51 protein-coding genes (2 of these 51 cut by a window edge) are annotated in these 57,671 nt (G+C 61.9%); 26 read left to right on the forward strand and 25 right to left on the reverse strand.

Annotated features, from left to right (window positions below; genetic code table 11):
• Positions 1 to 253 carry the 3' portion of a cyclase gene (locus HJB84_RS01970; protein ID WP_207584652.1) on the forward strand. 17 nt of this gene lie to the left of the window's left edge, so the window shows 253 of its 270 coding nt (coding positions 18–270); its start codon lies beyond the left edge, outside the window; the stop codon is at positions 251 to 253.
• 140 nt (positions 254 to 393) lie between these two features.
• Here HJB84_RS01970 and HJB84_RS01975 read toward each other — a convergent pair whose 3' ends face one another.
• The 6 genes from HJB84_RS01975 to HJB84_RS02000 form a co-directional block, all read right to left on the reverse strand.
• On the reverse strand, positions 394 to 810 hold the full coding sequence (locus HJB84_RS01975; protein WP_207584651.1) for an HD domain-containing protein: 417 nt from the start codon (positions 808 to 810) through the stop codon (positions 394 to 396).
• A gap of 4 nt (positions 811 to 814) precedes the next feature.
• Positions 815 to 1,141 (reverse strand): DUF2934 domain-containing protein, encoded by a 327-nt coding sequence (locus tag HJB84_RS01980; RefSeq protein ID WP_207584650.1) that lies wholly within the window; start codon positions 1,139 to 1,141, stop codon positions 815 to 817.
• Between the two features lie 55 nt (positions 1,142 to 1,196).
• Positions 1,197 to 1,496: a hypothetical protein gene (locus HJB84_RS01985; protein ID WP_221115121.1), complete on the reverse strand. Its 300-nt coding sequence runs from the start codon at positions 1,494 to 1,496 to the stop codon at positions 1,197 to 1,199.
• A gap of 145 nt (positions 1,497 to 1,641) precedes the next feature.
• Positions 1,642 to 1,932, reverse strand: coding sequence for a hypothetical protein (locus HJB84_RS01990; RefSeq protein WP_221115122.1), 291 nt, complete (start codon positions 1,930 to 1,932; stop codon positions 1,642 to 1,644).
• A 370-nt stretch (positions 1,933 to 2,302) separates the two neighbouring features.
• Complete coding sequence (locus tag HJB84_RS01995; protein ID WP_221115123.1) at positions 2,303 to 3,052, reverse strand: SDR family oxidoreductase; 750 nt, start codon at positions 3,050 to 3,052, stop codon at positions 2,303 to 2,305.
• On the reverse strand, positions 3,045 to 3,794 hold the full coding sequence (locus HJB84_RS02000) for an SDR family NAD(P)-dependent oxidoreductase (protein ID WP_221115124.1): 750 nt from the start codon (positions 3,792 to 3,794) through the stop codon (positions 3,045 to 3,047). The genes HJB84_RS01995 and HJB84_RS02000 overlap by 8 nt, the downstream gene beginning before the upstream one ends.
• A gap of 98 nt (positions 3,795 to 3,892) precedes the next feature.
• On the opposite strand from HJB84_RS02000, the gene HJB84_RS02005 reads away from it, so the two are divergent.
• Both HJB84_RS02005 and HJB84_RS02010 read left to right on the forward strand, forming a co-directional pair.
• Positions 3,893 to 6,949, forward strand: coding sequence for an FAD-binding and (Fe-S)-binding domain-containing protein (locus HJB84_RS02005; RefSeq protein WP_221115125.1), 3,057 nt, complete (start codon positions 3,893 to 3,895; stop codon positions 6,947 to 6,949).
• A 45-nt stretch (positions 6,950 to 6,994) separates the two neighbouring features.
• Positions 6,995 to 7,726, forward strand: a complete 732-nt coding sequence (locus HJB84_RS02010) for a FadR/GntR family transcriptional regulator (RefSeq protein WP_221115126.1) — start codon at positions 6,995 to 6,997, stop codon at positions 7,724 to 7,726.
• A 69-nt stretch (positions 7,727 to 7,795) separates the two neighbouring features.
• On the opposite strand, the gene HJB84_RS02015 is transcribed toward HJB84_RS02010, so the two are convergent.
• From HJB84_RS02015 to HJB84_RS02040, 6 genes are read right to left on the reverse strand one after another with little or no spacing between them, the layout of a single operon-like run.
• Positions 7,796 to 9,481, reverse strand: a complete 1,686-nt coding sequence (locus HJB84_RS02015; protein ID WP_221115127.1) for a thiamine pyrophosphate-binding protein — start codon at positions 9,479 to 9,481, stop codon at positions 7,796 to 7,798.
• A gap of 21 nt (positions 9,482 to 9,502) precedes the next feature.
• A complete protein-coding gene (locus HJB84_RS02020; protein ID WP_221115128.1) occupies positions 9,503 to 10,696 on the reverse strand; it encodes an FAD-binding oxidoreductase in 1,194 nt (397 codons plus the stop codon).
• 9 nt (positions 10,697 to 10,705) lie between these two features.
• The gene (locus tag HJB84_RS02025) at positions 10,706 to 11,518 is read right to left on the reverse strand and encodes an NAD(P)-dependent oxidoreductase (RefSeq protein ID WP_221115129.1); all 813 of its coding nucleotides are present in this window, start codon (positions 11,516 to 11,518) and stop codon (positions 10,706 to 10,708) included.
• Between the two features lie 12 nt (positions 11,519 to 11,530).
• The gene (locus HJB84_RS02030; RefSeq protein ID WP_221115130.1) at positions 11,531 to 12,742 is read right to left on the reverse strand and encodes a pyridoxal phosphate-dependent aminotransferase; all 1,212 of its coding nucleotides are present in this window, start codon (positions 12,740 to 12,742) and stop codon (positions 11,531 to 11,533) included.
• The gene (locus tag HJB84_RS02035) at positions 12,739 to 14,406 is read right to left on the reverse strand and encodes a hydantoinase B/oxoprolinase family protein (protein WP_221115131.1); all 1,668 of its coding nucleotides are present in this window, start codon (positions 14,404 to 14,406) and stop codon (positions 12,739 to 12,741) included. Before HJB84_RS02035 ends, HJB84_RS02030 begins: the two co-directional genes overlap by 4 nt.
• Positions 14,407 to 14,416: 10 nt before the next feature.
• Positions 14,417 to 16,498, reverse strand: coding sequence for a hydantoinase/oxoprolinase family protein (locus HJB84_RS02040; protein WP_221115132.1), 2,082 nt, complete (start codon positions 16,496 to 16,498; stop codon positions 14,417 to 14,419).
• A gap of 307 nt (positions 16,499 to 16,805) precedes the next feature.
• Here HJB84_RS02040 and HJB84_RS02045 point away from each other — a divergent pair, with 307 nt between their 5' ends.
• The 8 genes from HJB84_RS02045 (at position 16,806) to HJB84_RS02080 (ending at position 24,945) form a co-directional block, all read left to right on the forward strand.
• Complete coding sequence (locus HJB84_RS02045) at positions 16,806 to 17,921, forward strand: ABC transporter substrate-binding protein (RefSeq protein WP_221115133.1); 1,116 nt, start codon at positions 16,806 to 16,808, stop codon at positions 17,919 to 17,921.
• A 78-nt stretch (positions 17,922 to 17,999) separates the two neighbouring features.
• Positions 18,000 to 18,917 (forward strand): ABC transporter permease subunit, encoded by a 918-nt coding sequence (locus HJB84_RS02050; RefSeq protein ID WP_221115134.1) that lies wholly within the window; start codon positions 18,000 to 18,002, stop codon positions 18,915 to 18,917.
• Between the two features lie 16 nt (positions 18,918 to 18,933).
• Positions 18,934 to 20,244 (forward strand): high-affinity branched-chain amino acid ABC transporter permease LivM, encoded by a 1,311-nt coding sequence (gene livM, locus HJB84_RS02055; RefSeq protein WP_221115135.1) that lies wholly within the window; start codon positions 18,934 to 18,936, stop codon positions 20,242 to 20,244.
• On the forward strand, positions 20,241 to 21,059 hold the full coding sequence (locus HJB84_RS02060; RefSeq protein WP_221115136.1) for an ABC transporter ATP-binding protein: 819 nt from the start codon (positions 20,241 to 20,243) through the stop codon (positions 21,057 to 21,059). The genes livM and HJB84_RS02060 overlap by 4 nt, the downstream gene beginning before the upstream one ends.
• Positions 21,056 to 21,790 (forward strand): ABC transporter ATP-binding protein, encoded by a 735-nt coding sequence (locus tag HJB84_RS02065; protein ID WP_221115137.1) that lies wholly within the window; start codon positions 21,056 to 21,058, stop codon positions 21,788 to 21,790. Before HJB84_RS02060 ends, HJB84_RS02065 begins: the two co-directional genes overlap by 4 nt.
• Before the next feature lie 12 nt (positions 21,791 to 21,802).
• Positions 21,803 to 23,233: an aldehyde dehydrogenase family protein gene (locus HJB84_RS02070; RefSeq protein WP_221115138.1), complete on the forward strand. Its 1,431-nt coding sequence runs from the start codon at positions 21,803 to 21,805 to the stop codon at positions 23,231 to 23,233.
• A gap of 9 nt (positions 23,234 to 23,242) precedes the next feature.
• The gene (locus HJB84_RS02075; RefSeq protein WP_221115139.1) at positions 23,243 to 23,992 is read left to right on the forward strand and encodes an electron transfer flavoprotein subunit beta/FixA family protein; all 750 of its coding nucleotides are present in this window, start codon (positions 23,243 to 23,245) and stop codon (positions 23,990 to 23,992) included.
• Between the two features lie 23 nt (positions 23,993 to 24,015).
• Positions 24,016 to 24,945 (forward strand): electron transfer flavoprotein subunit alpha/FixB family protein, encoded by a 930-nt coding sequence (locus HJB84_RS02080; RefSeq protein ID WP_221115140.1) that lies wholly within the window; start codon positions 24,016 to 24,018, stop codon positions 24,943 to 24,945.
• Between the two features lie 41 nt (positions 24,946 to 24,986).
• Here HJB84_RS02080 and HJB84_RS02085 read toward each other — a convergent pair whose 3' ends face one another.
• Genes HJB84_RS02085 through HJB84_RS02095 form a run of 3 tightly spaced genes read right to left on the reverse strand, consistent with a single transcriptional unit; the run spans position 24,987 to position 27,397 of the window.
• Complete coding sequence (locus tag HJB84_RS02085; RefSeq protein WP_221115141.1) at positions 24,987 to 25,265, reverse strand: DUF6522 family protein; 279 nt, start codon at positions 25,263 to 25,265, stop codon at positions 24,987 to 24,989.
• Between the two features lie 41 nt (positions 25,266 to 25,306).
• The gene (locus HJB84_RS02090) at positions 25,307 to 26,437 is read right to left on the reverse strand and encodes an HPP family protein (protein ID WP_221115142.1); all 1,131 of its coding nucleotides are present in this window, start codon (positions 26,435 to 26,437) and stop codon (positions 25,307 to 25,309) included.
• Between the two features lie 24 nt (positions 26,438 to 26,461).
• Positions 26,462 to 27,397: a LysR family transcriptional regulator gene (locus tag HJB84_RS02095; protein ID WP_221115143.1), complete on the reverse strand. Its 936-nt coding sequence runs from the start codon at positions 27,395 to 27,397 to the stop codon at positions 26,462 to 26,464.
• Between the two features lie 335 nt (positions 27,398 to 27,732).
• On the opposite strand from HJB84_RS02095, the gene HJB84_RS02100 reads away from it, so the two are divergent.
• Positions 27,733 to 28,044 carry a hypothetical protein gene (locus HJB84_RS02100; protein ID WP_207584644.1) on the forward strand — a complete coding sequence of 104 codons (312 nt, stop codon included), beginning with the start codon at positions 27,733 to 27,735 and terminating at the stop codon, positions 28,042 to 28,044.
• A gap of 292 nt (positions 28,045 to 28,336) precedes the next feature.
• Positions 28,337 to 29,380, forward strand: coding sequence for a tartrate dehydrogenase (locus HJB84_RS02105; RefSeq protein ID WP_207584643.1), 1,044 nt, complete (start codon positions 28,337 to 28,339; stop codon positions 29,378 to 29,380).
• 63 nt (positions 29,381 to 29,443) lie between these two features.
• Here the strand turns inward: HJB84_RS02105 and HJB84_RS02110 are convergent, their stop codons facing one another.
• Genes HJB84_RS02110 through HJB84_RS02120 form a run of 3 tightly spaced genes read right to left on the reverse strand, consistent with a single transcriptional unit; the run spans position 29,444 to position 31,364 of the window.
• A complete protein-coding gene (locus HJB84_RS02110; RefSeq protein ID WP_221115144.1) occupies positions 29,444 to 30,112 on the reverse strand; it encodes an aldolase in 669 nt (222 codons plus the stop codon).
• Between the two features lie 15 nt (positions 30,113 to 30,127).
• Positions 30,128 to 31,126: a LacI family DNA-binding transcriptional regulator gene (locus HJB84_RS02115; RefSeq protein ID WP_221115145.1), complete on the reverse strand. Its 999-nt coding sequence runs from the start codon at positions 31,124 to 31,126 to the stop codon at positions 30,128 to 30,130.
• Positions 31,127 to 31,139: 13 nt separating this feature from the next.
• Positions 31,140 to 31,364, reverse strand: a complete 225-nt coding sequence (locus HJB84_RS02120) for a hypothetical protein (protein WP_207584640.1) — start codon at positions 31,362 to 31,364, stop codon at positions 31,140 to 31,142.
• A 106-nt stretch (positions 31,365 to 31,470) separates the two neighbouring features.
• On the opposite strand from HJB84_RS02120, the gene ltnD reads away from it, so the two are divergent.
• From ltnD to HJB84_RS02165, 9 genes are all read left to right on the forward strand, one after another.
• A complete protein-coding gene (ltnD, locus tag HJB84_RS02125; RefSeq protein ID WP_221115146.1) occupies positions 31,471 to 32,415 on the forward strand; it encodes an L-threonate dehydrogenase in 945 nt (314 codons plus the stop codon).
• A gap of 13 nt (positions 32,416 to 32,428) precedes the next feature.
• Positions 32,429 to 33,205, forward strand: a complete 777-nt coding sequence (gene otnI, locus HJB84_RS02130; RefSeq protein WP_221115147.1) for a 2-oxo-tetronate isomerase — start codon at positions 32,429 to 32,431, stop codon at positions 33,203 to 33,205.
• A gap of 3 nt (positions 33,206 to 33,208) precedes the next feature.
• A complete protein-coding gene (gene otnK, locus HJB84_RS02135) occupies positions 33,209 to 34,489 on the forward strand; it encodes a 3-oxo-tetronate kinase (protein ID WP_207584637.1) in 1,281 nt (426 codons plus the stop codon).
• A 727-nt stretch (positions 34,490 to 35,216) separates the two neighbouring features.
• Positions 35,217 to 35,930, forward strand: coding sequence for an HAD-IA family hydrolase (locus tag HJB84_RS02140; protein WP_221115148.1), 714 nt, complete (start codon positions 35,217 to 35,219; stop codon positions 35,928 to 35,930).
• 62 nt (positions 35,931 to 35,992) lie between these two features.
• Positions 35,993 to 37,603, forward strand: a complete 1,611-nt coding sequence (locus HJB84_RS02145; protein ID WP_221115149.1) for an ABC transporter substrate-binding protein — start codon at positions 35,993 to 35,995, stop codon at positions 37,601 to 37,603.
• Positions 37,604 to 37,692: 89 nt separating this feature from the next.
• Entirely contained in the window at positions 37,693 to 38,643 is a 951-nt protein-coding gene (locus HJB84_RS02150; protein WP_221115150.1) for an ABC transporter permease, read from the forward strand.
• Positions 38,640 to 39,506 carry an ABC transporter permease gene (locus tag HJB84_RS02155; RefSeq protein ID WP_221115151.1) on the forward strand — a complete coding sequence of 289 codons (867 nt, stop codon included), beginning with the start codon at positions 38,640 to 38,642 and terminating at the stop codon, positions 39,504 to 39,506. Before HJB84_RS02150 ends, HJB84_RS02155 begins: the two co-directional genes overlap by 4 nt.
• A complete protein-coding gene (locus tag HJB84_RS02160) occupies positions 39,503 to 41,158 on the forward strand; it encodes an ABC transporter ATP-binding protein (protein ID WP_207584632.1) in 1,656 nt (551 codons plus the stop codon). The genes HJB84_RS02155 and HJB84_RS02160 overlap by 4 nt, the downstream gene beginning before the upstream one ends.
• A 448-nt stretch (positions 41,159 to 41,606) precedes the next feature.
• Positions 41,607 to 42,932, forward strand: coding sequence for an FAD-binding oxidoreductase (locus HJB84_RS02165; RefSeq protein ID WP_221115152.1), 1,326 nt, complete (start codon positions 41,607 to 41,609; stop codon positions 42,930 to 42,932).
• Between the two features lie 133 nt (positions 42,933 to 43,065).
• Here the strand turns inward: HJB84_RS02165 and HJB84_RS02170 are convergent, their stop codons facing one another.
• The 3 genes from HJB84_RS02170 to HJB84_RS02180 all read right to left on the reverse strand — a co-directional run bounded on the left by HJB84_RS02170 (position 43,066) and on the right by HJB84_RS02180 (position 49,712).
• Positions 43,066 to 45,603 (reverse strand): methyl-accepting chemotaxis protein, encoded by a 2,538-nt coding sequence (locus HJB84_RS02170; protein ID WP_221115153.1) that lies wholly within the window; start codon positions 45,601 to 45,603, stop codon positions 43,066 to 43,068.
• A gap of 169 nt (positions 45,604 to 45,772) precedes the next feature.
• Entirely contained in the window at positions 45,773 to 49,480 is a 3,708-nt protein-coding gene (putA, locus tag HJB84_RS02175; protein WP_221115154.1) for a trifunctional transcriptional regulator/proline dehydrogenase/L-glutamate gamma-semialdehyde dehydrogenase, read from the reverse strand.
• Between the two features lie 28 nt (positions 49,481 to 49,508).
• On the reverse strand, positions 49,509 to 49,712 hold the full coding sequence (locus tag HJB84_RS02180; RefSeq protein WP_221115155.1) for a hypothetical protein: 204 nt from the start codon (positions 49,710 to 49,712) through the stop codon (positions 49,509 to 49,511).
• A gap of 173 nt (positions 49,713 to 49,885) precedes the next feature.
• On the opposite strand from HJB84_RS02180, the gene HJB84_RS02185 reads away from it, so the two are divergent.
• Complete coding sequence (locus HJB84_RS02185) at positions 49,886 to 50,380, forward strand: Lrp/AsnC family transcriptional regulator (protein WP_221115156.1); 495 nt, start codon at positions 49,886 to 49,888, stop codon at positions 50,378 to 50,380.
• 67 nt (positions 50,381 to 50,447) lie between these two features.
• Positions 50,448 to 52,100 carry an acyltransferase gene (locus tag HJB84_RS02190; RefSeq protein WP_221115157.1) on the forward strand — a complete coding sequence of 551 codons (1,653 nt, stop codon included), beginning with the start codon at positions 50,448 to 50,450 and terminating at the stop codon, positions 52,098 to 52,100.
• Between the two features lie 14 nt (positions 52,101 to 52,114).
• On the opposite strand, the gene HJB84_RS02195 is transcribed toward HJB84_RS02190, so the two are convergent.
• Positions 52,115 to 53,002: a LysR substrate-binding domain-containing protein gene (locus HJB84_RS02195; RefSeq protein ID WP_207584625.1), complete on the reverse strand. Its 888-nt coding sequence runs from the start codon at positions 53,000 to 53,002 to the stop codon at positions 52,115 to 52,117.
• Positions 53,003 to 53,113: 111 nt separating this feature from the next.
• On the opposite strand from HJB84_RS02195, the gene HJB84_RS02200 reads away from it, so the two are divergent.
• The gene (locus tag HJB84_RS02200) at positions 53,114 to 54,367 is read left to right on the forward strand and encodes an SRPBCC family protein (RefSeq protein ID WP_221115158.1); all 1,254 of its coding nucleotides are present in this window, start codon (positions 53,114 to 53,116) and stop codon (positions 54,365 to 54,367) included.
• A complete protein-coding gene (locus HJB84_RS02205) occupies positions 54,357 to 55,448 on the forward strand; it encodes a hybrid-cluster NAD(P)-dependent oxidoreductase (protein WP_207584623.1) in 1,092 nt (363 codons plus the stop codon). Before HJB84_RS02200 ends, HJB84_RS02205 begins: the two co-directional genes overlap by 11 nt.
• 121 nt (positions 55,449 to 55,569) lie before the next feature.
• Here the strand turns inward: HJB84_RS02205 and HJB84_RS02210 are convergent, their stop codons facing one another.
• The 3 genes in view from HJB84_RS02210 to HJB84_RS02220 are tightly spaced (at most 30 nt apart) and all read right to left on the reverse strand, a layout consistent with a single transcriptional unit that may run on beyond the window.
• Positions 55,570 to 56,580: a GlxA family transcriptional regulator gene (locus tag HJB84_RS02210; protein ID WP_221115159.1), complete on the reverse strand. Its 1,011-nt coding sequence runs from the start codon at positions 56,578 to 56,580 to the stop codon at positions 55,570 to 55,572.
• A 30-nt stretch (positions 56,581 to 56,610) separates the two neighbouring features.
• Positions 56,611 to 57,609 (reverse strand): 4-hydroxyproline epimerase, encoded by a 999-nt coding sequence (locus tag HJB84_RS02215; RefSeq protein ID WP_207584621.1) that lies wholly within the window; start codon positions 57,607 to 57,609, stop codon positions 56,611 to 56,613.
• A gap of 16 nt (positions 57,610 to 57,625) precedes the next feature.
• A protein-coding gene (locus HJB84_RS02220) for a proline/glycine betaine ABC transporter permease (RefSeq protein WP_207584620.1) crosses the window boundary here: on the reverse strand, positions 57,626 to 57,671 show its end. Its footprint extends 806 nt past the window's final position; only the last 46 of its 852 coding nucleotides appear in the window; the start codon falls outside the window, past its right edge — the gene reads right to left on this strand; its stop codon occupies positions 57,626 to 57,628.

Below are 57,671 nucleotides of genomic sequence, written 5' to 3' on the forward strand. Positions count from 1 at the left end.
GCGGCACGAGGTCTCCGACTACGCCGCCTGGCGCAAGATATATGATGGGTTTTCTCCGGTGCAGAAGGCCAACGGGGTGATGGCGCAAGCCGTTTATCGCGCGATCGACAATCCGAACGATATTACCGTCACCCACGAGTTTGCCACGCTGGAAGCGGCTCAGGCATTCAGCAAGCTTGACGAGCTGAAAACGGCGATGCGCACGGGAGGCGTGCTCGGCGCCCCGACGGTGTGGTTTACCAACAAAACGTGAAATGGATTGAAGACTTCGGGACGTTGGCACTCGCGGACACAAGCCGCGGGCCCGTTCTGTCGCATGGCTGACGTGAGCGATCATTCGCTACCGCCGATTGCCGAGCTGGGTGGCAATTGCCAGCGAACCGGGCGAATTTATTACCTGCTCTTCAGCTCGCGCAAGAGATCCAGGCCGCGCTGGTATTTTTCCGCGTTCTTGCCGGCCTGTTCGGCTTGACTGAGATTGTCTTCGAGGTCGGCCTGTTTGACCGGCAGGGCCAGCGGGTTTGATGCCGCACGTCTGACGAAGTCGTCATCCGGCTCGTCCGTCCGCCGCGTCAAAGCATCCACCGCGGAGATAATCCCCGGCGGAAAGCCTTCCTCCCTCAGCCTGTCGAGCGTCCACCCACTTCCCTTCTCGACGACGTCGTGAAGGTAGGCGACCGTTCGCGTCTCGTCGCCGGAAACCAGAAGCGCTACCCGCTGGCAGTGCTCGAAGAACGGCCGGTCGGTCTTATCAGCCTGCCCTTCATGCGCCTCGAGAGCGATTTGGATGGCGTGGTCGAGATGCTGCATGGAATTACGGCCCTTCGGCCTTCCTGATCTTCCGCTGAGACGGCTTTTCGCCTGTCGTCATCTCGATATCAGGCATGGTAGTCTCGGCGGCCCGGCCGGGCTTAGGTGGTTGCCGATCGAGATCGCCGCTCTCACCGGCGCCTTGAAGCAGCGCCGCATCATCCCTGTCGTCTTCATCGAGCAGGTCTTGCAGTGTCTCGTGCTCATCCTCGCCGGCCAGTTCATCGCAGGCTTGCAGCCAATGGCGCTGGTCCGCGCCATCCGGCCGGCCCTCGGCCTCCCAGATTTCGTAGGCGCGGCGACGTATCTGCTCGTGCTTGTCTGTAGCCATGACTTCCTCCGAGCGCATTCGAGTGAGCCGTTCGAATATACGGCCGGACTGCCGCTTAGGGCGTGTTTATGGTAGGAAGAAAATCCTCTACCTGTTTGCGCTCATCCTTTGAAAGCGTCTCCACCCTTTCCTTCCAGAAACGCTCAGCCTCCGGCGGATCCTCATCCCACTGGCGGACATCGGTAATGTTGTCGTCAATTTTTGACCGGCGGCGACCGCCAAGGCTGAGATATTTCTTCGCAAGCTTCAGGCTTGGGGTTTCGGTGTCGCTGCCGCCGCCCATGACCGCGCCCGCCTTGCCGCGGGAGCGCTTGTCGTCAGCGCCGCTTTCCGGCCCAGGGGATCTGAACGTCATACCAGTCCTCCTTTCATTCACGCAAAGCATGTTGCGATCTGATAACCCTGGCGGGTAGCGAGAGTTCCAACCGATGGCAATGATTTGGCGGAGGACCGCTTTTAAGCGAGGATCGAGCCGGAGCACCGGCCGGCAATCCCGGCCATCAATGAACGGCCATGCTCATCATCCGATAGGGGTGCACGGCCTCGAACTGCGAGACCATCGCCGTTGCCTGCAGCAACACACGCTCGGCATTATCAGGATCGTCGCGCGCGAGTTCGTCGGCGTTGAAGCGGATCGCTTCAGCCATGTTGTTGGAAAGTTCGGCAAACTGAGTATCGCCCTCGACAAGGGCCTCACGTGCGGTGTCTTCCAGCGTTCGAGCGATATCGACGAAGATTTCCTCGCGTTCCTCGATGCTGAGGTCTTTGATGATAGTGGTCTTCTCTTCCATGTCACGCACTCCAAAAGACCTGAGCCAAAAGACGCAAGGCGGTAATCGAACTCATCGAGCCTCGATCACCGGAGAACCGGAACGCAGCTTTTCGCTTTTCACCGGGCGTCGTCCCAATTCGAACGCGGGAGCCGATCTTCGGTTCCCTCAAGGGACGAGACTGGCGCCTCGGTGTCGGCATGGTTCGCCGTCCAATCGAGGCGCCGGATCGCCGGGATGCCGGAGCGAAAGGTTCGATCATCGTCGGCAAGCTGCCGGACTCAGCAAATGGCGAGGCAGCATCGTCAAACGCTGACGGCAGGATATCGGCGATCCCAATTGCTTGCAGTCGATGATCGCCCGAGGACGGATCGAGACAAACGGGCGCCGGCTACTGGTCGGTGAATTTGACCATGATGCCGCCGCCGGGAGCCTGGTCGGTCGGAAAGACTTCGATCCGGGATACGTCGACGAAGACGGGAAGCTCGAGTGCATTCGCGATGATCGCGGCAATGTGGGAGGGCTGTATCGGGCGGTAGCCGTCGTAAAGCAGGGTACGCGCCTGATTGCCGGCCATTGCGGTTCGATAGAGGTCCGTCTGCACGCGGCCGGGCACCACCTCCGTCACGCGAACCGAGCTTCCAAGCAGGTCGCAGCGGAGATTGTCGCAAAACAGGCTGAGCCCGGCCTTCGACGGCCCGTAGGCTGCCATATTCGGGTATGGCGCCTGGCCGCCGCTGGAACCGATATAGATGAGGTGGCCACGCTTTCGTTCAACCATGGCAGGCAGGAATGCGCGGGTCAGATGCATGGGCGCTTTGAGATTGATGTCGATCATGGCATCGATCTCGGAGGGTTCGATTTCGCTGAATGTCGCCCGCGTCGAGAGGATGCCGGCATTGTTGACCAGGATATCGACATCCACGCCATGAAGCTGCCTGACGATTTCGGCGGTATCGCGGACATCGGCCCGGATCGGCTTCGCGCCGCTTTCCCGAGCCAGTTCATCGAGCGCCTCGGCGTTTCGGCCGACGGCATACACCGTCAACCCCATCTCGCGCAACCTGTCAACGGTGGCGCGGCCGATGCCGCCCGTGGCGCCCGTGACCACGGCGGTCCGATAGGGAAGCGGCTCAGACATAGATATAGCCTCCACTGACGACGACGTTTTCGCCGGTGGCATAGGTGTTGCGGCTCGACGCCATCATGACGATCCATTCCGCCATCTCGACCGGCTCGGCGGCACGGCCGAGCGCGCTGGCCTTGGCCAGCTCCGGCAGGAACCCGAGCTCCTTTGCCCGGTCCGTCGCGAAACCGGCAGGTGCGACGGAATTGACAAGGATCTGATCCTTGGCGCATTCCTGCGCAAAGGATTTCGTCAGGCTGACGACGGCCGCCTTGGTTGCGGCATAATGGGCGTTTTGGGGGTGGGCCTTGAAAGCATCGACCGAGGTCACGTTGACGATCCGCCCCGAAACTGCGGGCGCTTTCAGGTGTTGGCGCATATGAAGGACGGCGGCCACCATCATATGATAGGTGCCCTTGACGTTGATCGCGTTTTCGAGATCCCACTCCTCGTCGGTTATCTCGAGGATGGGGCGCCTTGGATAGATGGCGGCGCTGTTGACGAGCACATGGATCCGGCCGAGCTTGCCGGCGATCTCGTTAAACCCGCGATGCGCCGTTTCCGCTCGGGAAATATCGGCAACGGCCGTTGCGACCTCGGCGCCGAGAGCGCGAAGCGCCTCGGCCGACGAGGCAAGCAGCTGCTCATTGCGATCGATCAGCCCGATCCTGGCCGCTCCATGCGAGATCATCAGCTTGGCCGTCGTCAATCCGAGCCCGGAAGCGCCGCCGACGATGATTGCGGTCTGGTTCTTCAAAGTTCCACCTCCGTGTTTGGCGTTGCGCCACTAGCATTGTATGTTATCACTTATATGCCAACTTCGACAAAGCTCAAGTGCATTCTGAAGGTTTCGAGATGATTCCACGCCTCCGGCCAACCGTAACGATCGCCCTGCCCACTGCTGGATTTTTCGAGCGGCTCGTCGAGGCGGGGTTCGAAGGCGACATCGAGACCAGCGCGGCAAGCCGAACCGTTTTTTCGACCGACAATTCAATCTATCAGGTCGAGCCGACCGGCATTCTTTTCCCCAGAGGCGTCGAAGACCTCCGTGTCACGACCGGGGTGCTGTCGGAACCGGCTTTTCGAGGCATCACAGTGGCGCCGCGCGGCGGTGGAACCGGCACCAATGGCCAATCCTTGACATCAGGTGTCGTGGTGGATTGTTCGCGCCATATGAATTCCATTCTGGAGATCGACCCGGTCCGCAGGGTCGCGCGCGTCCAGGCCGGCGTCATCAAGGATCAGTTGAACCTTGCGCTGAAGCCCTATGGGCTGTTTTTTGCTCCCGAACTTTCCACCTCCAATCGCGCCACCATCGGCGGCATGGTCTCCACCGATGCCTGCGGCCAGGGTTCGTGCCTCTACGGCAAGACCAGCAACCATGTGCTCGGATTGCGCATCGTGCTTACGGATGGGTCGGAGTGGTGGTCGCGCCCGCTCGTTCCCGAGGCGCTCGATGAGATCGTCGCGCGCCAGGACCGCATCGGCGAGATCCACAGGACGGTCGAACGGATCGCGCGGGAAAAGCACGACCGGATCGCCGAGATCTTTCCGAAACTCAACCGTTACATGACCGGTTACGACCTCGCCCACATCTTGCGCGGCGACGGAGGCTTCGACCTCAACGCCATCCTCTGCGGCTCGGAGGGAACGCTGGCGATGATCGCCGAAGCCGAGCTCAACCTTCTGCCGATCCCCGCCCATGCGGCACTGATCAACATCCGCTACGGCGACTTCAACACCGCCCTGGAGGATGCCCGCAGCCTGGTGGCGCTGAATGTCGCCTCGGTCGAAACGGTCGATGAGAAGGTTCTCGACCTTGCCAAGGGCGACATCGTCTGGACCGGCATTGCCCGCTTTTTTCCCGACGATGCGGGCGGAACCACAAACGGCATCAATATCGCCGAAGTGCTCGCCGACGATGAGGCGGAACTCGAACGCAAGCTGGCGGAAGTGACCACCGCCCTTGCCACCGGCGCGAATGCGCGCCACGCCGGTTATACGATCGCCCGAGGTCATGCCGATGTCGAGGCGATCTGGTCGATGCGCAAGCGAGCGGTCGGTCTGCTCGGCAATGTCGATGGGCCGGTCAGGCCCGTCGCCTTTGTCGAGGATACCGCCGTGCCGCCGGAAAACCTCGCGCCCTATATCCGCGAGTTCCGGGCATTGCTCGATGGCGCGGGCCTTGCCTACGGCATGTTCGGCCATGTCGACGCCGGCGTCCTGCACGTGCGGCCGGCGCTCGACCTCACCCGCGACGACCATATCGGACTGGTCCGGGAGGTCAGCGACGCCGTCGTGGCGCTGACGCGCAAATATGGCGGCGTCCTCTGGGGGGAACACGGCAAGGGGGTGCGCTCCGAATATGTGCCGGAATTTTTCGGCGATCTCTATCCCAGCCTGCAGGAGATCAAGCGGGCTTTCGATCCGGAAAATCGGCTCAATCCGGGCAAGATCGCAACCCCTTCCGGCCAGGCGCTGACGAAGATCGACGACGTTCCGCTGCGGGGAGATATCGACAGGATCATCGGCAATGAGGTCCGCTCGGCCTTCGACAATGCCGCCTATTGCAACGGCAACGGCGCCTGTTTCGATTTCGACGAAACGAGCCCGATGTGCCCCTCCTACAAGGCGACGCGCGACCGGCGATTTTCGCCCAAGGGCCGCGCCGCCCTGATGCGGGAATGGCTGAGGCTGCTTGCCGAGAAGGGCGTCGATCCGCGCCAGGAGACAAAGCGCTTGCGGCGAAGCGGTCCACTCGCGAGCCTGGCGCGGCGCGCCTTCAACTCGCTGAACCCGGCAAACCGGGACGACTTTTCCCACGAGGTGCGCGCGGCGATGGACACCTGTCTCGCCTGCAAGGCCTGCGCGGGCCAATGTCCGGTGAAGGTCAGCGTGCCGGCCTTCCGCTCGAAATTCCTCGAACTTTATTACGGACGTTATCTCCGCCCGCTGAAGGATCCGCTGGTCGCGGCGATCGAAACCACCCTGCCCCTGGTTCGCCGGATACGACCTGCGTACAACCTAATCGTCGGCACACGAGCCGGCAGGACGATGATGCGCGTTGCCGGGCTGACATCCCTGCCGCGTCTGCCGCAGATCTCCCTGGCAAAGGAAGCCGCCCGCCTCGGCGTGCCGCTTGCCACGCCTCAAACGATCGAAGCCCTGTCGCCGGGTGAACGGCAGCGGAGCGTCGTCTTCGTCGCCGACGCCTTTACCGCCTATTTCGACCCGGATGTTGCGCTTGCCGCAATCAGGCTGGCGCGGAAAATGGGGCTTACGCCCTTCCTCGCGGCATCCCACGTCAACGGCAAAGCCCTGCATGTTCATGGTTATCTCCACCGCTTCGAGGCTGCGGCCGGGCGGACGGCGCGTTATCTCCAGCGGCTGGATGAGACTGGCGTGGCGCTGGTCGGCCTCGATCCGTCGATGACGCTCGCCTTTCGCAGCGAATACAAGGGGATGCTGAAGGCGACCATTCTCCTGCCGCAGGAATGGCTCACCGCCAATCTCGACCGGCTTACCGCCCTCTCCTCCACTGCCGACGGCAAAAGCTTCCGGTTGATGGCCCATTGCACCGAGCGTACCAATGCGCCGGCCTCCATCACCCAATGGAAGACAGTATTCGAAAGCCTCGGCATCGATCTTCAGGCGGCACAAACCGGTTGCTGCGGCATGGCCGGCACCTTCGGCCACGAGGCCCGCAACCGGCCGATCTCCGAGCGTCTCTATGCCATGAGTTGGAAGCGGGAGGTCGATGCATCAGGCGATGCCGATATCCTCATGGCCACAGGATACTCGTGCCGCTCGCAGGTGAAGGAAATCGACAACAAGCGCCTTCCGCACCCCTTTCAGGTCATCGATAAGATAATGTCTGAAAACGCCGGCATCCCACAATCAGACGTGGCATGATATGTGATATGTGCTAAATTTGATCGGGTAAATCGGAGCGAACCAGTGTCAATCATCACGCAACGAGGCAATCTCGCAGAAATCGTCGTCGCGAAACTGATGGAACGCATCGATTCCGGCCTTTATGCCCCCGGCGAGAAAATTCCGTCAAGTGCCCAGCTGTGCGAAGAGTTCGGCGTTTCCCGAACCGTCATTCGCGAGGCGCTCACCTCGCTCAAGGTTGGCGGCAGGGTGACCGCGCGACAGGGCGCCGGGGTCTATGTCTCCGAGAAGGACGCAAAGACCCTCAATTTCGAGATCAGCCGCATCGAGGATATTCGCTCGGCGATGCAGATCCTGGAATTGCGGCTCGGCGTGGAGATCCAATCCGTGGCCCTTGCGGCGTCGAGGCGGACGCCGGAGGCGCTGGCTGAAATTGCCCGCGCCTACGACTATCTCGAAAACCTGGTCACCGACGATGCCGAGGTCGAGGCCCGCGCCGATTTCGAGTTTCACCTGGCGATCGCCCGCGCCACCCGCAATCCGCACTTCCCGAATTTCCTGGAAGCGGTGATCGAGAGCATCAATTTCGACCTGGTGCTCAAGCATCGCCAATCGGCGCGCGGCTACAGCACCTATCTGAAGAAGATAAACAAGGAACATGCCGCGATCCTGGCCGCGATCACCCAAGGCGATGCCAAGGCCGCGAAGGCCGCGCTGATCGCCCATCTGGAGGAAAGCCTTCATCGTTACCGCACGATGCTCGACGAGCCGGCGAATAGCGAGACGGAGGAATAACGCGCGCCGCCGGCTTTTTCAGGCGGCGCCTTTGCCCGTGATCACTTGCCCATAATCACTTGCCCATACTCACTTGCCTTGCCCGATCGCATGGTCTCGAATTTGCGTCAGGGTCATCTTCGGCGTCAGCGCTTCCGGGTCGATCCGGATTTCGATCAGGCCGGGCTTGCCGGATGCCTCGCAGCGTTCGAAGGCACCGGCGAAGTCCGCCGTCTTCTCCACCGTCTCGCCGTGCAGGCCGTAAGATCGCGCCAGCGAGGCGAAATCCGGGTTGGTCAGGCGGGTGCCGGAGACGCGGCCGGGATAGCTGCGCTCCTGATGCATGCGGATCGTGCCGTACATGCCGTTGTTGATGACGAGGAAAATCACCCGGGCGTCATACTGCATCGCGGTCGCGAGTTCCTGGCCGTTCATCAGGAAACATCCGTCGCCGGCAAACGCAACCACCGTGCGCGCGGGATCGGTGATCTTGGCGGCGATCGCCGCCGGTACGCCGTAGCCCATGGAACCGTTGGTCGGCCCGAGCTGAGTGCGGAAGCTGCGATATTGATAGAAGCGATGCGGCCAGGCGGAATAATTGCCGGCGCCGGTGGTCAGGATGGCGTCGGGCTTCAGATGGCCGCGCAGCCATTCCATGACCTCGCCCATCTGCACAGGCCCCGGAACCTCTGGATGCCTGAGATTTGCCAGATAGTCGGCATGGGCCGCTTCGGTCCATGCCTTCCATACCGATGCTGCCGGCGGTTTCAGCTTGGCAGCCTGTGACAGGAACCCGGCGACGCTGGCATTAATCGGCAGGCTTGCGTGGTAAACGCGCCCCAGCTCTTCCGCGCCCGGATGGATGTGAACGAGCAACTGTTTGGGAACCGGAATGTCGATCAGCGTATAGGCGCCTGTTGTCATCTCGCCGAGACGGGCGCCGATCGAGATCAGCAGGTCGCAGTCCTTCATGTGCTGGATCAGCTTCGGCCCCGCGGCAAGGCCGAGGTCGCCGGCATAGTTCGCATGCGTGTTGTCGAACAGGTCCTGGCAGCGGAAGGAAGCGGCGACCGGCAGGCCGAAGACTTCGGAAAACGTCTTGAGATCGGCAACCGCCTGCTGCGTCCAGCCGCCGCCGCCGGCGACGACCATCGGGCGCTTCGCCTCTGATAGAAGGCCGAGCAGTTCTTCGAATTGCTGCGGGCCGGCAAAGCCCTCGACCTTCTTGTAAGCCGGGGTGTCGGCGACATCGACCATATCGGTCAGCATGTCTTCGGGAAGCGCGATGACCACCGGCCCGGGCCGGCCGTTGACGGCTCGGTGGAATGCCTGGCTGATGAGTTCGGGAATGCGGGCGGCATCCTCGATCTCGACGACCCACTTCGCCATCTGGCCGAACATGCGGCGATAATCGATCTCCTGGAATGCTTCGCGCTCCATCTGATCGCGTGCCACCTGGCCGATGAACAGGATCATCGGGGTCGAATCCTGGAAAGCCGTATGCACGCCGACCGAAGCGTTCGTCGCACCCGGCCCGCGGGTCACGAAGCAGATGCCGGGTTTGCCGGTCATCTTGCCATAGGCTTCCGCCATATAGGCAGCTCCGCCCTCCTGCCGGCAGATGACGAATTCGATGGCGTCCTCCGCGTCATGAAGGGCGTCGAGGACGGCAAGATAGCTTTCGCCGGGCACGCCGAACGCGCGCTCGACGCCATGGATGCGCAAGGCATCGACGAGCACTTGGCCGCCGCTGCGCTTCAATGTTTCATTTCTCATCGGGAGCCCCTCTCCTAGGTGTTAAATAACGGCGTCTTCGAGGAAGGGCCGGTTTGCCGTCACCCGCTCGTAGCCGAATGGCGAAAGGTCGAGGGTCTTGAAGCCGCCATAGGCAATCAGTTCCGAGAGACCCCGTCCCATTGCGGGCGACTGCTGCAGGCCGTGGCCCGAAAAGCCGTTTGCGAAGAGGAAATTGCTGACCTCCGTATGCGGTCCGAGGACGACATTGTGATCGAGCGTGCAATAGTCGTAATGGCCGGCCCAGGAATTGACGACCTTGATCGCCTCGAAGGTCGGAACCCGGTTCGCCATGATCGGCCAGATTTCCTCATCGAATTCATCGTGCATGACATCGAAATCGTTGGGGTCCACCTCGGGGTCATGCTTCGGATAGGTGCCCATCAGATAGAACTTGCCCTCCGGCCGGAAGAAGACGCCCGTCGGGTCGATCGTCAGGCCGACCTTGCCTTCCAAGGGCGTGCGGCAATCGACGACGAACAGCGAGCGCCGGCGCGGCTCGACGGGAACGTCGAGCCCGGCCATGCGGGCGACCTTCTTGCCATTGGTGCCCGATGTATTGACCATGGTGCCGCAGGCAATCGTCTGGCCGCTCCGCGTCGATACGGAAACGACGCGGTCTCCCTCTCTGTTGACGGCGACGACGTCGTCTTCGATGTATTCGACGCCGAGCGCGCGCGCCTTTTTACGAAAGCCCTGCAGCAGACCGACGCTGTCGAACCAGCCCTCGCCGCGCTCGCCGGTGCTGCCGAGCGTCAATCCTTCGAGATTGAGCCAGGGAAACCGTCGGCCGAGGCCATCGGGATCGAGCAGCGTCACATCAGCCCCGCAGGAGACCTGGGTCTCGTGATTGCGCCGGAGAACCTGATCGCCGCGGTCATCCTCAGCGAGGAACAGATAACCGGCCTCGTGAAAGCCGATCTCGGGCGTGTCGTCGTCGACGGCGACGTTTTCCTTGAAGTTGCGGATGAACTCCGTCCCGAACTGCGAGACTTTGACATTGATCGCATTCGAGAACTGGTGACGGATGGAGCTGGAAGACAGCGCGGTGGCCGACCGCTGATAGGTCCAGTCCTTCTCGATCACCAGGACCGATCCGTTAAAATCGGGATTGGTCGCCAGAAAATACGCCGTCGAGCTGCCGACCACGGCGCCGCCGACGATCACCACGTCATAGGACGATTTGGAAGCTGGCATCGGCACGTCTCACTTTTTCTCGTCTTCATAATGGCCGGCGGCAGCAAAGCTGCCGCCCTGGAAGCGCACTGCCGGATCGTTGGGATCGCCCTGCTTCGTCTTGCCCAAGACCTTGTCGGCGTAATCGTCGGCGCGGTCTTCCGGCTTGTATCCAAGCGATGCCGCCGTGCGGTTGTCCCAGAAGGCCCGGCTGTTGTTGGACATGCCGTAGGCAACCATGAAGCCGACGCGTTCGGCCGACAGGCTCTTTTCGACGAGCTGGCGGCAATCTCGATAGGAAAGCCAGGTGATGAGATGGCGCCGGTCCGTCGGCTCCGGGAAGGACGAGCCGATGCGCAGGCTGACGGTCTCGATCCCGAACTTGTCGAAATAGTAACGGCCGAGGTTCTCGACGAAGGTCTTCGACACGCCGTACAAGCTGTCGGGCCGTGTCGGCGCGTTGCCGTCGATCGTCTCGGTGCGCTCGTAAAAACCGATGGCATGAACGGAGCTGGCATAGACGATGCGCTTGACGCCGTGCTGCCGGGCCGCCTCATAGATGTTGTAGCTGCCGACGATGTTGGCGTTGAGGATGGTGTTCCAGGAAGATTCAAGTCCCTGGCCGCCCATGTGAATGATGGCGTCGCAGCCCTCCACGGCTTTCGAAACGGCGTCGAAGTCGGAAAGATCGGCCGGAAAATCCTCCTCGTGCGGCTCGAGGTTCTCGCAGGGCCTGCGTGCGGACAGCCTGAGGATCTTTCCAAGCCTTGTTCCGGATTTGCGCAGCTGGGTTCCGAGAGCCCCGGCCGCGCCGGTCAGAAGCGTGCGCTGATAATCGGTCATCGAATTTTCCCTTTAGCGAAGTTTGGCCAGTGCATCGGCGGTGCGCTCGATGGCAATGGCAAGATTGTCGCGCGATGTCGCGAAGGAGAGGCGAATATAGGGTTCGACACCGAAAGCCGCACCGGGAACGGTTGCGACCTTGCCTTCCCTGAGGAGATAGGAGGCCAATTCGGTATCGTTGGAAATCCTGGCGCCGTCGGGCGTCGTCTTGCCGATATAGTGGGCGCATTTGGGAAAGAGGTAGAAGGCCCCTTCCGGCGCCCGCACGTCAAGACCGGGTATCGCGCTGAAGCCCTTTGCGACGAGTTCGCCGCGCACCTTGTATTCGGCAACCGCCGTCGTGACGAAGTCCTGGGGACCGTTGAGCGCTGCGGCGGCCGCAAACTGGGTGATGGAGGACGGGCAAGTCGTGCTCTGGGACTGGAGCTTGTTCAGAGCCCTGGTCAGTTCCCGCGGGCCTGCCGCATAGCCGAGGCGCCATCCTGTCATGGCATAGGCCTTGGAGACGCCGTTGATGATGAGCGTGCGGTCCTTCAGCTCCGGGCAAGCGACGACGAACGACGTGAAGGGCACGTCGCCGCAGACGATATGTTCGTAGATCTCGTCCGACATGATCGCCACGTGGGGGTGGCGCGCCAGCACCGCACCAAGCGCCTTCAGTTCGTCCGCCGAATAGATCGCCCCCGTCGGATTGGACGGAGAGTTGAACAGGAACCAACGCGTCTTCGGCGTGATGGCTGCTTCCAGCCGCTCGGCGGTGATCTTGAAGGCATCCTCGACACCGCAAGGCACGGTCTTCGGAACGCCGCCGTGCAGGATGACGATGTCGGTGTAGGAGACCCAGTAAGGCGCCGGCACGACCACCTCGTCGCCGGGCTCCAGCGTTGCGAGGAAGGCATTGAAGAGGATCTGCTTGGCGCCGTTGCCGATGGATATCTCATCCATGGCGTAGTCAAGGCCGTTCTCGCGCTTGAATTTGGCGACGATCGCTTCGCGCAGTTCCACCAGGCCATCCGGCGCGGTATAACGGGTGAGCCCCCTGCGCATGGCCTCGATCGCAGCCTGGACGATATGATCCGGCGTGTCGAAATCGGGCTCGCCGAGCGACAGGTCGACGACATGCTCTCCCTTGGCCCGCATCGCCTTGGCGGCGACCGATACCGCCATCGACGGTGAGGATTTGATCGTCGCGACACGCGTGCTTTCGAATGCAATCATATTCATGCCTTGCCTCCCTGGGTCCGGCTCGCGCCGTAGGCTTCAGCCTGTTCTTCGGTAATGTATCCATGCCTCAGATCGTGTTCGATCGCATCGGCCGGGCGATTTGCCGGATCGCCGTAACCGCCGCCGCCCGGAAGCGACAGGACAAGGCGGCGGCCTTCCGGCACGAATTGCAGCCCCTTGCCCTTGAGGATCGTACCGTCGTCGAGAGCGACTGCGCCGGCCGTGCCGTTCAGTCCGCCTTCGCGGCCGCGCGCGGGGTGGTCAAGCCTGTCGAACATGGCGGAGAAGCGGAAGCTGAAGCCTTCGGCCGCTTCGATCTCGATCATCTGGCCGAGACCGCCGCGCTGCGCGCCGGCACCCCCGGAACCCTCGCGCAATTCCTTGCGCCAGATGATGACGGGGCCGACATTCTCCGTCGCCTCGATCGGCATCGTGTGCACACCGCTTGGAAAGGCGGTGGCGTTCAGGCCGTCGAGAGCAGCGCGTGCGCCGGAACCACCGGAATTGAACATCAGGATTTCCGCGCCTTTACCGCCGATCTGGTCGGAGACAGGACGCACACTCATATGCAGGTTCCAGAGCGCGCTGGCGCCCTCCGCCGGGACCTGGCCCGGAAGCGCCTGATGCAGCGCGCCGAGCACGAGATCCGGCACGAAATGGCCGAGAACGTGGCGGACGGCAACCGGCGCCGGCCGCTTGGCATTGAGGATGCAGCCTTCCGGCGCCACCACTTCGAAGGGCGCGAGCGAAGCCGCGTTGTTTGGAATTTCCGGCGCCACGACGCATTTGATGCCGTAGCAGGCATAGGCCTTGGCATAGACGAGCGGCACGTTGATGCCGAATTTGCTCATGCCCGAAGTGCCGTCGAAATCGACGACGATCCCTTCGGGACCGATGCTCAACCTGGCTGCGAGATGCACCGGCTCGTCATAGCCGTCGAGATCGAGGCTATAGTTCCAGGAGCCGTGCGGAAGGTTCCTCAACCGCTCCAGCGTTGCCTCGCGGCTGTGCTTGAGGATGAAGCCGCCGATCGTCGACAAATCAGGAAGATTGAATTCCGTCAGCATGTCGACGAGCCGGCGATGACCCGTTTCGTTGCAGGCGGCGAGCGCATAGAAGTCGCCGACAACCTTATCGTTTTCGCGAACATTGTTTCGCACTATATGGATCAGCGTGCGGTTCAGCTCGCCGCGCTCGAAGAACTTCATGATGGGTATGAAGATGCCCTCTTCATAGACTTCGCGGGCATCCGGGCCGAAACCGCGGCCGCCGACATCGACGACATGCGCGGTCGAGGCAAAATAACCGACCAGCTTGCCGTGATGGAAGGAGGGCGTGACGACCGTGATGTCGTGCAGGTGGCCCGTCCCCTTCCACGGATCGTTGGTGATGTAGACGTCGCCTTCAAAGACGTTGTCCGGCCCGATGTCGGCAATGAAATGCGCGACCGATTCCGCCATGGCGTTGACGTGGCCGGGCGTGCCGGTCACCGCCTGCGCCAGCATGCGGCCTTCCAGGTCGAAGACACCGGCCGACAGATCGCCCGCCTCACGCACCGAGGTGGAGAAGGCCGTGCGGATCAGGGTCTGCGCCTGCTCCTCGACGACGGAGATCAGCCGGTTCCACATGACCTGCATATGGATATCGATCATGGATTGGTTCATGTGATTATCCTCAGATCCGGGTTACGAAAAGGCAGCCGTCGTGCTGGACGATGGCCTTGAAGGAGGCAGTGAGAACCGTCGAGGTCTCGCGCTCGACGATGACGGCGGGGCCGTTGACCACGTCGCCGGGCTTCAGCGTGGTGCGCTCGTGAATGCCGGCTTCGAGATAGGACCCTTGCGAAGCCTCGAACAGGCGGCGGGTCTTGCTTGGTCGCACGATATCGCCTTCGGCGACGGACGGGATGCGCTCGACCGGCGGGAGCGGCGAGCTCGCCTTTACCGACCAGCTGACGATCTCGATAGCGAGACCCTCGATGGCGCGACCGAAGAAGCGCTCATATTCCCTTTCGAACAAGGCGGCGATCGTCTCAGCGCTCGCGGCGTCGAAATTGTCGTCGGTAAACGGCACCGGAATATCCCAGCCCTGCCCGGCATAGCGCATGAACAGCGTGCGTTCGATCACCGGGGAGCCTGCGTCGAGCCCGCCTTCGACGAAGCCGAGCGCTTCGGCCTTCATGGCTTGCAGGAGCCGGTTGGCCTCGGAATATTCGAAATTCGACAGGTTGAAGACGGCGCTGCGAACGGACTCATAGCCGAACGGCGCCTTGAGGAAGCCGATCGCCGAACCGACGCCGGCACCCGGCGGAACGAGGAAGGTCGAGATGCCCATCTTCTCGCAGAGGCGCGCGGCATGCAGCGGCCCCGCGCCACCGAAGGTGATCATGGTGAAATCGGAAATGTTCTTGCCGTTCTCGACGGTGTGAACGCGACCGGCATTGGCCATGTTTTCGTCGACCATTTCGCATGTGCCGTAAGCGGAAGCTTCCGGGTCGAGGCCGATGACCGAGCCGATATCGTCGCTCATCGCCTGGCGGCTCGCCTCGAGCGAAAGCGGGATCGCGCCGCCGGCGAAATTGGCGGGATCGAGCTTGCCGAGGATGAGGTCCGCATCGGTGACGGTGGGGTTCTTGCCGCCGCGCTGATAACAGGCCGGGCCCGGCTCGGAGGCAGCCGAATGCGGCCCGACGCGGATCTGACGCATTGCGTCGATCGAAGCGATCGAACCGCCGCCGGCGCCGATTTCGACCATCTCGACGACAGGGATCGAAATCGGCATGCCGGATCCCTTGCGGAAGCGATAGGTGCGCGCCACCTCGAAAGTCTTGGCCGTCTTCGGCACCTGGTTTTCGATCAGGCAGATCTTGGCGGTCGTGCCGCCCATATCGAAGGAAAGAACCGTATCGAGACCGTATTGACGGGCAATGTCGGCCGCAAAGATCGCGCCGCCCGCCGGACCGGATTCGACCAGGCGGACCGGAAATTCCGAGGCGCTCTCGACGGAGACGATGCCACCGCCGGAGTGGATCATGAAGACCGGGCAGCCGACCCCGATATCCTTCAGCGATACGACGAGACGGTCGAGATAGGATTTGATCGCCGGCTTGACATAGGCATTGGCGCAGACCGTGTTGAAGCGCTCGAATTCGCGCATCTGCGGAGAAACCTCCGACGAGATCGAAACGGAAACGTCAGGAAGGCGCTTCAGGATCGCGTCGCGAACGGCGACTTCATGCGCGCCGTTGGCATAAGCATGGATGAAGCCGATCGCCACGCTTTCATAGCCGCCCGCCGCGATCTTCTCGACGACGGCAGCGACCGAAGCCTCGTCCAGATCAAGCAGAATCTTGCCCGCCGCATCGATACGCTCACGGATGACGAAGCGGTCGGCGCGCCCGATGAGAGCCGGCGGCAGGGTAATATTGAGATCATACTGCTCGAAACGGTTCTCGGTACGCATCTCCAGCACGTCGCGAAAACCTTCCGTCGTCACGAAGGCGGTCTTGGCACCGCGCCGCTCGATGAGCGCGTTGGTGGCAAGCGTCGTGCCATGGATGAGGATGCCGATCTCTGAAAGAGCGATACCCGCCATCTCGGCGACGGCCTTCACGCCCATCAGGATCGCCCGTTCCGGCGCCGTATAATCCGTCAGGATTTTCGTCGAGTGAAGCGCCCCATCGAGGTCGAGAGCGATATCCGTAAAGGTGCCGCCGATATCGACGCCTACCCGGCAGTTTCGTGGCGTGCTCGTCACCGTCTTGTTCCCCGCTTTTCCAACGTTCGAGGCCGCGTTCGCGCAGCCATGCGTCCTGCCATTCTTCACTGTTGCAAGCGATGCCGCAACATTTCCGCTTGACGATCTTCGTATATGTCACTTATCATATAAGTGTCAATTAAGAAAAGGAACAAAACTCGCGAAACCTGCGTTCTCAACGTTTGCATAAAACACAAATTACATAACAAAAATAAGATCTTCGCCTAAATGACGAAGCATGAATGCGGGCTGAACCGCGTCTAGAACGACTAAAAATCGAATGGCTTCAACCAGAGGGAAAAGCACAATGAAATCCATCTCGAAATTTCTCAGCGCCACCGCCATCGCCTCCGCCTTGCTGTTTTCCAATGCTTTGGCCGCCGACACGGTCAAGATCGGCGTCGCCGGCCCGTTTACCGGCGCCAATGCGACCTTTGGCGAGCAGGTGTTCAGCGGCGTCTCCGCCTATGTCAGCGACGTCAATGCGTCGGGCGGCATCAACGGCAAGAAGATTGAACTGGTGAAGGGTGACGACGCCTGCGAACCGAAGCAGGCCGTTGCCGTCGCCAATCGTTTCGTCGATCAGGACAAGGTCCAGGCCGTGATCGGGCATTTCTGCTCGTCCAACACGATCCCCGCTTCCGAAATCTACAATGATGCCGGCATCCTCGAAATGACGCCGTCCTCGACCAATCCGGCCGTGACCGATCGCGGTTTCGACAATTTGTTCCGCGGCTGCGGCCGTGACGACCAGCAGGCGGTCGTCGCCGGCAGCTTCATCCTGGATACGCTGAAGCGGGACAAGATCGCCCTCATCCACGACAAGGACACCTATGGCCAGGGCCTGGTGGACGCCGTCAAGAAGACGATCGAGGCACGCGGCGTAAAGCCGGTGATGTATGAAGGCCTGACACGCGGCGAACGCGACTTCAACGCGCTCGTCACCAAGATCAAGAGCTCCGGCGCCAACGCCGTTTATTTCGGCGGCCTCATTCCCGAAGGCGGTCCGCTGATCCGCCAGTTGAAGGAGCAGGGTGTCGACGTGGTCGTCGTCAGCGGCGACGCCTTCGCCCAGGCGGAACTCGTCGCAGCCGCCGGCGGCGCTCAGAATCTCAAGAACGTCTATTATTCGGCGACGCCGGACCCGCTGGCCGATCCCTCCACACAGGGCGTCCAGGATGCGCTGAAGAAAGCCAACATCACGCCGGCCAACTATGTGCTCTATGGCTACGCCAACGCGCAGGCCGTCGTTGCCGCACTGAAGGCCGGCGACGAGCTGAAGGCCCAGGCCGACTATCTCCGCAGCAACACGGTCGATTCCGCCATCGGCAAGATCACCTGGGACGCAAAAGGCGACATCAAGGACTTCAAGTTCGTCTTCTACAACTTCGACGACAAGGGAACCCCTGTCCTGGTGAAGTAAGGTAATTTCGCCGGGGCCGGCCGGACCTCGAGGTTCGGCCGGCTTACCCATCCCCGAAAAACATAAGAGGGGTTCACCATGGACTTTTACATCCTGGTTCAACAATTGTTCAATGGCATTACGCTCGGGACGATCTACGGCCTGATCGCGGTCGGATACACCATGGTCTATGGCGTCATCCGGATGATCAACTTCGCCCATGGCGACGTCTATATGGTATCGGCTTACATCGCCGCCATCACGCTTGCCGTCCTTGGTTATTTCGGCGTTCAGTCGGTTCCTTTCGCCTTGATTTCCGTGCTGGTGATCAGTTGCGCGATCACGGCCGTCTATGGCTGGGTGATCGAGCGCGTGGCCTATCGGCCGCTTCGCGGCTCGACCAAGCTTGCACCGCTGATATCGGCTATCGGCATCTCGCTGATGCTGCAGAGCTATGTCCAGATCGCCCAGGGCGCGCGCGACCAGGGTGTGCCGACGCTGATCCAGGGCGCGTTTCGCATCGGCGGCGATGTCCATTTCGCGCAGATTACCTATATGCAGACGGTGATCCTGTTCGCGTCGCTGATCGCCATGGGCGTGCTCACCTATGTGATCAACTACACCCGGATCGGCCGCGAATGCCGCGCCACCCAGCAGAATATCCGGATTTCGGCAATACTGGGGGTCAACACCGACCGGATCATTTCGACAGTGTTCGTCATGGGCGCCGCCACGGCCGCAGTCGGCGGAACGCTCGTTACCTTCAACTACGGTTCCTTCAACTTTTTCATCGGCTTCGTCATGGGTATCAAGGCCTTCACCGCCGCGGTTCTCGGCGGGATCGGCTCACTGCCCGGCGCCGTGCTCGGCGGCATCGTCCTTGGCCTGACCGAGGCTCTGTTCGCCGGCTATGTCAGCACCGACTACAAGGACGTCTTCGCCTTCGCATTGCTCATCACCCTCCTGTTTTTCCGACCGTACGGCCTGCTTGGCCGGCCGGAAATCCAGAAAGTCTGAGAGAGGAGCAAGATCCATGGAATCCAACCGCCTTCGCGCGCTTTTCAAGGAAGCGCTCCTCACCTTTACGGTTTCCCTCATCCTGTTCGGACCCATCTCGGGACTGGTGCTCGACGGATTTTCGTTCACGAACGAACTGATGCGCGCGGTGTTGCTGGCGGCCGTCGTCACGGCAGGCCGATCGGCACTCTCGATTTTCCAGATGAGCCGCCTCGGCCAAAAACTCACCCGGCGCATGGCAGGCAACGGCGCCGGCGTCACCGTCATGACCGGCAGGGAAAGGTCGCCGGCGCTGGTCCTTGCCCTGCTGTTTCTCGCCGGGTTGAGCCTGCCGTTTTTTGCCGACAAATACTTCCTGGGGATTGCAATCCTCGCCCTGATATATTGCCTGCTCGGCCTGGGGCTCAATATCGTCGTCGGGCTTGCGGGGCTGCTCGATCTTGGCTACGTCGCCTTCTACGCCGTCGGCGCCTATCTCTTGGCGCTCGGATCGCAATATCTCGGCATCGGGTTCTGGGGCGCTCTCATCCTTGCGCCTTTTCTCGCCGGTCTCTTCGGCATGATCCTCGCCTTTCCCGTTCTCAAGATGCATGGCGATTATCTTGCCATCGTCACGCTGGGATTCGGCGAAATCATTCGTCTCGTGCTGAACAACTGGCTGGAATTCACCGGCGGACCCAACGGCGCTCCGGTTCCCGCGCCCACCCTCTTCGGCCTCGAATTCACCCGCACGGCCAAACAGGGCGGCGTTCCCATTCATGAATATCTGGGCATCCCCTACAATGCGGACTACCGGTTCTGGTTCCTCTACTTGGTGTTGTTTCTCGTCGTCTGCTTCGTCATCTATGCCGTGGAGCGCCTGCGCGTCATCCCTCTCGGCCGCATGTGGGAAGCGCTTCGAGAAGACGAGATCGCCTGCCGTTCGCTCGGCGTCAATCACGTCTTCACAAAGCTGACGGCCTTCATGCTCGGCGCCTCTACCGGGGGCCTCGCCGGCGTCTTCTTCGCCGCGCAACAGGGCTTCGTGAACCCGACCTCCTTCACCTTCTTCGAATCCGCCCTCATCCTGGCGATCGTCGTGCTTGGCGGCCTCGGATCGACGGCGGGCGTCATTTCGGCAGCGCTCGTTCTCACCATTCTTCCGGAACTTCTGCGTGAGTTCGCCGAATACCGCGTTCTGGTCTTCGGCGTGCTGATGGTGGTGATGATGATCTGGAAACCCCGCGGCCTGGTCCGCATCCGGCGCCCGGCATTCTTTCCGAGTTCGATGAAAGAAGGCATCGGCACCGAACTGTCCTTTGAGGGCAAGGCGGAGGCGGGACGATGAACAGCCCCATCCTCGAAGTGCAGAATGTGACGATGCGTTTCGGCGGCATCGTCGCCAACCGCGACGTCAGCTTCTCGGTCGAACGCGGCGCGGTGACCGCCCTGATCGGCCCCAACGGCGCCGGCAAGACGACGATGTTCAACTGCATCACCGGATTCTATCGCTCCAGCGAAGGCCGCATCATGCTGAACGGGCGCGATGGTCCGACTGACATCGGCGAACTGGTGACGAAACCGATCACCGGCGGCTCGCACCTCGTCACCCGCGCCGGGATCGCCAGGACGTTCCAGAACATCCGCCTTTTCAAGGAGATGTCGGTCATCGAGAACCTTCTGATCGCCCAGCACCTGGCCACCCGCAACAACATCCTCAGCGGCGTTTTCCGGACCCGGGCGTTCCGCAGGGCCGAGGGAGAGGCCATCGACCGGGCCTACCACTGGCTCGGACAAATGAAGCTTGCCGACGACGCCAACCGCCTGGCCGGCGAACTGCCTTATGGCCGGCAGCGCCGCGTCGAGATCGCCCGCGCCATGTGCACGGGCCCGAGCCTCATCTGCCTCGACGAACCGGCTGCGGGCCTAAACCCTTCCGAAACGCTGGATCTGGCCGAGGTCATCCAGCGGCTCTGTGCCGATCACGATCAGACGGTTCTCGTCATCGAGCACGACATGGGTCTCGTCATGCGCATTTCGAACCACATCGTCGTGCTCGATCATGGCGAGGTGATCTCCGACGGCACGCCGCAGCACGTCGCCAACGATCCGGCCGTCGTCGCCGCCTACCTCGGTGTCAGCGAAGAAGAGGTGCAAGCATGAGCCAGTCGTCCGACACGCAGGTACCGCTTCTCGAATTTGCCGGCGTTCACGCCCATTACGGCCCGGTAGAAGCGCTGAAGGCGGTCAACGTTCATATCTCAGCCGGCGAGATCGTCAGCCTGATCGGCGCAAACGGGGCCGGCAAGACCACGCTGCTGTCTTCCATCTTCGGCGCGCCGCGCGCCTCATCCGGCAAAATCCTGCATCGTGGCGAAGACATCTCCCATATGCCGACCAGCAAAATTTCCCGGCGCGGCATCGCGCTCGTTCCTGAGGGACGGCAGATCTATCAGGAGATGTCCGTCGAAGAGAATATGATGATGGGCACGACGCCGATCGGCATGGCCCATTTCGAAGAAGACCGGGACACCATGTTCGAGCTCTTCCCGCGCCTCAAAGAGCGTCGAAATCAGACCGCCGGCACCATGTCTGGCGGCGAACAGCAGATGCTCGCCATCGCCCGCGCCATGATGGCGCGGCCCGAGCTGATCCTGTTCGACGAACCGTCGCTCGGCCTGGCGCCGCTGATCGTCAAGCGCGTTTTCGAGGTTTTGAGGGAGATCGCGGCGATGGGCAAGACGATATTTCTGGTCGAGCAGAACGCCAATCATGCGCTGAAGCTTTCGCAGCGGGCCTACGTCATGGTCAACGGCCGCATCCACCTCTCCGGCGACAGCGCCGCCCTCCTCGACAACCAAGACGTCCGCAAGGCCTATCTCGGACTGCACTGAATGGGGACTTCCATGTTGCACAAAAACCTGATTGCCGGGGAATGGGTTGCCGGCGATACTTCGGTGAACATAAACCCGTCCGATACTAACGAGGTCGTCGGCGAATTTTCCCGCGCCAGCGCTGATGACGTCCGTACCGCTATCACAGCCGCGAAGTCGGCTTTACCGGCTTGGTCCCAATTGCCGATCCTGGTGCGCCACGCCATCTTGAAGAAGGCGGGCGACGAGATATTGGCGCGCAAGGAGGAACTCGGACGCCTGTTGGCGCGTGAGGAAGGCAAGACCTTGCCCGAAGCGATCGGCGAAGTCACCCGCGCCGGTCAGATCTTCGATTTCTTTGCAGGCGAGGTTCTTCGGCTGTCAGGCGAAACGCTGCCATCGGTGCGCCCCGGCATCGGCATCGATATTACCCGCGAACCGGTGGGCGTCGTGGGCGTGATCACCCCGTGGAACTTTCCGATCGCGATCCCCGCCTGGAAGATCGCGCCGGCACTTGCCTATGGCAATACGGTCGTCCTGAAACCCGCCGATCTCGTACCGGGCTCAGCCTGGTCCCTCATCGAGATCCTTCATCGGGCGGGCGCGCCGGCCGGCGTCGTCAATCTCGTCATGGGACGCGGCAGCGTGGTCGGCCAGACAATGCTCGACAGCCCCGATATCAACGCCCTGACCTTCACCGGGTCGACGGCGACAGGAAAACGCGTCGCGCTCGCGTCGATAGAGCATAATCGCAAGTTCCAGCTGGAGATGGGCGGCAAGAACCCCTTCGTAGTCCTTGACGATGCCGATCTCGAGGTCGCCGTCGAGGCGGCCGCCAATTCGTCCTTCTTCTCCACCGGCCAGCGTTGCACCGCATCCTCGCGGCTGATCGTGACCGAAGGCATTCACGACCCCTTCGTGGCGGCACTCTCCAGACGTCTCGAGAGGCTTGTCGTCGACGACGCTCTGAAGAGCGGCACGCATATCGGCCCCGTCGTCGACGAAAGCCAGTTGCGGCAGGACACCGGCTATATCGATATCGGCCGGCAGGAAGGCGCAAGGCTTGCCTTCGGCGGCAACAGGCTGGAACGGGCGACACCCGGCTTCTATCTTGAACCGGCGCTCTTCACCGAAGCGACGAACCAGATGCGGATCGCGCGAGAAGAGATCTTCGGCCCGGTCGCTGCCGTCATCCGGGTGAAAGATTATGACGAGGCGCTCGCCGTCGCCAATGATACCAGCTTCGGCCTATCCTCCGGGATTGCCACCACAAGCCTGAAGCATGCGACGCATTTCAAGCGCAACGCCGAAGCCGGCATGGTCATGGTCAATTTGCCGACGGCCGGCGTCGATTTCCATGTGCCGTTCGGCGGCCGCAAGGGCTCGTCCTTCGGTCCCCGCGAACAGGGCCGATATGCCGCGGAATTCTATACCTCGGTCAAAACCGCCTACACGCTTGCTTAGGGAAAACCGATGAAGATTCTCGTGCCCGTCAAACGCGTCGTCGACTACAACGTGAAGATCCGGGTGAAGCCGGATGGTTCGGGTGTCGAGCTAACCAATGTGAAGATGTCGATGAACCCGTTCGACGAGATCTCGGTGGAAGAGGCGCTGCGGCTGAAGGAAGCCGGCAAGGCCGAGGAAGTGGTGGTGGTATCGATCGGTCCTGCCAAGGCCGAGGAGACGCTGCGGACCGCACTCGCCATGGGCGCCGACCGGGCGATCCTGGTCGAGACCGACGATCAGGTCGAGCCGCTCACTGTCGCCAAGATCCTCAAGGGCGTGGCGGATGCCGAGCAGCCCGGCCTCGTCATCGTCGGCAAGCAGGCGATCGACGACGATTCGAACCAGACCGGCCAGATGCTGGCGGCTCTGCTGGGGCTGGCGCAGGCGACCTTCGCCTCGAAGATCGAGATCGGTGACGGCAAGGCTCAGGTCACCCGCGAAGTCGATGGCGGCCTGCAGACGATCTCGATCAAGCTGCCGGCGGTCATCACCTCGGACCTCAGGCTGAACGAACCGCGTTATGCCTCGCTGCCGAATATCATGAAGGCGAAGAAGAAGCCGCTCGACAAGAAGGTCCCGGCCGATTTCGGCGTCGACACGACGCCGCGGCTGAAGGTGCTGAAGACCGAGGAGCCGTCGGGCCGCAAGGCCGGCGTCAAGGTCAAGTCGGTCGCCGAGCTTGTGGACAAGCTGAAGAACGAAGCCGGCGTGCTTTAAGGCAGGAAAGAGAGAACACCATCATGACCATTCTTCTTCTGGCTGACCACGACAATGTCAGCCTCTCCGACCAGACCGCCAAGGCGCTGACGGCGGCGGCAAAAATCGGCGCCGATATCCATATCCTCGTTGCCGGCAAGGGCGCCAGGGCTGCGGCCGATGCCGCTGCCAAACTCTCCGGCGTCTCCAAGGTGCTGCTGGCCGAAAGCGACGCACTCGCCAACAATCTGGCCGAACCGCTGGCCGACCTGATCGTCTCGCTCGCCGGCTCTTATGACACGATCATCTCGGCCGCCACCTCGGTCGGCAAGAACGTGCTGCCGCGGGTGGCTGCCCTGCTCGATGTCGCCCAGGTCTCGGAGATCATCGAAGTCATTTCCGCCGATACCTTCAAGCGGCCGATCTATGCCGGCAATGCCATCCAGACGGTGCAGGCAAGCGATGCCAGACGAGTGATCACCGTGCGCACCGCTTCCTTCGCGTCTGCCACCGAAGGCGGCTCCGCCAGCGTCGAGGCGATCCCGGCGGTTGCCGATCCGGGCCTGTCGACCTTCGTCAAGGACGCGCTGTCGGCCTCCGACCGCCCGGAACTGACCTCTGCGAAGATCATCCTCTCCGGCGGCCGGGCGCTCGGCTCTGCCGAGAAGTTCAGGGAAGTCATCCTGCCGCTTGCCGACAAGCTCGGTGCTGCCGTCGGCGCCTCCCGGGCCGCCGTCGATGCCGGTTATGCGCCGAACGACTGGCAGGTCGGCCAGACCGGCAAGGTGGTGGCGCCTGATCTCTATATCGCCGCCGGCATTTCCGGGGCCATTCAGCATCTGGCCGGCATGAAGGATTCGAAGGTGATCGTCGCCATCAACAAGGACGAGGAGGCGCCGATCTTCCAGGTCGCCGACTACGGCCTCGTCGCCGATCTGTTCGAAGCCCTGCCTAAATTGCAAAAGGCGCTCTGAGCAGAGCGGCGGCATCAGGGCAGTTCCTCATGACGATGAGGTCAGCCTGGGTTTCGCCCGGATGGTTTTCCCCGAAGCACGACCATCTGCTCGTGCTGCACCTCATTCGCATCATTCAGTACCGCGCGCCAAAGCCTGTTGCCGAGCCGTAGCGACACCCGCTTGGTGCCCTCGTGTTCAGCGGTGCCGATTTCCACGGTGCTGACGAGGGAGCCACGCCGCATGTGACGGCGGAGATCGGCCAGCGACAGTCCGAACCGTTCCGCGAGTTCGGATGAGTCCAGGATATAATCCCCATTCGCGTCGCGCTCGATCAACACCGTTTCATTCTCCCCTCTGCTTGACACTCTACGACCACCGCTCAGGCCACGGCCGGGATCGGGACGCTGTCCTTCGGTAGCAGCCGCGCCACTGCGCTCAGGAGATCGGTCTGCGATATCAGCCCGAGGATCCGGTGGTCGTCATCGACAATGATGACGGCATGCGTGCGCCCGTCCGTCAGAATGGGCAGCAGCGACAGGGCCGGATCCGAAGGCCTTGCCACCGCCGGTTTTGAAATTGCGCCTGCGATCGTATCGATGCTGGTCGACAATTCCCGCAAGCCGACGCTGCCGATCAGACGGCCCTCCGGGTCCTTCACCGGCAGCGTCCGGATATTGTGCTTCAAAAGCAGGTGCCGCGCGGCATCCGGTTCTGCAGCTTCGCCGACGGCAATCACGTCGCGCGACATGATATCGGCGCAGTTGATCTTGCCGTTTGAGCGGACCGCCGCCTGCAGCTCGACCTGCAGCAGCAGCCGGCCGAGATCGGCACGGTCGATGTCGAAGGTTTCGTCGAGCGCCGCAAGAGCGGCATCGACATCCTCTTCACGAAAACCCACTCGCACGGCAGACGGCAGGTCGATCGTGCGATGAGTGTTCTCCGCCGGTTTGGGAACGACATGCGGATAGTTCCGCCTGGAAAGCTTGTGAAACAACAGGCCGAGGCCGACGAGAATGCAGGAGTTCAAAGCGACCGGCACGAAGGGAAAGAGGAATCCCCAGCCGGCGACGACGGGACCGCCGAGCACGGCGGTCAGTGCCGCGGCTCCTCCCGGCGGGTGAAGGCATCGCGTGAAAGACATGGCGCCGATGGCAAGCGACACCCCGACGCCGGTCGCGATGATCGGATCGTGGATGAAATAGGCGGCGATGATTCCCATCAGGGCGGAAATCGTATTGCCGCCGATGATCGACCACGGCTGCGCAAGCGGGCTTGCAGGCACCGCGAAAAGCAGCACTGCCGATGCTCCCATCGGCGCCACGATCAGGGGAAGATGCGGCCCCTGCCCGAACAAATAGCCGCTGATGACGCCGGTGAGGCCGATAGCCAGCAAAGCGCCGACGCATCCGATCAACCGCTCGCGTAAAGTCGCGCCAGCCAAAATCGGTGAAAACAGACGGAAGCGGTGGAAGCGGCTCGGTCCCACCTTCGGGGAAACGGGATACTGCATGACAAGACCAATTTTGAGCGAGGATTATCCGGCGGTTTGAAGGGAGAGCCAAGGGCTGTTTGTGGCAAGCCTGATATCTCTGCCTTTTGTCGCGTTGAGGACTTCGTGAAATGCGTTGAATGCGCTGGGGCGATCGTTCTTGCGGTAGACCAGCAGCGTCTCAACGAGCCCCAGTTGATGGGTCTGGACGGACGTCGGCCAGGGCATGAGGTCGAGAACGGATCTCGGCATGACGCCGGCGGTATTGCCGGTCGCGACGCTCGCCAGAATCGCATGGTAGGAGCCATGCTCGCTCGTCGGCAGGGCGCTCGATTTGCGCGCCCAGTTTTCGGCGATCCTGCGATAGGTGCAGCCGGGTTCCAAAGCGGCAATCGACCCGACGCGAAGGTCGGCAGCGGATTTGATCGCGGGATGCCCGGACGGCAGCACGATCAACAGGTCTTCGACAAAGACCGGCTCCATCTCCAGCCCCTTGAGCTCGGCCTCGAAACCCACGTCTTCCCCGCGCATCGTCTTCGGCGGGCAGGCAATCAGCGCACAGTCCAGCGCATCGGTCACGACGGCGCGGGCGAGATCGCGGGATGCGCCCATCGTCAGATGAAGCGACACATCAGGCCACATCCGGTTGAATTGCGTCAGCGCCGCCGGCAGCCTGCTTGCCGCCGTGCTCTCCATGGTGCCGACGCGCAATGCTCCCGACGGGGCGAGAGGCCGCACGGCCTGGCGCGCTTCAAGCGCAAGCGCCGTCAGCCGGTTGGCGTAGGCCAGGAACGTCTCGCCCTCTCGGGTCAACGTCATTTTCTTGCCGTCACGGCTGAACAGGGAAACGCCGAGATCCCCCTCCAACTGCTGGATGCGCGTCGTCACATTCGACGGCACCCGCCCGACGGCCTTGGCAGCCTTGGTAATGCTGCGGTCGCTGGCGACAGCGAGGAATATCTCGATCGACGACAGGTCCAATGAAAGATCTCTGTTCCAGAATTAAGGAGAAGGATAATTCTCTATATAAAAATCATTGTCCCAGCTCAAGCCGGTTTCGGCATCGGACGAAAAAGCGAGCCGGAAATCCGGATGGCCTGTTTTGAGGGCTCATCGTCCACGCTCCAATCCCCAACGCGATCGCCACTGAATGTCACGCCATCCGCGAACCGACCAAGCAGGCGAATGCCGAAAAAAGGATCGCTACGCCGCGGAAATAGCCATTAAGCAGCGGCACTGCCCTGCCGTACGGCGATTGCGGCTGGCATGGCGCTTGCATCTGCAAGTCCATCTGCAGATCGATCGGCGACGACCCCATGTTGCACCTTGTCTTGACCTGTCTTCTTTTGAGCGTCGCTTCAGGCTTGAGCATGCGGCGTTTCCTTCTACCATATTTCCCAGGCGGCGATCTCGCCGAGAAAGCTGCCCCTGTGACAATCGTCGCAAGTGCCGTCTTTCTGGCGACAATCGCTTTCACTGTCTCCGATCAGGATCTTTGGGCAAAATTTGTCATCGTGATGCTCGGCCTTTTATTGGCGGCCATGTTCGACGATGCAAGGCCCAAGCTGACGATTGCCCTCTCCGCCGTCAGTTTGGCGACCTATCTCGGGCTGCGTTCGATTATCTGAGCCGCCCGGCCTCAACGGGGACACTGCAGCCTTATTGGCGGTATCGTGCGCTCGGAAACTTTTCCGCCTGGACCGGAACAGGCCGCTCGATACAATTCACTGGCGAGGCCGGCGCAAACACAACAATCGACCAAATCTCGGTCACTTTCGGCAAATAAAGCCTGAGCCTCCCTCTAAAGTCATTGCCGAGCGACCGCGATACGCCGTCTGGGATCGGCAAGGTCCCGGCCTCGAAGCCCAGTTCGCCAACAGCAAGAGCAAGCGTGTGCTCATCAGCCTATGAGGACCTGCGATGAAGACCTACAAGATCGCCCTTCTGCCCGGAGATGGCATTGGCCACGACGTGACGGAAGCAACCTGGGCCGTACTCGAAAAGGCAGCTCAATCGAACGGATTTTCTCTTGATGCAACCAGCTATCCCTGGTCCTGCGACTACTATCTGGCGAACGGCAGCATGATGCCCGGCAATGGCATCGAAACGCTGAGATCCTTCGATGCCATCCTGCTCGGGGCGGTCGGATGGCCTCGCAAAGTGCCGGATTCCGTTTCATTGCATGGGCTTCTGCTGCCGATCCGCAAGGCTTTCGTGCAATATGCCAATATCCGCCCACACCGGCTGCTGCCGGGTGTGCAGGGACCGTTGCGGTCGGAGAACTTCGACATCCTCTGCATTCGCGAAAATACCGAAGGCGAATATTCCGGCGCCGGTGGCCGTGTTCATCAGGGGACCGACAGCGAGGTGGCAGTGGAGACCTCGATCTTCACCCGCAAAGGGGTCGAGCGCATCCTGAGGTTCGGTTTCGAACAAGCCCGTGCGCGCCGCGGCAAGCTTGCCTCGGTGACAAAGTCCAACGCGCAGAAATATTCGATGGTTTTCTGGGACGAGATCACCCACAGGCTTTCCGCTGAATATCCCGATGTCGAGGTGACCAGCTACCATATCGACGCCATGGCCGCCCGCATGGTCATGGCGCCGGAAAGCCTCGATGTGGTCGTCGCGTCCAACTTGTTCGGCGATATCCTGACCGACCTTGGCGCCGCCATCCAGGGCGGGCTCGGCTTCGCGGCCTCCGCCAACATCAATCCCGATCGCTCGGCGCCGTCGATGTTCGAACCGGTGCACGGCTCGGCGCCGGATATCGCCCATCTCGGCAACGCCAATCCGATTGCCGCCATCTGGTCGGGCGCAATGATGCTGGAGCATCTGGGAGAAACGGCTGCTGCCGGAGAGGTAATGGCCGCAATCGAGGCGACGACGGCACGCGGCATCGGCGCAATTCCCGGCAAGGACAAGACGGACGCGATCACGGCATCGGTGCTGTCTGCGCTCGATTAGAGCAGAGTACCGACAAGGGTGAGCGGTTTTCGCGCCCTAAACTCAGAATCTTGTTCTAGCCGTTCAATGGTCGTCGTGATCGTGATGCGAAGGAAGGTCGAGGCCAAACGTGTCGACCAAATCGGTCACCTGCCCGGGGCTGAGGTAACGGGGATTGAGATTGCGCAACAGCAGATAGAGCTTCGCCGTTTCCTCCAGTTCCTCGGTCGCAAAGACCGCCGCCTCCAGACTGTCACCGGCAACGACAGGTCCGTGGTTGGCCAGAAGCACCGACGAATACTTGCCCGCCAGTCCGCGGATGGCGTCGGCCACCGCTGGATCGCCGGGACGGTAATACGGCACCAGAGCGGTTTCACCGGCGCGCATGAGATAATATGGCGTCATCGGCGGCAGGGCGGCGCGCGGATCGATCTCCGGCAGCATGGTCAGCGCCACCGCGTGGGTGGAGTGAAGATGGACGATGGCGCGGGCGCTGCCGCGTGTATCGTAGAGAGCAGTGTGCAGCGGAATTTCCTTGGTCGGCTTGTCGCCGGACAAGAGCCGGCATTCGGCGTCGAGCCTGGAGATCCGTGCCGGATCGAGAAAACCGAGCGAGGCGTTGGTCGGCGTGACCAGCCAGCCACCGTCATCGAGCCGCAACGATATGTTGCCCGACGAACCGGGCGTCAGCCCGCGCTCGAACAGCGAGCGGCCGTATCGGCAAATTTCTTCACGCTGGCGCGCGTCGGACATGACACTTCCTCCATATTACGCGGTTGCGCCTTCGATCAGTTCAAAACCGAGATCGACGGCCTGGGACGGCGCGTTGGCGACGACCAGTTGTGCGGCTATCTCTCCCGTCGCCACGCGCGGTGTTCGGATGGTCGATAAGGGCTGCGGTATCGCCCGGCCGATATCGAGGCCGTTATAGCCGAAAATGGCGAGCTTCGAGGGGATAGCGATCCCCTCAGCCAGACAGTGAAAATAGCCGCCCAGCGCCATATCGTCGTTGGAGAAATAAACCGCATCGAGATCGGTCGTCCGACCAAGCAGCCGCTCCAACCCCAGTCTGCCGTTTTCCACAGACGAAGCGCCGGCGAGAATTTCGCGCGCGACGAGGGGCGCGCCAGAGGCCTCGAGCGTTTCGCAAAAGCTTGAAAACCGCTTGCCGGCGCGGGTATCACGATTGAGGTCGTGACCGACATAGCCGATCCGGCGATAGCCCCGCTTAAGCAGGAAGGCAGCGCTCCCCCGCCCGGCCGCGCGGTTCGAGAAACCGACAGCGATATCGAGCGCATCTCCGTCCAGATCGAGCAGTTCCACGACCCGGCACCCGCTGGCGCGCAGCATCTTCACTGTCCCGTCGGTATGCTCGTATCCGGCCAGCATGACCGCCGCCGGCCGCCAGGCCAACATCGCGGCGACGAGCGCTTCCTCCTTGCCCGGATCATAGTCGGTGACGGAGAACACCGCCTGATAACGGTTTTCCTCCAGGACGGCGCTGGCGCCGCGCAGCACATCGGGGAAGACGATGTTGGACAGCGAGGGAATGACGAAGGCAACGAGACGCGAACCGGTGGAGGCCAGCGTCCCGGCGATCCGGTTCGGCACATAGCCCAACCGTTCGACAGCGGCCATCACCCGCTCCCGCGTCTTGCCGGAAAACGAGCCGTGATTGCGCAGCACACGCGACACCGTACTCTCGCCAACACCGGCCGCTTCCGCGACTTCGGCAAGCGTTACCGTCACCTGCTGTTTGAATTCCATGGTATGTCTGAACTCACGCTTTTGGGATGGCTGCTAGATGTCGGCCGGCAACCACCGCGCTGTCACCATTTTTCACTGCCCCTGCCAAGAAGCAAGGTTTTTTTGGCAGCGCTACCAATTTGGTGTTGGCAGCGCTGCCAAAATAGACTAATGCAAATGGCAGCGCTGCCACAAATGGCTTGGCGTGCTGCGGGAGGACCGACAGGAGACCGCGGCAACAATCGGAGGAGAAAATCATGGCTCTGCGTCCTTAGCGCGTCTTACAGACGCACGGCGCTCTAAAGCCTCTCCGGGATTGCACCCGGCGGGGCACAGACTTTCTCACAGGACTGGAGAACTTCCTGATGTCGCCATTTGCTGAAAACTCGGGGCCTGCCGTCGTCGCGGCCGTCATCGGCCTTGGTTCCATGGGGCTCGGAATGGCCCGGTCGATGAAGCGCGCGGGGCTCGATGTCGTTGGATATGACATCACGCAAGCGGCAGTGGACCGCTTCATCGCCGATGGCGGACGTGGCGCGACGACCCTAGCCGGCGCGGCGAAGGGCGCCAACATCGTCGTCTCCGTGGTCGTCAACGGCGCGCAGACCGAGGCCGTGTTGTTCGGCCCTGAAGGCGTCGCGAGGATGATGAAGCCCGGGGCCGTTTTCATCTCGTCGGCAACCATGGATCCTGCGGTCGCACGCGATCTGGCACAACGGGTCGAGGCTCTCGGCCTGCACTATCTCGACGCGCCGATTTCGGGCGGCGCGGCCAAGGCGGCGCTTGGCGAGCTGACGATCATGGCGTCGGGCTCCAGACAGGCCTTCGACACCGCCCGTCCGGGTCTCGACGCCATGGCCGGCAAGGTCTACGAACTCGGCGATGCGGCCGGAGCGGGCGCGGCCTTCAAGATGATCAACCAGCTTCTCGCTGGGGTACACATCGCAGCCGCCTGTGAAGCGATAACGTTTGCCGCCAAGCAAGGCCTCGACCTCGACAAGGTCTATGAGGTGATCACGGCCTCGGCCGGCAATTCGTGGATGTTCGAAAACCGCGTGCCGCATGTACTGGCCGGAGACTATACGCCGCTCAGCAGCATCGAGATTTTCGTCAAGGATCTTGGCATCGTCCAAGACATGGCCCGCTCCGAGCGTTATCCGGTGCCGCTCGCGGCAGCAGCCCTGCAAATGTATCTGGCCGCCGCCGGCGCCGGCATGGGCCGTGACGACGATTCCTCGCTCGCGCGGCTTTATGCCCAGCTTTCCGGCGCGGAATTGCCCGGTTCCACCAAAAACCCGCAGAGCCTGTAAAGGAACTCCAATCATGCCGGTTTTCGCCGCCAACCTGACGATGATGTTCAACGAATGGGCATTCCTCGATCGCTTCGACGCCGCAGCCGATGCCGGTTTCTCCGCCGTCGAATATCTCTTTCCCTACGACGCGGCGCCGGACGCAATCGCCGAACGGCTTGCCCGCAACAATCTGCAGCAGGCATTGTTCAACCTGCCGCCGGGCGACTGGGCAGCAGGCGAGCGCGGCATCGCGGCTCTTCCCGGACGGTTCGATGCGCTGAAGGCGGATGTCGAGCGGGCATTGGACTATGCGGCGGCGACCGGCGTCAAGCGGCTGCACCTGATGGCAGGCATCGCCGACCCTGGTGGCCAAGACGCCTCCTCCTCTTACCGGCGCTCCGTCACCTACGCTGCCGGACGGCTCGCGGAAAGAGGCATCGATCTCCTGCTCGAGCCGATCAACCGGCGAAACATGCCGGGATATTTCCTCAGCGACTTCGGCGCGGCGGAAAGCCTGATTGCCGAATGCGGTCTGCCGAACCTGAAACTCCAGTTCGACATCTATCATCGTCAAATCATCCACGGCGACGTCACGATGGCGTTGCGACGCCTGCTGCCGATCATCGGCCATATCCAGATTGCCAGCGTGCCGTCCCGCAACGAGCCGGACGGGGAGGAACTGAACTATCCCTATCTGTTCAGCGAAATTGACCGCCTGGGTTACGACGGTTTCATCGGCTGCGAATACGTCCCGCGCGGCCACACCCTGGACGGCCTCGGCTGGTTCAGACCTTTTGCACGGAGCTAGACGATGGCTATTTTGCTCGGATCAATCGCTGACGACTATACGGGCGCCTCCGACCTCGCCAACACGCTGACGAAGAACGGTCTGCGCACGGTACAGACGGTCGGCATTCCCGATCCGTCGCTCATGCTGCCGGATGTCGACGCCGTCGTCGTTTCCCTGAAGATCCGCTCGGTCCCGGCCTCGGACGCCGTGACGGCCGCGACCAGCGCCGAGCGATGGCTGCGCCGGCGCGGCGCGGGTCACGTGCTTTACAAGATCTGCTCGACCTTCGATTCCACCGATGCCGGCAATATCGGTCCGGTCACAGAGGCGTTGAACGATGCGGCCGGCGGCGGCGTCGTGCTGGTTACACCAGCTTTCCCGGAAACGGGACGCACCGTCTATCTTGGCCATCTCTTCGTCGGCGGACAGCCGTTGAACGAAAGTCCGCTCAAAGACCATCCCCTCAATCCGATGCACGATGCCAATCTCGTGCGGGTCCTCACCCGACAATCGCGTGGCGCTGTCGGGCTGATCGATCTGGCAGCCATTGCGGCCGGACGCGGCGCCATCAAGGCGAGGCTCGACGCCCTGCGCAATGCAGGCGTCACCGCCGCCATCGCCGATGCAATTTTCGAGCGGGATCTCGAAACGCTCGGCGAGATCGCACTCGAAACGCCGGTGTCCACCGGTGCGTCCGGCCTCGGTCTCGGCCTTGCCCGCGCGCTCGTCCGCTCCGGTCGGATATCGTCCGGCGGTGCAGCGCCGGCGGATGCCATTCGCCCCGTTGGCGGGTTTTCAGCGATCGTCGCCGGCAGTTGTTCCAAGGCAACGCTGCGCCAGCTCGACGTCGCCGAACGGTCGATGCCCGTCCTGCGGCTCGACCCGGAGCGGCTGCTTGCCGGCCCGGATGAGATCGCCGCGGCGATTTCCTGGGCGGGAGACCGCATCGCCGCCGGCCCCGTCGTGGTCGCCGCGAGCGCCGCACCCGAAACCGTGTCTCGGCTGCAATCACTTTATGGACGAGAGGCCTCCGGCCACGCGATCGAGACCGCCACATCGATCATCGCCGCCGAGCTGGTGGCAAGAGGCGTGCGGCGCCTCGTGGTCGCAGGCGGCGAAACCTCGGGGGCAGCCGTCGACAGGCTCGCCATTCCGGCATTTCTGATCGGACCGGAGATTGCGCCCGGCGTGCCGGTGCTGCGCACGGTCGGCAATACCCAGGGCGACATGCTTCTGGCGTTGAAGTCGGGAAACTTTGGAGGCGAGGATTTCTTTGCGGCAGCGCTGGCGATGATGCACTGAGGTGGGTCCCGCGCATGCAGGATACCCCAAGCCGGGGCTTGCAGAAATTCTTGGACTTGTCGCGAATTCTACGCTTGGCCAGCGCGGCTTTGAAATCGGCTATGGCACATCACCCTCCAGGTGCCATCTTAGGCGTCGGGTCGAGACGCGACTCGACCGATCGTTTGCGACCCGCTTCACACGCTACTTCTGCATACCCAAGGATAGCCTGAGCGCAATCAGTTCATCTCGATCGATATTGCGGCTCATCCCGGGTTGGCGCAGGCTTGAGTCCGCATCAGAGCGATGCGCGACTGATGCGGGGCTGGCGCCGCTCAGCGAACATCGGCAGTCGCGGCATCTTCGATTGGGCTGAAAGCACCCTCCTTTTCTCAGCGGGCGCGACGGCGTTCATCGATAGACTGCCACCGGCTGCACCGGAACGCTAAGCTCCGTCCGGCGCACATGCTTCACGCTGGACGAGACTGTGACCGATCGGATGTGCACCGGCGATGCAAGCGCGAGAATATCGCGAAAGGGGCAGATTCGGTATTTTGTGCCGCCATATAGCGCCTTTCAGGAGATTCCGGCGCAGTGCAGGTGACAAACTAATATCGGTGAAGGGCTCGGATCCCGGCAAATGCGGGGCCTTCCACATAAGAGCGGGACAATGATCCTGCCTGCGGGAACAGAATATTCTTCTTCGAGAAACCGCGCTCCCGCTGGAGCCGAACACTGGGGAATTCACGTGAGCAAGAGCCTTCCGGAATTCAGATACATGACATTCGACGTCGTCGGTACGCTCATCGACTTCGAGGGCGGCATCAAGGCCTGTTTCGCCGAGATCGCGGCCGAGGTGGGAAGCACGGTGGATGGCGAGCAGGCGCTTAGCCTCTATCGCGCAGCCCGCTACTCCGAGGATGCCGGCCTATTTCCCGACGACCTCGTGCGCGTTTACCTCGCGATCGCACCGAAGCTCGGTCTGCCTGCTGATCGAAAATATGGCGAACGACTACGGGACTCTGTGAAGAGCTGGAAGGGTTTCGCTGACAGCGCCGCAGCGCTGGCCAAACTCGGGAAGGATTACCGCCTCGTTGCGATGACCAATGCCCGCCGCTGGGCATTTAATTTGTTCGAGAAGGAACTCGGCAATCCGTTTTATGCTGCCTTCACGGCCGACGATACGGGCACCGAAAAACCCGATCCCGCGTTCTTCGCGACGGTCTTCGCCTACGTTGCCTCGGAAGGCCATTCGAAGGACGACATCCTGCATGTCGCCCAGAGCCAGTACCACGATATCGGGATTTCCAGGGAACTCGGGCTGGCCAATTGCTGGATCGAGCGGCGACAAGCCCAAAAGGGTTACGGCGGAACGATCGAGCCGGTCGAGTTCACCAAACCCGATTTCCATTTCACGTCCATGGCAGGCCTAACAGATGCCGTGGCTGCTGCACGCGCCTGACTTTAAAACCGGATCGGGCCTGCCCGAAACGGGCAGCCCGCCATAGAAAAAAGGGGAATGAGATGAACAACAAGATTACCAATTGGACCAGCTCCGACGACGCCATGGTCGAAACCGCCATCCGTCATGGCGCGACCCGTCGCGAGCTGCTGCATATGATGCTCGCCGGCGGCGTAGCCATGTCCGCAGGCGGGCTCGTGCTTGGCCGCGCCGGCAAGGCGCTTGCGGCGACGCCCGTTTCCGGCGGCGCGCTCAAGGCGGCCGGCTGGTCGTCCTCCACTGCCGATACGCTCGACCCCGCCAAGGCGTCGCTCTCCACCGACTATGTTCGGTGCTGCTCCTTCTACAACCGCCTTACCATCCTCGACAAAAGCGGTAAGCCGCAGATGGAGCTTGCCGAGGCGATCGATTCCAAGGATGCGAAGACCTGGACGGTGAAGCTGAAGAGCGGCGTCACATTTCACGATGGCAAGCCGCTGACCGCCGACGACGTGGTCTTCTCTCTGAAGCGCCATCTCGACCCCTCCGTCGGTTCGAAGGTCGCCAAGATCGCCGCCCAAATGACGGGCTTCAAGGCGGTCGACAAACAGACCGTCGAGATCACGCTGGCCAGCGCAAATGCCGACTTGCCGACCATCCTGTCGATCCATCACTTCATGATCGTTGCCGACGGGACGACCGACTTTTCGAAGGCGAATGGCACCGGCGCTTTCGTCAAGGAGGTCTTCGAACCCGGCGTTCGCTCGGTCGGGATCAAAAACAAGAACTACTGGAAATCGGGCCCGAACGTCGATTCCTTCGAATATTTCGCGATCAGCGACGACAATGCCCGCGTCAACGCCCTGCTTGCGGGCGATATCCACCTCGCAGCCACGATCAATCCGCGCTCCATGCGCCTCATCGAGGCTCAGGGCGACGGGTTCACATTGTCGAAGACGACCTCCGGCAACTATACCAACCTCAATATGCGGCTGGATATGGAGCCCGGTAACAAGCGGGACTTCATCGAAGGCATGAAGTCTCTCGTCAACCGCGAACAGATCGTCAAATCGGCGTTGCGCGGTCTCGGCGAGGTTGGCAACGACCAACCCGTTTCACCAGCAAACTTCTATCATAATGCGGACCTGAAAGCCCGGGACTTCGATCCCGAGAAGGCGAAGTTCCACTTCGAAAAAGCAGGCGTCCTCGGCCAATCCATTCCGATCATCGCTTCCGACGCGGCGAGCTCGTCGATCGACATGGCGATGATCATCCAGGCCGCCGGTGCTGAAATCGGCATGAAGCTCGATGTCCAGCGCGTGCCATCCGACGGCTACTGGGACAACTACTGGCTCAAGGCGCCGATCCACTTCGGCAATATCAACCCACGGCCGACCCCTGACATCCTCTTCTCCCTGCTCTACACCTCGGACGCTCCGTGGAATGAAAGCCAATACAAGTCGGAGAAGTTCGACAAGATGCTGATCGAGGCTCGCGGTACGCTCGACCAGGAGAAGCGCAAGGCGATCTACAATGAGATGCAGGTCATGGTCGCCCAGGAAGCCGGCACCATCATTCCAGCCTATATATCGAATGTCGACGCCACCACAGCCAAGCTCAAGGGTTTGGAACCCAGCCCGTTCGGCGGCCAGATGGGATACGCATTTGCCGAATATGTCTGGCTCGAAGCCTGATAAAGCACCGGGGGCCGGGGCTGCAATCGCGCCCCCGGCTTCCATTTTCGTTGATTAAGCTCAATTCGAACGCCAAAAGGGAGCCGCGCGTGAACAACCAGGTCTTATCCCTTGTGCTGAGCAGATTGCTCATCGCCCTGATCACCCTGGTGATCGTCTCATTCGCCGTGTTCTTCGCGACAACGCTCTTGCCGGGAGACACGGCGACGATCCTGCTTGGCCAGGCGGCCACGCCGGAAGCCATCAAAGGTCTCCGCACGGCCATGCATCTCGACGAGCCGGCGCTCTTTCGTTTCCTGCGCTGGTCCGTCGGACTGCTGCAGGGCGATCTTGGCACGTCCTATGCCAACCAAATGCCAATCGCCGACCTCATTGCCGGCCGCTTCGTCAACACGTTGAAACTCGCCGGCGTCACCGCGCTCTTCTCCGTGCCGATTGCTCTGACGCTCGGGATCACCGCGGCGATGCTGCGTGGCACTGTTTACGACCGGATCGTTACCGTGATCACCATCGGCGTGATCTCCGTACCGGAGTTCATGGTCGCGACCTCCGCCGCGCTGATCTTCGCCGTCTATCTGAAATGGCTGCCGGCGCTATCTTTCGCCAATGAAATTCACAGCCTGGCCGACATGTTGCGGGTCTATGCCATGCCGGTGATCACGCTCACCTTCGTCGTCTCGGCGCAGATGATCCGCATGACGCGCGCGGCTGTCATCGAGACCCTCAACACACCCTATGTCGAGATGGCGTTGCTCAAGGGGGCCTCGCGGCCACGCGTCGTTTTTCGCCATGCACTGCCCAATGCGCTGGGTCCGATCGTCAATGCCGTTGCGCTTTCACTGTCCTATCTGCTTGGAGGCGTCATCATCGTCGAGACCATTTTCAATTATCCCGGTATCGCCAAGCTGATGCTGGACGCCGTAGCCACCCGCGACCTGCCGCTGATCCAGAGCTGCGCGATGATCTTCTGCCTAGGCTATCTGCTGCTGATCACCATCGCCGATATCATCGCCATCCTTTCCAATCCGAGGCTCCGATGACCATGACCAGTTCCGAAACCACGTCCGGCCGGCTGTCCGGAACCCGGCTTGGCTATCGCTTCAATATCGTCGGAGCCATCGGCCTTGCCGTCATCCTCTCCTGGGCGCTCGTCGCGATCTTCGCGCCCTTGGTCATCCCCCACCCCGTCGGCGAGATTGTCGATCTCGACTATTTCGGCCCAATGAGCCGGGAACTCTGGCTCGGCTCCGACTATCTCGGCCGCGACATGCTCTCGCGAATTCTGATGGGCGCCCGGTACACGGTCGGCATCTCGCTGGCGGCGGTAACGATCGCCTGCTTCAGCGGCGTCGTGCTCGGCATGATCGCGGCGGTGGCCGGCGGCTGGCTGGACACGATCCTCAGCCGCCTCCTCGACGCCCTAAATTCCATCCCGAGCAAGCTGTTCGGCCTGGTGGTCGTCGCGGCCGTCGGTTCCTCGGTCCCGGTTCTGGTCATGACGCTATCGGTGATCTACATCCCCGGCGCCTACCGCTTCGCCCGGGCGCTGGCGGTCAACATCAATGCGATGGATTTTATCATGGTTGCGCGCATCCGTGGAGAAAGCACCCTCTATCTCATTCGCTCGGAAATCCTGCCCAACATCGTCGGACCGGTGCTTGCCGACCTCGGGATCCGTTTTGTGTTCATCGTTCTGCTGCTTTCCGGGCTTTCCTTCCTGGGCCTTGGCGTCCAGCCGCCCTATGCTGATTGGGGCGCGCTCGTGCGCGAGAACATCGGCGGGCTGCCGTTCGGTGCGCCGGCGGTGATGTTTCCTTCACTTGCCATCGCCAGCCTGACGATCAGCGTCAACCTGCTGATTGACAACCTGCCGCATAAAATTCGCGACCGGAGCGTGTCATGAGCAATTTCATTGAAATCCGTAACCTGAAGGTCGAGGCCACCACCGATTCCGGCCGACGCGTCGAGATCATCAAGGGTGTCAGCCTCGACGTTGCTAAGGGCGAGATCGTCGCGCTGATCGGCGAGAGCGGCTCGGGCAAAACAACCATCGCCCTGACCCTGATGGGCCATACCCGTACGGGCTGTCGCATCAGCGGCGGCAGTGTTTCGGTTGGCGGCAAGGACATGGTCACGCTTAGCGAGAAGCAGCGCGCCAAGGTGCGCGGCACCGAAGTCGCCTATGTCCCGCAATCAGCCGCCGCCGCCTTCAACCCGGCCATATCGATCATGGACCAGGTGATTGAAGTCACGCGTATTCATCAGTTGATGTCGCCGGACGATGCGCGCGCCCGGGCAGTCGAGCTCTTTCGGGCGCTGTCGCTGCCCGAACCCGAGACGATCGGCAGCCGTTATCCCCACCAGGTTTCCGGCGGCCAGCTGCAGCGTCTGGCGGCGGCCATGGCGCTGATCGGCGACCCGAGCCTAGTCATCTTCGACGAGCCGACGACGGCACTCGACGTGACCACCCAGATCGAAGTGCTGCGCGCTTTCAAGTCGGTCATGAAGAAGGGCGGCATAGCCGGTGTCTATGTCTCGCACGACCTTGCCGTCGTCGCGCAGATCGCAGATCGCATCGTCGTGTTGAAAGGCGGGGAGACCCAGGAAACCGGCACGACCAAGGAAATCCTCAATAACGCGAAGCACCCCTATACCAGAGAGCTGCTCGCAGCCTTTGAGCCGAAATCGCGTGGCGTAGCAGGCGCTATAGGAAGCGCGACGGAGCCGCTTCTGAAGATCGACGATCTCGTTGCGGGTTATGGACAACGCCAGGCCGACGGCCTGCCCCTCGTTCGCGCGGTCGAGCACGTGAGCCTGAAGGTGGAAAAAGGGCGCAATCTCGGCATCATCGGAGAATCCGGTTGCGGCAAATCAACGCTCGCCCGCACCATCGCCGGCATCCTGCCGGCCGCAGTCGGCAAGATCGTCTTCGACGGAACGGAATTGCGCCGCAGCGCTCGCGAGCGCTCGCGCGACCAGCTGCGCGAGATGCAGATCGTCTTCCAATATGCCGATACCGCTCTCAACCCGGCAAAATCGGTTGAGGACATCCTCGCGAGGCCGCTGGTTTTTTACCACCGCATGGATCGGCAGGCGCGAAACGCCCGGATCGATCAACTGCTCGACATGGTTCGCCTGCCCCGCAACCTCCGCCATCGCCGGCCGGGAGAACTTTCGGGCGGGCAGAAGCAGCGCGTCAACTTCGCCCGGGCGCTCGCCGCCGATCCAAAGCTGATCCTCTGCGACGAGATTACCTCGGCGCTCGACACCGTGGTTGCCGCCGCGGTCATCGACCTGCTCAAGGAATTGCAGCGCGAACTCGGCCTCTCCTACATCTTCATCAGCCATGATCTCTCGGTCGTGGAGGCGATCTGCGACGAGATCGTGGTGATGTATGGGGGCCGGAAGGTTGAGGAAATCACCCACTCGACGGTGAAGGCGCCGACGCACCCCTATTCGCAACTGCTCTTCTCATCAGTGCCGACGCTTGATCCGGCCTGGCTTGATGGGCTCCAGCAGGATCCGGAATTGGTGCGGGCCTATTGTCGGCAATAAGGGTCGGCGTGCTGATCGTTTTGTCCGGCAACGTTTAGAGCATGATGCCGAAAAGTGTGAGCGGTTTTCGGACGACATCATGCTCTAACTCTATAATGTAGAACAGGATTCAGATTTTAGGCCGACTCGGCCTAAAATCATCCTGTTCTGGCATTCGTGAACCGGCCATTCTTCTGCAATCCGCAAAGGATCTTACCTCGTTCCGATCGAGTCTGATCCTACACCTTCTCCGTTTGAGATCGCTAAGGACGCGGAAGATAGCGATGCGGCTTCTCCGACATCGACTACTCAACCGATGAGGCGACGCTGACCACGTTCCGACATAGGCGGAAGCACGAATGGCTGCCGGGCTCCCCGCAAGACGGAATCTTCTGCTGCCGCCATCTCAACTGCGGCAAAGGCGTGGCGCCAGATCCGCTAGACTACAGGCTGAAACGGAGACCCTGCCATGCCCGCACCACTCGATCGCATCGACACCACGCCGGAGCTGCCCACCGCCGCCGATACGGTGGTGATCGGCGCCGGCATCGTCGGTGTTTTCGCGGCCTATTATCTGGCCCGGCGCGGATTGAAAGTCGCCCTCGTCGAGAAGGGCCTCATCGGTGCGGAGCAATCAAGCCGCAACTGGGGCTGGTGCCGGCAGCAGAACCGCGACGCCCGTGAACTGCCGATGTCGACGAAGAGCCTCGATCTCTGGGAGCGCTTCGCCACCGAGACCGGGGAGGACACGGGTTTTCGCCGCTGCGGCCTCTTCTATCTCAGCAATAGCGACGAGGAACTGGCCGGCTGGGCACGCTGGCGGGATTTCGCGCGCTCGGTCGGCGTCACGACGCATATGCTGAGCGGCGTAGAAGCGACCGAACGCGGGCGCGCCACCGGCACCGCGTGGAAAGGCGGGGTATTTTCGCCGACCGACGGCACTGCCGATCCGGCACGTGCCGCGCCGGCCGTCGCGCGCGCGATCCTGAAGCTCGGCGGCACGGTGCATCAGTCCTGTGCGGCCCGCGGCATCGCCGTCGAAGGCGGCAGGCTCTCGGGCGTCGTCACGGAGCATGGCACGATCCGGACAAAAATCGCGATCCTCGCCGGCGGCGCCTGGGCCTCCTCCTTCTGCCGCCAGCTGGGCATTCGATTTCCGCAGGCATCGATCCGTTCGTCGATCCTTTCCGTTTCACCGGGCGCCAGCGGCCTGCCGGATGCACTGCACACATCTGCGGTCTCCGTCACGCGCCGCAGCGATGGCGGCTACACGCTGGCGATCAGCGGCCGCGGCCGCGTCGATCCCACGGCGCAGCAGCTCCGCTTCGCGTCGCAGTTCTTGCCGATGTTCGCCCGGCGCTGGCGCAGTCTCGCACCCGGTGGGTTGGAGGGGTTTCGCTCCGGTCACGAGTCTCTGGCACGCTGGCGGCTCGACAGGCCGACGCCGATGGAGCGCATGCGCATCCTCGACCCGGCGGTCAACCAGGCCACCATTGCCCTCACGCATTCACGGGCACTCGAGCTTCTGCCCGCCTTGAAAAAAACGAGCATCAGCGCGGCCTGGGCGGGCTATATCGACAGCACGCCGGACGGCGTGCCGGGGATCGGCGAGATCGCCACGCTTCCGGGTTTCATCCTCGCTGCGGGATTCAGCGGCCATGGCTTCGGCATCGGGCCAGGCGCCGGTCATCTGATTGCCGATATCGTCACAGGCGACGAGCCGATCGTCGATCCCCGGCCCTATCACCCAGACCGCTTCGGGGAACCCGCCTGGGGCAAAGTGGCCGATTTTTGAATGCGGATCGGCCGAAGGAGAACTTCATGGAAACGCCCACCAATTCTATATCGGTGGTGAATGGGTCGATCCCGACAGGGGACTAGAGGTGCGCACCGCGCCTCTCATGTCAAAAACCGGGGACAGCACGTGTTCAGGAGGCCACGGACATCCGCGGGCTGCCGGCAGGCGAGGCCCTGCGACCGTCGGCGGTTTGAAAGTGGGAGATTCTTTCGTTCAATACTTCCACCTGCTGCCGAAGCCGATGGATTTCCGCGGTATTTTCCTCGACCATTGCGGCGTTGTGCTGGGTGATGTGCTCGACGTCTCGAACGGCGTTGTTCACCTCATCGATCCCCTTATATTGCGTGGTCGTCGCAGTCGAGATGACCTGCACCAGCCCGTTGATCGCGGTGAAGTGCTCCATGATCGAGGAAAGCGCCTCGCCGGTCTCCTCGACGAGCCTGACGCCCGCGCCGACCTGCGATGCGCTGGTGGAGATGAGATCCTTGATCTCGCGGGCAGCCTTTGCGCAGCGCTGCGCAAGCTCGCGCACCTCCTGGGCGACGACGGCAAAACCTCTGCCGGCCTCTCCTGCGCGCGCCGCTTCCACGCCGGCATTGAGGGCGAGGAGATTAGTCTGGAAGGCGATCTCGTCGATCACGCCGATGATGCTGCTGACTTTTTCGGATGAGCGATTGATGGCGCCCATGGCGTCGACGGCCTTGGCGACGACGGCCGCGGAATGCTCCGCCTGACGGTGGGCTTCGCCAACCGAAAGCGAGGTCTGACGGGCGTTTTCGGCTGTCGTCCGCACGCTGACGGTCAATTCGCCCAGTACCCGCGAACTTTCCTCGAGGGACGCGGCCTGCTGTTCCGTGCGCCGCGCCAGATCGTCGGCGGCTCCCGAAAGGTTGGTGCTGCCCTCGGCGATCTCGTAGGTCGTGTTGCGGACCTCGGCGAGCGTCAGGCGCAGCGCATCGATGGCGTGATTGTAGGTTTTCGCCATGGCGACATAATCTGCGGCCAGATCCTCGCTCATTTCGGCGGCAAGGTTGCCATTGGCAAGTTTGCCGAGCATGTCCGACAGAGCATTGAGAGCCTCGCTCTGTTCAGCCTCGACACGCGCCTGTTCGGCGGCGCGGCGGGCCTGCTCCCGTTCGTCCCGCGCCCTGTTTGCTTCGGCCACCTCTTCCAGCCTGGTCTTCTCAAGCGCCTGATCGCGGAAGACGGTGACCGATCGGATCATGTCGCCGATCTCGTCGCCGCGCTTGCCGTCACCGATCGGCACGTTCAGATCGCCGTCGGCAAGCCGCATCATCGTCTGGGTAATCCGCTTCAGCGGCCCGCGCAGGGTTTCGATCAGCATGAGGCCGCCGATGATCGCAAGCACAGTGCCCGCAATCATCGCCGCGAGCGACATCGTCGCCGAGCGCTGGCTGATTTCCTTGCCGCTCTCCTGCGCCGTGCTGACGAACTGCTCGAGCGTGTGGCTTGCCGAGGCCACGAGCTCGGTGGCCGCCCCCTTCTCTGCCCGCCACCGATCCGCAATCGAAATCAGAAGCGACGTATCCTTTTCGATCGCCGCAAGCGAAGGCTCGATCTCTTTCGCGAGATCCTGCAGCGCGGCATTTCGGCCGCTCAAAGGCGCAAGCGTCGCGGCGCTTTCGCGCAGCGCCTTGAGATCGGCGAGAGCCGCATCCCGCGCCTCGGCGTCGACGCGTCTGTTCAGTTCGCTCAGGTGCAGGCGCAGATCGTCGATCGATTTGAAAGCGGCGTTGACGATCATCACCATCGAGCGAAGCGTTGATATGCTCGCATCCATGCCGGCAAAGCGCTCGATCGCGGTGTCCGCATTGCCGGAGGCGAGTTTTGCAAACTGCTCCTGAAAGCCCTGCAGGTCCTGGTCGACGGGAGCGTAACTCTCGAGCGACAAGCTGCTGTCCTTGGCCATGACCGCGAGCTTGTCCAGCATCGGCTTCAGCGCTGCAATCTGGCTTTGAGCTTTCTCGGAGGCAAGCGCCTCGCTTTCGCCCGTCTCCTTGACAAGCGGCGGCAGGAGGCTGGCGATCGCCTGGGCAAGCTTCTGGGGATCGGTCGCCCCTCCGGTCGCCTTGCGCAGTTTTGTAATGCGTCCAGCCAGATTCTTATAGGCCGAGGCGTCGAGAAGAAGCGCCCGGACAAAGGCCTCCTTGCCATTCGCCTGATCCTGGAGAACGTCGAGCTGTTTGCGGGCGGTCTGGCTTTCCTTGAACAGTTGGGCGACCGCGTCGTCGATCGCCTGTTCGTTACTGGCGCGCTCCTGCGCCACCGCCCAGAGCGCGTCGGCGCCGCCCTGCATCTTGCCCCCTAGTTCACGCACCATGGATATCTGCTGTTTCTGCGCGGGATCGGAGAGCATCGCATCGAGCGTCGCAGCGCCCTTATTCTGATCGGAAATGCTGGCGATCAGACGATCGCGGGTGGCGGCAGTGGGAAGATCGGTAAAGGCGGTCAGAGCCGATCGCAGTTGCTGAAAGCTAGAAAGAGCTTCGATCGTCTGCCGGGTCAGGGTCATCTGCCCGTTCAGCGTACCGGCGGTGAAATAGCCGAAAAGCCCGATGCCGGCGATGAGGACGATCAGCGGCACCACGAAGAAGAGGACCTTCGTCACGATCCGCATACGCTGCAACAGTCGATCAATCAACGCCATAAGGAAGCCCCGCCCCAGGAAAATAGGCACTTTTACCGGCAGCCCTCTGTTGGGTTGCCGCGCCTCAGCGCACCACAATAGTCACGACTGTTAAAACAATGGTCAATGGTGTCGAGTTTTGGCGGAACATGCGGAGAGGGCGCATTGTCTACGCCCCCATCCGGTTTCCTCAGCCAATGGCCATCAGGCTGGCATTGCCGCCGGCAGCGGCGGTGTTGATCGAGGTCGACACCTCTTCCAGCAGCCAGTTCAAGCAATAGGCCTCGGGATCGCTCGCCAATTCCTCGATCGTCGCGGCCTGGACCAACAGAAGCGGGCCGGGCAGAGCAGCGATCTTCCGATTGACGACCAGAACACTGTCGTGATCCCCTTCGACGAGCGCGCCCGAGAACGGCCCCTCCTTTTCCCAATCCGACGTCCAGGAAACCCGGCCGGCGACAGCCGCCGGGAGATCCGCCAGGACCGATTTCGATAGGGAGCCCGCATCCACGACGATGTGGTTGCCGGTCGACAGGGCTGCGGCGATCTGGCGATGCAGCCCGCTTTCGGTCTGCGGCACGGCAAGAATGCGGCCGCGGGGATGGAGCGCATAGAGATTGAGCTCGCCGACGGGGCCGGTGAGTTCACGCTCAAGTCCGAGCGCTGAACGGCTCGCATAGCCACGCGCTGCCTCTCCCTCGCCCGGCAAGCCCTTCTTGTCGAGCCAGACGATATAGTCGCGAAGGGCGAGGTCCGTATGAACGGAATCCTGCTGCGGCGGCACCGGAGCACGCTGCACCAGCCGGCCGATATAGAGCGGACCGCCGGCCTTCGGACCGGTGCCCGACAGGCCGCGGCCGCCGAAAGGCTGCACGCCGACGACAGCGCCGATGATGTTGCGGTTGACGTAGAGGTTGCCGGCCTTGATGCGGCTGGTCACATGCGCGATCGTTTCGTCAAGCCGGGTGTGAAGCCCGAAGGTGAGGCCGTAACCCGATGCGTTGATGTCGTCGATCAGGCGGTCGAGCCCGTTTCGCTTGAAGCGGACGACATGCAGGACCGGCCCGAAGATCTCCCTCGTCAGGTCCGACAGGGACTTGATCTCGATGATCGTCGGCGGAACGAAGGTGCCGGCCGCCGCACTTTCGGGCAGCGGCAGTTGATCCACCTTGCGACCCATGCCACGCATCTGCTCGATATGCTGGTCGATCTCCGCCTTTGCGCCATCGTTGATGACGGGTCCGACATCGATGCTCAGCCGATCGGTGCGGCCGATCGTCAACTCGCGGAAGGCGCCCTTCAGCATGGCGAGGGTCCGGTCGGCGACATCATCCTGCAGGCAGAGGACGCGGAGCGCCGAGCACCGCTGGCCGGCGCTGTCGAAAGCCGACGCAATGACATCGGCCACCACCTGTTCGGCCAAGGCCGAGGAGTCGACGATCATGCCGTTCTGGCCGCCGGTTTCGGCAATCAGCGGGATCGGCTTGCCGGTCGAAGACAGCCGTTCAGCCAGCTGCGCCTGGATCATCCGGGCGACTTCGGTCGAGCCGGTAAACATGACACCCGCTGTTTCCGGGGCACCCACCATGCCGGCGCCGAGGCGACCGCTGCCGGGCACGAACTGCAAGGCGGCCACAGGCACGCCCGCCTCGTGGAGGATCTTCACGCTCTCCGAAGCGATGATCGGCGTGACACCGGCGGGTTTGGCAAGCACGGGATTTCCGGCCACCAAGGCTGCGGCAACCTGCCCGGTGAAAATCGCCAACGGGAAATTCCACGGGCTGATGCAGACGATCGGGCCGAGAGGCGCATGGGACGGCCCGAGGGTCTTGCGCGCCTGCTCGGCGTAATAACGCAGGAAGTCGATCGCCTCACGCACCTCGCCGACGGCATTGGCCGCCGATTTGCCGGCCTCGCGCATGATGATGCCCATCAGCGTCTTGATGCGGGCCTGCATGATGTCGGCCGCCCGCTCCAGGCAAGCGGCACGCTCCGCGGGCGATACGGCGGCCCATTGCGGCGCATGCTCGGCAGCCATGGCAACGATCCGGGCTGCTTCCTCGACCTTCAGCTCGGTGACCGTGCCGACGATGTCGCGGTGATCGGCAGGATTAAGGACGTCACGCGTCACCCCGTCCGTGGAGCCATCGGCAAGGATCGGACCCGCATGCCATGGGCTCGCTGCCGAGGAAACAAGCGTCTGCGCCAGATCGGAAAGGGTCGCCTCGTTCGAGAGATCGAGGCCGTCGGAATTGGCGCGGGCACTGCCGTAAAGCGCCTTCGGCGAGGCGATCTGCGCGTGCGGGGCGCCGACGACCGGCATGGCGGCAACGGTCTCGGCGGGATCGGCAATCAGCGCCTCGACGGAGACGTGCGGATCGGAGATGCGATGCACGAAAGAGGAATTGGCGCCGTTTTCCAGAAGGCGCCGCACCAGATAGGCAAGCAGCGTCTCATGCGTACCCACCGGCGCATAGATACGGCAGGGCCGGTCGAGTTTTTCCTTGCCGACGACTTCATCGTAGAGAGGTTCGCCCATGCCGTGCAGGCACTGGAACTCGTATTTGCCGACAGCGAAATCCGGACCGGCAAGATGATAGATGGTGGCGAGCGTCTGCGCATTGTGGCTGGCGAATTGCGGGAAGACGGCATCCGGTGCGTTCAGCAGCTTGCGGGCGCAGGCGATATAGGCGACGTCGGTGTAGATCTTGCGGGTATAGACCGGATAGTCGTCGAGACCGTCCAGCTGGGCGCGTTTGATCTCCGCATCCCAATAAGCGCCCTTGACCAGACGCACCATGACCCGGCGCCCGGAACGACGGGCGAGATCGATGACGTAATCGAGCACAAAGGGGCAGCGCTTGCCGTAGGCCTGGACGACAAAGCCCAGCCCGTTCCAGCCGGTGAGATCAGGGGCGAAGCAGAGCTCCTCGAGCAGATCGAGCGAAAGCTCCAGCCGGTCGGCCTCCTCGGCATCGATGTTGAGGCCGATATCATAGGTCTTGGCGAGAACGGCCAGCGCCCTGACCTTCGGCAGCAGCTCGCTCATCACCCGGCCGGCCTGCGCCCGCACGTAGCGGGGATGCAGGGCCGAAAGCTTGATCGAAATACCAGGGCCATCATAGATGCCGCGCCCGTCCGAGGCCTTGCCAATGGCGTGGATCGCCTTTTCGTAATCCTTGAAATAACGTTCGGCGTCGGCGGCCGTCGTCGCGGCCTCGCCCAGCATGTCGTAGGAATAACGGAAGCCGCGCGCTTCCAGCGGCCGGGCACGCTTCAGCGCTTCCTCGATCGTTTCGCCGGTGACGAACTGCTCGCCCATCATGCGCATCGCCATATCGACGCCGCGACGGATGACCGGCTCGCCGGCGCGCGCGATCAGCCGCGTCAGCGCTGCCGACAGGCTGCGGTCGTTGACCGTCGAGGTCAGCTTGCCGGTGACGACAAGGCCCCAGGTGGCTGCGTTGACGAACATGGATTTGCCGCCGCCGATATGCGAGGTCCAGTTGCCCTCGGCGATCTTGTCGCGGATCAGCGCATCGCGGGTGTCGGTATCGGGAATGCGCAGCAGCGCTTCGGCAAGGCACATGAGCGCCACGCCTTCCTGGCTGGAGAGCGAATATTCCTGCACCAGCCCCTCGACACCGGTGCCCTTGTGCTTGGCGCGCAAGGCCTCGATCAGTGTGCGGGCCGTGCTGCGGATATCATAGCGTTTCGCCTCGGAAACGCGCGCGGCCGCCACGAGCGGCGGCAGGCATTCACTTTCCCGGCGGCGATAGGCTGACGTAATCGCCTGGCGAAGCTCGGATTGCGGTCGGATCGGCGGGGCAAAGCCGGAGAACGGCGCGCCATTGGCGGGATTACTGGAGGATGCGGGGTCGATCGCTGCGTTCAACATGAGAGTCCCTATCAAATCGGTGTCTGATCTAACGGATAAATGGAACACCGGGCTCATCGTCCCAGGCATCATCCGTGAAAACTGGGCCGGAATATTCCGTCTCGAGAAGCGGGCGCGCATCCGGCTTGTCGCGCTTGACGGTGAATGCCGCCGCCACGGCCCTTATCGCCAGCGGCCGGTAGTGAACGAGCAGGTCCGGCTTTTGATCGTCATCCGGCTCTCCCTTGTGCATGTATCATCCCCATTTTGGGTTCGGCGTTGACTGCCATCCCGGTAATCTGCCAGGCGGCTTCGCTCTTCCTCCATTGCCGGTCGACAATCTACCACAATCGCAAATCGCGATCTCACTTGATTTTTTCAGTTTCCAGGCTGTATGAACTTATTAACTCATCCAAGAAAGATCAAATGGCTATCGATACCGACATCTTTAGTGAATTGGACCAGTTCGACAGGAAGATCCTCGCCGAACTCGCCGAGGACGGCAGGCTGTCGATCACGGATCTCGCGGCGCGTGTCGGATTGTCGAAGACGCCGTGCCAGATCCGCTTCAAAAGGCTGATCAGCGACGGCTATATCGAAGGCTTCAAGGCCGTCCTCAATCCGTCGAAAATGCAGCTCGACCACATCGCTTTCGTCGAGGTGAAACTGTCCGATACCCGCGAGGATGCGCTGAAAAGCTTCAACGACGCCATCAAGAAGATCAGGGAAGTCGAAGAATGCCATATGATCGCCGGCAGGTTCGACTATCTCCTGAAGATCCGCACCCGCGATATCGGCCGCTACCGCCGCGTTCTCGGCGAGCGCATCTCGACACTGCCCCACGTTGCCAGCACCTCGACGAATGTCGCGATGGAAACGGTCAAGGAGAGCTGGGACAAGTTCGGGTCGAGTCTTTCATGAAGAGTGACGATTGCCGACACTCTTGCTAAGCCAACATTCGGCCACGGAAACGAAGACGAGGATCGAAATGGATCAGGCCAATAATTCGCAAGCATCGGCGAACGAGCAGAGAGAAGCGCGCCGGCTGCAATATCTTCCCTGGGAGCGCATTGCGTCGGACCTCGATCATCCCGCCCATCTCGCCCGTAAGGCGGAGCTTCGGCGAGCCTGCGCTGCTGAATTGGCCGAGACGTCCTATATCGCCGAAGATGCCGCAATCTTCACCGAAAGCCTGGCGATGGGTGAGAGGTCCTGGATTGCCGGGCGCGCGCTTGTTCGGGGTGATGTCATCCTCGGCGACGATTGCACCATCAATCCCTATGCCTGTGTTTCCGGCAAGGTGACGTGCGGCAATGGCGTGCGGATTGCCTCGCATGCATCGATTGTCGGCTTCAATCACGGCTTCGACGATCCTGATCGACCCATCCATCGCCAAGGTGTCATCAGCCTCGGCATCGTGATCGGCGACGATGTCTGGATCGGTGCCAATTCTGTCATTCTCGATGGCGTCAGCATCGGAAATGGCGCCGTGATCGCCGCTGGGGCGGTGGTCACGCAAGACATTCCCGCCCTGTCGATTGCCGGCGGCGTACCGGCAAAGGTGCTGCGAAGCCGAGGCGCGCCGGCCAGGAAATCCGGCATTGCAGACGTCGAAGATCGATTGGTCAGGCTCGGTCAGAAAGCGCAGGAGCAATGGCCTGATATTCTTGCACGCTGGAAAACGCCTGAGGCCTATGAATCGCTGGAGGCGGACGGCATCAGGAGACCGGCGATCCGGCATCTGTGCGATGCAATCGAGATCGCGGCCGGCTTCGGCCACCTGCCGCCCGACATCAATCAGTCGGAGACCGTCCAGCTTCTCCAAAATCTCCAGGAACGAGAGGCCGGCCTGTTCCCGGAAGAGCATTCGCGACTGCATGGCGGGTCATTGAGGGAGGATCCAAAGGCGCTCTATAACGTCCTTGCGGTTGGATATGCGCTTGAGCTGCTTGGCTCCAGTCCAAGGAATCCTGTCCACGCGGTCGAGCTCGGCGCGAAAGAGTTGGACGAATGGCTGAGTGCCCTGCCCTGGTCGACCCTGGCGTGGCAGGCTGGGAGCGTGGTCGATGCCATCGGAACCGCGATGTACTTCAATGCAAAGTATTTCGGCATCAGGCAATCACGCCAGGAACTCTTCGAGTGGTTGAGCCGGCATGCCAACAGCGTCTCGGGCCTATGGGGCGAGCCGACAGCGCTGGAAGGATGGTTGCAACCGGTGAACGGCTTTTACCGTCTGACGCGCGGCACCTACGCCCAGTTCGGCGTCGCGCTTCCACATCCGTACGCCTCGCTCGAAACGGTTCACCTCAACTATCGTAACCACAAGGGCTTCGCTGCTCAGAAATACAATGCGTGCAATCTCCTCGATACGATTCATCCTCTGCTGCTGATTGCCCGCCAGACCGACTACCGACGGGCCGAAGGGGAGGCGATTGCCCGCAATCTCATCTCGAGGGCTCTGGATAGATGGCGGGATGGCGAAGGTTTCCCATTCGCCGACGGTGGTGAACCGAGCCTGCAGGGAACGGAAATGTGGCTTTCTGTCATTCACCTCGCGGCCGATTTCCTCAGCCTCTCCGATCGCTTCGCCTTCGTCCCGAAGGGCGTGCACCGAACGGCGTCTGTGGGACTGGGTTTGTGAATGGGGGCTTTTGATCAACCGTGCAATGATGCCGTCAGCCAGGCGGCGGCAAGGTCGCGGGCATTGCTTCGTTTGGCTTTGACGGGCACGATGACGTTGTATCTGCCTTCGGCGGCAAGCTCGCCGCTGTCGGCCTGCACGAGGGTTCCGTCCTCCAGAAAAGTACCCACCAGCATGCGCCATCCCAGCGCAATCCCCTGCCCTGCGCGGGCGGCGGCGATGGTTTCGGTATAGTGGCTGAACCGAAGCGACGGCTTCACCGCGATATTGGCGCCGGCCAGGGAAATCCATTGTGCCCAGCTATACCAGGAACGATCGAGAACGTCCGTTTCAATGAATTCGTCAGCCGAGCCTAGCGGACCATTGCCTCGACGCCGGAGATAATCCGGGGAGCAGACGGGGGAAATGACGTCGCCGCGCGAGGCGATGACGGTGCCATCGCTGAAGGGCGGTAGGCCGTATCGGATCGCCACATCGACCTCTCCGCCGTGGAGAGCGATCGGGCTATCCTGCGATATCACCCGCACCAGAATGCCGGGGTTCGCCCGGCGGAACTCGGCCAGCCGCGGCAGCAGCCAGAAGGAGGAGAATGCGACGGTTGCCCCGATCGTCACTACGTCCTGGCCGTGCGACTGGATCGCTTCCACGCTCTCGGCGATATCGGCAAAACTCTTCGCCAGCGTCGCGCCGAGGGTGACGCATGCCGCCGTCGGTTCGATCGCCCGATGTTTGCGCACGAACAAGGGCTGGCCGAACTCCTCCTCCAGCACCGCAATCTGCCTGCTGACCGCTGCCTGGGTGACGCCGAGTTCGCTCGCAGCCAAGGTGAAGCTCTTCCTGCGCAGCACTGCTTCCAAGGTCACCAGCGCCGTCAGCGACGGGAGCCGTCTTCGAAACTGCATCCTGAAATTCCTTTTCGCATGATAAAAACTTATGCGAACGTGATTTTTTATGCCGTTGAAGCCCCTGCAATACAAGAGCAATTTACAGAAACGATCACATAAGGGGTTCTCATGCTAAACAGGCTTCCATCCTCGATTTCGGCGCTGCTGGACTCCCGCTCCGAGGGCCATTCGCTGCCGGCCGGCCTTTATGTCAGAGAGGACGTGTTCGACGCTGATATCGAGGTCTTCTTCCACAAGCACTGGATCTGCGTCGGTCTCGACTGCGATGTTCCCGAAGCCGGCGACGCCACTGTAATCGATATCGGCAAGACGAGCCTGATCCTGCAGCGCGACGACGATGGCGAGATCCGCGTGCTGCACAATGTCTGCCGCCATCGCGGCTCCCGCCTTCTCGATCCGGGCAAAACGATCGTTTCGAAGCTCGTCTGTCCCTATCACACCTGGACCTATGAGCTGACGGGCGAGCTCAGCTACGCCCCTCATATGGGCAAGGATTTCGACAAGGACTGTCGCGGCCTGAAGCCGGTCACCTTCAAATCGATCGGTGGGCTGATTTACGTCTGCCTGTCCGACAATCCGCCCGAGGACATTGCCGGCCTCGAGCAGGCGATGACCGAGCGCCTCGCGCCCTACGATATCCGCAACGCCAAGATCGCCCACCAGACCGACGTCATCGAGGACGGCAACTGGAAGCTGACCATGGAGAACAATCGTGAATGCTATCATTGCTCGGCCAACCACCCGGAACTCTGCGTCTCCTTCGTCGATCTCGACTTCGGCTTCGATCCAGAAACGCTGAGCCCGGAAGATCGTGAACAGGCCGCGGAGCATTTTCGGCTCTATGAGAAGCGCACGCAGGCATGGGAGGCCGACGGCTTCCCTTCGGCCGCCGTCGAGCAGCTCGCCGACTGCGCCACGAACTTCCGCACGCAGCGGCTGATCATATCAGGCGCCGGAGAATCCCAGACCCATGATGCCACCGCCGCATCCTCGAAGCTTCTCGGGCAGATGACCCGCAAGGATCTCGGGGACATGCATCTTTGGGGGCACAACAGCTGGAACCACTTCATGGGCGACCATGCCGTCGTGGCAATTGTCATCCCGCTCTCGGCAGGCAGGACGCTTGTCCGAACCAAGTGGCTGGTCCACAAGGAGGCCGTCGAGGGGGTCGATTACGATCTCGACAAGCTGACGGATGTCTGGGTAGCGACGACGGATCAGGACGCGGACCTGGTCGCCCGCTCCCACGCCGGCACGCTCGATCCCGCTTATGAGCCAGGGCCCTACTCCCCCTTCTCCGAGACGAACCTCGACAAGTTCGCCACCTGGTACATCGACCGGATGCGCACCCATGGATACTAGGAACCCGCAGGAATTGCCCGGAAACGCCGTTCTCAACGGCGTTTGGAATCCCGAGGAAGACGACGCGCTCGTCTGCCTCGACGTCCAGCAGGAAACCCATGACGTCAAGACGTTCACTTTCGCATCACGCGGGGGCAAGCGGTTCGCATTCAAGGCCGGACAGTATTTTCTGTTCGACCTGGAACACAATGGAGATGCTGAAAGCCGGTGTTACAGCATTTCCTCTTCGCCGCATCGAACGAACGCCTTCTCCGTTACGGTGAAGCGCGTTCCGGACGGAAAGATTTCCAACTGGCTTCACGACACCCTCGTTCCCGGGGCATCAGTCAAGGCGAACGGCCCGCTTGGCAACTTCGTCCGGTCCGAGGCGCCGGGACGTAAGCTTCTGCTGCTTTCAGGTGGCTCGGGCATTACCCCAGTCATGTCCATTCTGCGGGAACTCGCAGACAGCTGCGAACCTGCCAACGTCGTCTTCATGCATGCCGCGCGCACACCGCTGGATCTGATCTTTCGCGACGAGCTTGCCTGCATCGCCGGTAGGCTGAAAGCCCTTCGGCTCCATTTCCTCCCGGAAACCGTCGCGGGCGAGGCGTCGTGGCCAGGCCTTACCGGTCGCATTTCGGCAGACTATGTCAGGCTTGCGGTTCCGGATATCGCCGAGCGAACGGTGATGTGCTGCGGCCCCGCGCCGTTCATGGCGGCAGCGCGCGGCATTTCTGCCGAGCTCGGCGTCCCCGCCTCGCACTATCTCGAGGAAAGCTTCGACGCCGCGGTCATCGACGAACCGGAAATCCCCGCGGTTCAGGATGCTGCCGCCAAGGCCTTTCAGGTCACCTTCTCCAAGCAGGCCCGCAGCATCGAAGTAACAAGCGGCCAAAGCGTGCTCTCCTGCGCGAAGAAGGCGGGCGTCAGGATTCCCTCCTCCTGCGCCAATGGCGTCTGCGGCACTTGCAAGTCGAAGCTGACCTCCGGCGCGGTCGACATGAGCCACAATGGCGGAATCCGCCAGAGGGAAATCGACGCCGGCTTTTTCCTGCCCTGCTGTTCGAAGCCGCTCAGCGATCTCGTCATCGAGCGCTGAACACTGAGCGAGGGCGACGTCACTCGCCAAGGGATCGGAGAGCATCAAACTGGAAACGCAGGCTCTGATCATGGCCAAGGGAGCGGCTGACAGTTTCCCGCGGAAGATATTTGAAGTGCGTTCAGTGCACTCTCGAAGCCGCTGCGCGATGCTGCGACGGGGTCTGCCCGAAGGTGCGCTTGAACGTTCGTGTGAACTGCGAGGCGTTTTCGAAGCCGACATCAAGCGCGATCTCGATCAGCGGCGCCTTCGATTGGACGAGGATCGATTTTGCCCGCTCCATGCGAACCCGATTATAGGCCTTGGCAGGAGACATTCCCGTCTTGTCGAGGAAGATTCGTTCCAACTGCCGCCGTGACAGGCCGACCATGGCGGCAAGCTTCTGGATCGATATGCTGCCGTCGACGAATTGCTCCATGGTAATCATCGCCGCCTTGACGCGGGCGTCGTCATAGTCGTCGTATAGCGGACGTCGGGGCTGTATATCAGCCGTCGTCCGGGCCTTCTCGATCTGAAGGACTTCAAGCGCATTTCTCTCGGCATCGCGGCTGATATACTTCCTGACCAGCAACGCAGCCATGTCGGCGGCGCTGCTGCCGCCTGCGCAGGATCCACGCTGGCGATCGAGATTGAAGAGCCGGTCGGACCGAACGCCGAGGTCGGGAAACCGCTCGCGAAACTCCTTGTAATGCAGCCAGCTCACGCAGGACTCGTGCCGCTTCATCAGGCCTGCCGCCGCAAGAATGAACGAACCCGTGCACACGCCGATCAACGGCACCTTCTTGGCATCCGCCTGCCGGAGAAAGGTGATGGTCTGCTGGTCGACAGGGTTCTCCACCGTCAGAAGACCGCCGACGACCACAATGTAATTGAAATTCGACGGATCGACGAAATCGGACGTCGGAGCGACCTGGACGCCGCAGCTCGAGTTTATCAGGTGCCGCGTGCTGCCAATCACCTGCCAGTCAGCAAGGACCCTGCCGGAACGATCCTGCTCGTCGCTGGCAAGCCGCAGCGTGTCGATGAAGAGCGCGAAGGCCGACAGCGTGAACGATCGCGCCAGAACGAACCCAACCTTGAGCTGGGCGGGTTTCGCGGCGCCGTCTGCCTGCCGATGCTGCTCCGGTCGCATAGTCATCTCCTTGCCGCTGCTGAGCAGCGCTTATCGAATCTGAAAACCGTGCGCCAGGGGGTCACGATCGTCAACGAAAATGGTGTTGTGCCCGATGACGCGGGCCCAGCCGCCGATGCTCGGAAGAATACCGCGATAAGATCCGATACTTGCCTCGGCTTCAACCCGGCCCTCGAAAACGGTTCCGATCAGGCTTTCATGACGGTAACTCGACCCGACCGACATCCGCCCCTTCCCATAGAGTTGGGCCATGCGCGCCGAAGTGCCGGTGCCGCCTGGTGACCGGTCGATGGCTTTCTCACCGTAGAAGACCGCGCAGCGCCCACCGGAGTGGTCGTTCACAGGGCGATCGCACCAGATCGCGTGATGCACGCCGGAAATCCTGGCGTCGTCGGGATGAACGGGATCGCAGACACTCGCAAGTGCCGCCCTGAGCTTCTGGCTGCAGCCGACGATATCGGACGCCGTCATGCCGTCGAGCCCGCTCCAATTCTCTTGCGGTTCGATGACGGCATAATAGTTGCCGCCATAGGAAATATCGACGCGCAGACGGCCCATTCCTGGCACATCGACCTCGACATCGGCCTCATGGAGATAGCTCGCGACATTGTGGAGGCGAACGGAATCGACATATCCGCCCTTCTCCTCGTAAGTGACGTCCACTCTGCCGGCAGGCGTTTCGATGGCGACCCTTCCAGCTTCGCGCGGCTTGATCAACCCTTCCTCGATCGCGGCGGTCACGGTGCCGATGGTGCCGGCGCCGCACATCGGCAGGCAGCCGCTCACCTCGATGAAAAGAACGGCGAAATCGCAGTCCTCCCGATAGGCCGGGTAAATGATCGAGCCTGACATGATGTCATGCCCCCTCGGCTCGAACATCAGTGCCTTGCGCACCCAGTCGTGGTCGCGGACGAAGATCTCCCGGCGCTCGCCCATGGGCACATGCGGAAGCAGCGGACCACCGCCGGCGACGAGACGGACGGGATTGCCGCAGGTATGCGCATCGATGCAGAAGAAGCTGTTTCTCATCTTGTTATGTCCTTGCTCATCTCGCCTTCGGCAGCCTGTCGCGGTCGAGCAGGCCGCGGGAT

Origin of the sequence: Rhizobium sp. NZLR1b (assembly GCF_019685155.1) — a bacterium.
GTDB lineage: Bacteria > Pseudomonadota > Alphaproteobacteria > Rhizobiales > Rhizobiaceae > Rhizobium.

Bases quoted from the DNA above. Each gene is read 5' to 3' on its own strand.
- HJB84_RS01975 (WP_207584651.1), bottom strand. From the start codon at position 810: ATGCAGCATCTCGACCACGCCATCCAAATCGCTCTCGAGGCGCATGAA.
- HJB84_RS01980 (WP_207584650.1), bottom strand. From the start codon at position 1,141: ATGGCTACAGACAAGCACGAGCAGATACGTCGCCGCGCCTACGAAATC.
- HJB84_RS01985 (WP_221115121.1), bottom strand. From the start codon at position 1,496: ATGACGTTCAGATCCCCTGGGCCGGAAAGCGGCGCTGACGACAAGCGC.
- HJB84_RS01990 (WP_221115122.1), bottom strand. From the start codon at position 1,932: ATGGAAGAGAAGACCACTATCATCAAAGACCTCAGCATCGAGGAACGC.
- HJB84_RS01995 (WP_221115123.1), bottom strand. From the start codon at position 3,052: ATGTCTGAGCCGCTTCCCTATCGGACCGCCGTGGTCACGGGCGCCACG.
- HJB84_RS02005 (WP_221115125.1), top strand. From the start codon at position 3,893: ATGATTCCACGCCTCCGGCCAACCGTAACGATCGCCCTGCCCACTGCT.
- HJB84_RS02015 (WP_221115127.1), bottom strand. From the start codon at position 9,481: ATGAGAAATGAAACATTGAAGCGCAGCGGCGGCCAAGTGCTCGTCGAT.
- HJB84_RS02020 (WP_221115128.1), bottom strand. From the start codon at position 10,696: ATGCCAGCTTCCAAATCGTCCTATGACGTGGTGATCGTCGGCGGCGCC.
- HJB84_RS02025 (WP_221115129.1), bottom strand. From the start codon at position 11,518: ATGACCGATTATCAGCGCACGCTTCTGACCGGCGCGGCCGGGGCTCTC.
- HJB84_RS02030 (WP_221115130.1), bottom strand. From the start codon at position 12,742: ATGAATATGATTGCATTCGAAAGCACGCGTGTCGCGACGATCAAATCC.
- HJB84_RS02035 (WP_221115131.1), bottom strand. From the start codon at position 14,406: ATGAACCAATCCATGATCGATATCCATATGCAGGTCATGTGGAACCGG.
- HJB84_RS02045 (WP_221115133.1), top strand. From the start codon at position 16,806: ATGAAATCCATCTCGAAATTTCTCAGCGCCACCGCCATCGCCTCCGCC.
- HJB84_RS02050 (WP_221115134.1), top strand. From the start codon at position 18,000: ATGGACTTTTACATCCTGGTTCAACAATTGTTCAATGGCATTACGCTC.
- livM (WP_221115135.1), top strand. From the start codon at position 18,934: ATGGAATCCAACCGCCTTCGCGCGCTTTTCAAGGAAGCGCTCCTCACC.
- HJB84_RS02060 (WP_221115136.1), top strand. From the start codon at position 20,241: ATGAACAGCCCCATCCTCGAAGTGCAGAATGTGACGATGCGTTTCGGC.
- HJB84_RS02065 (WP_221115137.1), top strand. From the start codon at position 21,056: ATGAGCCAGTCGTCCGACACGCAGGTACCGCTTCTCGAATTTGCCGGC.
- HJB84_RS02070 (WP_221115138.1), top strand. From the start codon at position 21,803: ATGTTGCACAAAAACCTGATTGCCGGGGAATGGGTTGCCGGCGATACT.
- HJB84_RS02075 (WP_221115139.1), top strand. From the start codon at position 23,243: ATGAAGATTCTCGTGCCCGTCAAACGCGTCGTCGACTACAACGTGAAG.
- HJB84_RS02080 (WP_221115140.1), top strand. From the start codon at position 24,016: ATGACCATTCTTCTTCTGGCTGACCACGACAATGTCAGCCTCTCCGAC.
- HJB84_RS02090 (WP_221115142.1), bottom strand. From the start codon at position 26,437: ATGCAGTATCCCGTTTCCCCGAAGGTGGGACCGAGCCGCTTCCACCGC.
- HJB84_RS02100 (WP_207584644.1), top strand. From the start codon at position 27,733: ATGTTGCACCTTGTCTTGACCTGTCTTCTTTTGAGCGTCGCTTCAGGC.
- HJB84_RS02105 (WP_207584643.1), top strand. From the start codon at position 28,337: ATGAAGACCTACAAGATCGCCCTTCTGCCCGGAGATGGCATTGGCCAC.
- HJB84_RS02110 (WP_221115144.1), bottom strand. From the start codon at position 30,112: ATGTCCGACGCGCGCCAGCGTGAAGAAATTTGCCGATACGGCCGCTCG.
- HJB84_RS02115 (WP_221115145.1), bottom strand. From the start codon at position 31,126: ATGGAATTCAAACAGCAGGTGACGGTAACGCTTGCCGAAGTCGCGGAA.
- HJB84_RS02120 (WP_207584640.1), bottom strand. From the start codon at position 31,364: ATGATTTTCTCCTCCGATTGTTGCCGCGGTCTCCTGTCGGTCCTCCCG.
- ltnD (WP_221115146.1), top strand. From the start codon at position 31,471: ATGTCGCCATTTGCTGAAAACTCGGGGCCTGCCGTCGTCGCGGCCGTC.
- otnI (WP_221115147.1), top strand. From the start codon at position 32,429: ATGCCGGTTTTCGCCGCCAACCTGACGATGATGTTCAACGAATGGGCA.
- otnK (WP_207584637.1), top strand. From the start codon at position 33,209: ATGGCTATTTTGCTCGGATCAATCGCTGACGACTATACGGGCGCCTCC.
- HJB84_RS02145 (WP_221115149.1), top strand. From the start codon at position 35,993: ATGAACAACAAGATTACCAATTGGACCAGCTCCGACGACGCCATGGTC.
- HJB84_RS02155 (WP_221115151.1), top strand. From the start codon at position 38,640: ATGACCATGACCAGTTCCGAAACCACGTCCGGCCGGCTGTCCGGAACC.
- HJB84_RS02160 (WP_207584632.1), top strand. From the start codon at position 39,503: ATGAGCAATTTCATTGAAATCCGTAACCTGAAGGTCGAGGCCACCACC.
- HJB84_RS02165 (WP_221115152.1), top strand. From the start codon at position 41,607: ATGCCCGCACCACTCGATCGCATCGACACCACGCCGGAGCTGCCCACC.
- HJB84_RS02170 (WP_221115153.1), bottom strand. From the start codon at position 45,603: ATGGCGTTGATTGATCGACTGTTGCAGCGTATGCGGATCGTGACGAAG.
- putA (WP_221115154.1), bottom strand. From the start codon at position 49,480: ATGTTGAACGCAGCGATCGACCCCGCATCCTCCAGTAATCCCGCCAAT.
- HJB84_RS02180 (WP_221115155.1), bottom strand. From the start codon at position 49,712: ATGCACAAGGGAGAGCCGGATGACGATCAAAAGCCGGACCTGCTCGTT.
- HJB84_RS02185 (WP_221115156.1), top strand. From the start codon at position 49,886: ATGGCTATCGATACCGACATCTTTAGTGAATTGGACCAGTTCGACAGG.
- HJB84_RS02190 (WP_221115157.1), top strand. From the start codon at position 50,448: ATGGATCAGGCCAATAATTCGCAAGCATCGGCGAACGAGCAGAGAGAA.
- HJB84_RS02195 (WP_207584625.1), bottom strand. From the start codon at position 53,002: ATGCAGTTTCGAAGACGGCTCCCGTCGCTGACGGCGCTGGTGACCTTG.
- HJB84_RS02200 (WP_221115158.1), top strand. From the start codon at position 53,114: ATGCTAAACAGGCTTCCATCCTCGATTTCGGCGCTGCTGGACTCCCGC.
- HJB84_RS02205 (WP_207584623.1), top strand. From the start codon at position 54,357: ATGGATACTAGGAACCCGCAGGAATTGCCCGGAAACGCCGTTCTCAAC.
- HJB84_RS02210 (WP_221115159.1), bottom strand. From the start codon at position 56,580: ATGCGACCGGAGCAGCATCGGCAGGCAGACGGCGCCGCGAAACCCGCC.
- HJB84_RS02215 (WP_207584621.1), bottom strand. From the start codon at position 57,609: ATGAGAAACAGCTTCTTCTGCATCGATGCGCATACCTGCGGCAATCCC.